General features: G+C 67.9%; 36 protein-coding genes and 2 pseudogenes. 21 read left to right on the forward strand and 17 right to left on the reverse strand.

Features of this window, described 5'->3' with window-relative positions; genetic code table 11:
* Positions 1-357 (forward strand): 5'-3' exonuclease H3TH domain-containing protein (locus ACWDRR_RS37070; RefSeq protein WP_449776675.1); only part of this gene is annotated, 357 nt, incomplete at its 5' end.
* A 357-nt stretch (positions 358-714) separates the two neighbouring features.
* Here ACWDRR_RS37070 and ACWDRR_RS37075 read toward each other — a convergent pair.
* Genes ACWDRR_RS37075 through ACWDRR_RS37095 form a run of 5 tightly spaced genes read right to left on the reverse strand, consistent with a single transcriptional unit; the run spans position 715 to position 12837 of the window.
* Complete coding sequence (locus tag ACWDRR_RS37075; protein ID WP_449776676.1) at positions 715-3921, reverse strand: hypothetical protein; 3207 nt, start codon at positions 3919-3921, stop codon at positions 715-717.
* A gap of 14 nt (positions 3922-3935) precedes the next feature.
* Entirely contained in the window at positions 3936-6638 is a 2703-nt protein-coding gene (locus tag ACWDRR_RS37080) for a pPIWI_RE module domain-containing protein (RefSeq protein ID WP_449776677.1), read from the reverse strand.
* Between the two features lie 40 nt (positions 6639-6678).
* Positions 6679-10167: a pPIWI_RE_Z domain-containing protein gene (locus tag ACWDRR_RS37085; RefSeq protein ID WP_449776678.1), complete on the reverse strand. Its 3489-nt coding sequence runs from the start codon at positions 10165-10167 to the stop codon at positions 6679-6681.
* The gene (locus tag ACWDRR_RS37090; protein ID WP_449776679.1) at positions 10160-11263 is read right to left on the reverse strand and encodes a pPIWI_RE_Y domain-containing protein; all 1104 of its coding nucleotides are present in this window, start codon (positions 11261-11263) and stop codon (positions 10160-10162) included. Before ACWDRR_RS37090 ends, ACWDRR_RS37085 begins: the two co-directional genes overlap by 8 nt.
* The gene (locus ACWDRR_RS37095; protein WP_449776680.1) at positions 11263-12837 is read right to left on the reverse strand and encodes a PD-(D/E)XK nuclease family protein; all 1575 of its coding nucleotides are present in this window, start codon (positions 12835-12837) and stop codon (positions 11263-11265) included. The genes ACWDRR_RS37090 and ACWDRR_RS37095 overlap by 1 nt, the downstream gene beginning before the upstream one ends.
* Before the next feature lie 94 nt (positions 12838-12931).
* Here ACWDRR_RS37095 and ACWDRR_RS37100 point away from each other — a divergent pair, with 94 nt between their 5' ends.
* The gene (locus tag ACWDRR_RS37100; RefSeq protein ID WP_449776681.1) at positions 12932-13843 is read left to right on the forward strand and encodes a serine/threonine-protein kinase; all 912 of its coding nucleotides are present in this window, start codon (positions 12932-12934) and stop codon (positions 13841-13843) included.
* Between the two features lie 14 nt (positions 13844-13857).
* On the opposite strand, the gene ACWDRR_RS37105 is transcribed toward ACWDRR_RS37100, so the two are convergent.
* Positions 13858-16605 (reverse strand): AfsR/SARP family transcriptional regulator, encoded by a 2748-nt coding sequence (locus tag ACWDRR_RS37105; RefSeq protein WP_449776682.1) that lies wholly within the window; start codon positions 16603-16605, stop codon positions 13858-13860.
* A gap of 235 nt (positions 16606-16840) precedes the next feature.
* Here ACWDRR_RS37105 and ACWDRR_RS37110 point away from each other — a divergent pair, with 235 nt between their 5' ends.
* The 5 genes from ACWDRR_RS37110 (at position 16841) to ACWDRR_RS37130 (ending at position 24965) form a co-directional block, all read left to right on the forward strand.
* A complete protein-coding gene (locus ACWDRR_RS37110; protein ID WP_449776683.1) occupies positions 16841-16996 on the forward strand; it encodes a hypothetical protein in 156 nt (51 codons plus the stop codon).
* Between the two features lie 245 nt (positions 16997-17241).
* Entirely contained in the window at positions 17242-18003 is a 762-nt protein-coding gene (locus tag ACWDRR_RS37115) for a hypothetical protein (RefSeq protein WP_449776684.1), read from the forward strand.
* Positions 18000-18281 (forward strand): helix-turn-helix domain-containing protein, encoded by a 282-nt coding sequence (locus ACWDRR_RS37120; RefSeq protein ID WP_449776685.1) that lies wholly within the window; start codon positions 18000-18002, stop codon positions 18279-18281. Before ACWDRR_RS37115 ends, ACWDRR_RS37120 begins: the two co-directional genes overlap by 4 nt.
* 250 nt (positions 18282-18531) lie before the next feature.
* On the forward strand, positions 18532-23781 hold the full coding sequence (locus tag ACWDRR_RS37125; RefSeq protein WP_449776686.1) for an AAA family ATPase: 5250 nt from the start codon (positions 18532-18534) through the stop codon (positions 23779-23781).
* Positions 23782-23783: 2 nt separating this feature from the next.
* Positions 23784-24965 (forward strand): hypothetical protein, encoded by a 1182-nt coding sequence (locus ACWDRR_RS37130; RefSeq protein WP_449776687.1) that lies wholly within the window; start codon positions 23784-23786, stop codon positions 24963-24965.
* Between the two features lie 92 nt (positions 24966-25057).
* Here ACWDRR_RS37130 and ACWDRR_RS37135 read toward each other — a convergent pair whose 3' ends face one another.
* On the reverse strand, positions 25058-25324 hold the full coding sequence (locus tag ACWDRR_RS37135; RefSeq protein ID WP_449776688.1) for a hypothetical protein: 267 nt from the start codon (positions 25322-25324) through the stop codon (positions 25058-25060).
* Positions 25325-25452: 128 nt separating this feature from the next.
* Between ACWDRR_RS37135 and ACWDRR_RS37140 the strand changes: the two are divergent.
* From ACWDRR_RS37140 to ACWDRR_RS37155, 4 genes and pseudogenes are all read left to right on the forward strand, one after another.
* Positions 25453-25959: pseudogene (locus ACWDRR_RS37140) on the forward strand (5'-3' exonuclease); the annotation flags it as partial.
* 408 nt (positions 25960-26367) lie between these two features.
* Entirely contained in the window at positions 26368-28791 is a 2424-nt protein-coding gene (locus ACWDRR_RS37145; RefSeq protein WP_449776689.1) for an nSTAND1 domain-containing NTPase, read from the forward strand.
* On the forward strand, positions 28737-29102 hold the full coding sequence (locus tag ACWDRR_RS37150; RefSeq protein WP_449776690.1) for a hypothetical protein: 366 nt from the start codon (positions 28737-28739) through the stop codon (positions 29100-29102). The genes ACWDRR_RS37145 and ACWDRR_RS37150 overlap by 55 nt, the downstream gene beginning before the upstream one ends.
* Before the next feature lie 639 nt (positions 29103-29741).
* Entirely contained in the window at positions 29742-30686 is a 945-nt protein-coding gene (locus ACWDRR_RS37155) for a hypothetical protein (RefSeq protein ID WP_449776691.1), read from the forward strand.
* A 316-nt stretch (positions 30687-31002) separates the two neighbouring features.
* Here the strand turns inward: ACWDRR_RS37155 and ACWDRR_RS37160 are convergent, their stop codons facing one another.
* From ACWDRR_RS37160 to ACWDRR_RS37170, 3 genes are all read right to left on the reverse strand, one after another.
* Positions 31003-31659, reverse strand: coding sequence for a hypothetical protein (locus ACWDRR_RS37160; protein WP_449776692.1), 657 nt, complete (start codon positions 31657-31659; stop codon positions 31003-31005).
* Complete coding sequence (locus ACWDRR_RS37165; protein WP_449776693.1) at positions 31656-32072, reverse strand: hypothetical protein; 417 nt, start codon at positions 32070-32072, stop codon at positions 31656-31658. The genes ACWDRR_RS37160 and ACWDRR_RS37165 overlap by 4 nt, the downstream gene beginning before the upstream one ends.
* 358 nt (positions 32073-32430) lie before the next feature.
* On the reverse strand, positions 32431-33369 hold the full coding sequence (locus ACWDRR_RS37170) for a restriction endonuclease (protein ID WP_449776694.1): 939 nt from the start codon (positions 33367-33369) through the stop codon (positions 32431-32433).
* A gap of 440 nt (positions 33370-33809) precedes the next feature.
* Here ACWDRR_RS37170 and ACWDRR_RS37175 point away from each other — a divergent pair, with 440 nt between their 5' ends.
* Positions 33810-34472 carry a hypothetical protein gene (locus tag ACWDRR_RS37175; protein WP_449776695.1) on the forward strand — a complete coding sequence of 221 codons (663 nt, stop codon included), beginning with the start codon at positions 33810-33812 and terminating at the stop codon, positions 34470-34472.
* Between the two features lie 427 nt (positions 34473-34899).
* Here the strand turns inward: ACWDRR_RS37175 and ACWDRR_RS37180 are convergent, their stop codons facing one another.
* Positions 34900-35250 carry a hypothetical protein gene (locus tag ACWDRR_RS37180; RefSeq protein WP_449776696.1) on the reverse strand — a complete coding sequence of 117 codons (351 nt, stop codon included), beginning with the start codon at positions 35248-35250 and terminating at the stop codon, positions 34900-34902.
* A 1958-nt stretch (positions 35251-37208) separates the two neighbouring features.
* A complete protein-coding gene (mobF, locus tag ACWDRR_RS37185; protein ID WP_449776697.1) occupies positions 37209-41177 on the reverse strand; it encodes a MobF family relaxase in 3969 nt (1322 codons plus the stop codon).
* A gap of 443 nt (positions 41178-41620) precedes the next feature.
* Here mobF and ACWDRR_RS37190 point away from each other — a divergent pair, with 443 nt between their 5' ends.
* Complete coding sequence (locus ACWDRR_RS37190; protein WP_449776698.1) at positions 41621-42376, forward strand: hypothetical protein; 756 nt, start codon at positions 41621-41623, stop codon at positions 42374-42376.
* Between the two features lie 102 nt (positions 42377-42478).
* Here ACWDRR_RS37190 and ACWDRR_RS37195 read toward each other — a convergent pair whose 3' ends face one another.
* The 4 genes from ACWDRR_RS37195 to ACWDRR_RS37210 are packed head-to-tail and all read right to left on the reverse strand — an operon-like array spanning position 42479 to position 45383.
* Positions 42479-42883 carry an NUDIX hydrolase gene (locus ACWDRR_RS37195; protein WP_449776699.1) on the reverse strand — a complete coding sequence of 135 codons (405 nt, stop codon included), beginning with the start codon at positions 42881-42883 and terminating at the stop codon, positions 42479-42481.
* A complete protein-coding gene (locus ACWDRR_RS37200; protein WP_449776700.1) occupies positions 42876-43526 on the reverse strand; it encodes an NUDIX hydrolase in 651 nt (216 codons plus the stop codon). The genes ACWDRR_RS37195 and ACWDRR_RS37200 overlap by 8 nt, the downstream gene beginning before the upstream one ends.
* A gap of 37 nt (positions 43527-43563) precedes the next feature.
* Positions 43564-44106 (reverse strand): flavoprotein, encoded by a 543-nt coding sequence (locus ACWDRR_RS37205; RefSeq protein WP_449776701.1) that lies wholly within the window; start codon positions 44104-44106, stop codon positions 43564-43566.
* A complete protein-coding gene (locus tag ACWDRR_RS37210; protein ID WP_449776702.1) occupies positions 44103-45383 on the reverse strand; it encodes a helix-turn-helix domain-containing protein in 1281 nt (426 codons plus the stop codon). The genes ACWDRR_RS37205 and ACWDRR_RS37210 overlap by 4 nt, the downstream gene beginning before the upstream one ends.
* Positions 45384-45889: 506 nt before the next feature.
* Here ACWDRR_RS37210 and ACWDRR_RS37215 point away from each other — a divergent pair.
* From ACWDRR_RS37215 to ACWDRR_RS37245, 7 genes are all read left to right on the forward strand, one after another.
* On the forward strand, positions 45890-46399 hold the full coding sequence (locus ACWDRR_RS37215; RefSeq protein ID WP_449776703.1) for a nucleoside-diphosphate kinase: 510 nt from the start codon (positions 45890-45892) through the stop codon (positions 46397-46399).
* A gap of 87 nt (positions 46400-46486) precedes the next feature.
* Positions 46487-46786, forward strand: coding sequence for a hypothetical protein (locus ACWDRR_RS37220; RefSeq protein WP_449776704.1), 300 nt, complete (start codon positions 46487-46489; stop codon positions 46784-46786).
* A 152-nt stretch (positions 46787-46938) separates the two neighbouring features.
* Positions 46939-47520: a hypothetical protein gene (locus tag ACWDRR_RS37225; protein ID WP_449776705.1), complete on the forward strand. Its 582-nt coding sequence runs from the start codon at positions 46939-46941 to the stop codon at positions 47518-47520.
* A 41-nt stretch (positions 47521-47561) separates the two neighbouring features.
* Positions 47562-48323, forward strand: a complete 762-nt coding sequence (locus tag ACWDRR_RS37230) for a hypothetical protein (protein WP_449776706.1) — start codon at positions 47562-47564, stop codon at positions 48321-48323.
* 2 nt (positions 48324-48325) lie between these two features.
* Positions 48326-49708, forward strand: a complete 1383-nt coding sequence (locus tag ACWDRR_RS37235) for a hypothetical protein (RefSeq protein ID WP_449776707.1) — start codon at positions 48326-48328, stop codon at positions 49706-49708.
* A 72-nt stretch (positions 49709-49780) separates the two neighbouring features.
* Positions 49781-50521 carry a class I SAM-dependent methyltransferase gene (locus ACWDRR_RS37240; protein WP_449776708.1) on the forward strand — a complete coding sequence of 247 codons (741 nt, stop codon included), beginning with the start codon at positions 49781-49783 and terminating at the stop codon, positions 50519-50521.
* Between the two features lie 70 nt (positions 50522-50591).
* Positions 50592-51182 carry an ATP-binding protein gene (locus tag ACWDRR_RS37245; protein ID WP_449776709.1) on the forward strand — a complete coding sequence of 197 codons (591 nt, stop codon included), beginning with the start codon at positions 50592-50594 and terminating at the stop codon, positions 51180-51182.
* 221 nt (positions 51183-51403) lie between these two features.
* Here ACWDRR_RS37245 and ACWDRR_RS37250 read toward each other — a convergent pair whose 3' ends face one another.
* A complete protein-coding gene (locus tag ACWDRR_RS37250; RefSeq protein WP_449776710.1) occupies positions 51404-53002 on the reverse strand; it encodes a recombinase family protein in 1599 nt (532 codons plus the stop codon).
* A 57-nt stretch (positions 53003-53059) separates the two neighbouring features.
* On the opposite strand from ACWDRR_RS37250, the pseudogene ACWDRR_RS37255 reads away from it, so the two are divergent.
* Positions 53060-53316, forward strand: a pseudogene (locus tag ACWDRR_RS37255) (5'-3' exonuclease H3TH domain-containing protein); the annotation flags it as partial.

Below are 53316 nucleotides of genomic sequence, written 5' to 3' on the forward strand. Positions count from 1 at the left end.
CCGAGCGACGGCCTGCCCGGCGTCAAGGGGATCGGCGAGAAGACGGCCGCCCAGTTGATCAACGAGTACGGCGACCTCGCGGCCATCCGGGCCGCAGCCCTCGACATCCGCTCGAAGCTCACCCCGGCCCGCCGGCGCAACATCGTCGAGGGCGCGGCCTACCTGGACGTCGCCCCGACCGTCGTCCGGGTCGCCGAGGACGCGCCGCTGCCGGCCTTCGACCCGGCGCTGCCGCGCGAGCCGCTGGACCCGATGACGCTGGAGGAGCTGTCCGCCCGCTGGGGCCTCGGGACCTCCCTCACCCGTCTCCTCGACACCCTCGGCGAGGCCGGAACTGGAGTAGCGACTTCACGCTGACAGCCTCGTACTGCATGCATAGTAGAGGGGGACCCGGGGCGGCATTGGCTCAGCACCGACCCGGGGGCGCCAGAATGGTTCAGCTCGGGTCAATAACCCGCGTCAGAGACGTTTTCCGACGGTCGACGGCGTCCACCGTGCCCAGGTCATCTACCCTGCCAAGGGCCTCAGCGTTGCCCCAGATCATCAACGAGGCCACACTACGCTGCCTGCGGGAACGCACGCGCAAGCACAGGCAAGTTGGTTGACTATCGGCCCCGGACACCCTTGGCACGCAAGGCGGCTGACGTCTGCCCATTCACCACGCCCGTCGCGGCTACTCGTCGGACTCGCAGCGGAATCAGCGTCAGCAACACCTCACGAGTCTTCCAGCCATCGGGTACTGGCCGACTGCAACGGTAGGTCCCTGATGATCCTGCGGTCGATCTCGACCTCGGGATGGCCTTCCCCGTAGCGCGCTACGTCCAGTTCCAACGCTTCCCTCGCGCACTCAAAGGCCTGCTCCTCCTCACCCAGGACGGCGTGGACCTGGGCCAGATGAATGAGTGCCGATGACGCGCCCTTCTGCGCCACGGCTCGCTGGGGGCGCAGGATCTCAAGAGCCGACTGAAGGTCAACCTTCGCTTCTTCGAGGCGAGTTCGCGAGAAGCCAGCGGCAGTGAGCCGATATCTGCCGCGGATCGCCAGGAAGGATGCGTAGAGATCACTCCCGGAGCTGTAGTGCTCCTGGAGGATCGCCTCTACCCAGTCGAGGAACGGAGCCGCCTCCGGGGCATTCATCCGGTCCAGTTCGGCATCCGCAGCAGCGAGTAATCCCTCCACGTAGATCCTGTCGTGGCGATCCTGCCTGCCCTTGGTCAACTCCTCGACAAGAGCTCGCGTGCTTTCCACACGAGACTCCGGATCACTCTTGCCGAGAGCGATGTCAGCGGCGTCGGAGAGCAGTGCTCCCTGCCAGGCCGCGCTGTACGAGGAAGGCTCTGTGGCGATCTCGGCGACCGCCCAGTCATGAAGGTTCATCGCCTCTGCCCCTCTCCCCACCAGCATCAGGAGCTTTGCCCGGACACGTGCGGCGAAGATGATCGGGTTCCTTGCCGAGTGGTCGTACCCGGCTTGGGGATCCCGTGGATCCGGGAGGTTTGCCAGCACCTCTCTGGCCAGCGGGACGAGCGAGAACCAGTCCGCGACTTGCCCCAGCCAGGCGTAGGAATAGTGCGTGTCCGCCCGTCTGCCGCTCTCTGAAGCAAGAGTGATGTTCTCGCGAACGACTGCGATGGCGGTGTCCGAATCTCCAGCAATCGCCAGCGCCCTGGCGTAGACGGCTTGGGAACTGAATCGCAAGGTCGCATCGGCAAGGCCCCGACGATGAGCAGACTGCATCAGGTCATACGACTGGCGCGCGAGGGGCAGCCCCTCTTCGGCACCCTTCACATCACAGAGCTTGAGGGCCAGTTCCATGCCCAGGGCAATCACCGCTGGCCCATCAAACCCGACATCGCGTGCATGACCCAGGGCTGCTTGCGCGTGTCCGACGACGGCGTGGAAGCGGTCACCATCTCCCATCTGCTTGCCCGCCAGGAGCCCGGCGCACAAGCCGACAGCCGTCTCAATCCACGGCCGGGCGTCAGCGTGCGTGCTCTGGACCACCCGTTGGACGATCGGATGGACACTCATATGGCCGCGGTCGACTCCGATCAAGCCCAGCCCGGCCAACACGGCAACTGCCCCGTCCCTCCTGACAGGGCTTTCGAGTTCAGCTCTCGCCCACAAGCCGCGCTCGTCGGAGATCGATCCCCACTCCGCGACGGACTCCTCCTTTCGGCGTCGCAGCAACCCGCTCCGGGGGCCGGGGCGAACGCTGCGCCGCTCGGTGACAAAAGGCCTCATCGACACGGTGTCGAGGATATGAAGCGGAAATGGTTCGCTCCCGAAATATGAGGTGATGTCCAGAAGCCGAAGCGCCAGCGCGTCACGGCGCTCCACTTCTCGGAGCGCCAGCTGCACCGTCCTCAACACCGTCTGCGGGTGCCCACTCACCTGTCCCCGCCCCATGACCGCGAGGGGGTCCAGGGCCAGGCGCTCCAGGAACTCCGACACCTCGATTCGCACCGACTGGCAGTAGTTCACCGCCTGAGCGAGTGCGAGTGGATGATCGCCGAGCGCCTCCGCCAATCGCTCTCCATCCTCTGGCGGAAAAGCGGGCAGGGACCTCCTGAGGAAATCCCTCGCCTCCTGGCGGGGCCAGACCGTCAGCGGCACCTTCTGGAAACCTTCGTCGAGATTGTTGCTCGTACTCGTGATGACAACCCGGCACACGGAGCGACGCGGCACGAGTCCCCGGACTGCCTCCGGATCGGTCACTCCGTCGATGATGAGCAGCGTGTCGAGCCCGCCGGGCAGGGCCGCCGCGGCCGGCCCCATCAGCCGGTCAACACCGGATACAGGCCGGGCTCCGCCCTGCAGGTGCTCCAGGCCGGCGATCAGGCTGGCCCTGGTGCTGCCATCGATCACCACGGGCTTGAGATGTCGCCCTGCCATCGTCGCTGCGAAGTGCACCGCCAGACTCGTCTTCCCGGTACCCGAGAAGCCGTGGATGACGACGGGTGCGACTGGCTCGGCTGTCCCGGGGTCCAGCAGCCGGGTCAGTTCGTCGAGCTCGGCAGCCCGGCCGGTGAACATCGGATCAGCGACCCAACCTGGTTCCGACAGGACCGACTGCCCAGGCGAGCCGAGGGCGTCCGCCGTTTCCAGCAGCACGGCACGGATTTCTTCCGCGCTCAGGTAACGATCGTGACGAGCGACCGAGCTCTGCTGCTCCGCACATTCGCGGACCGTTGCCGTCACCCGACGCAATCTCGCTGCACGCGACTCCGGCAAGTCCGTCCCCGCCTGGCGGATCCGCTCCACCAGGGCGCGGTAGCACTGGTCGGCGTGCCGAGTGTCGCGATGATGTGCGATCAGGTAGCTCGCCGTTCGCCGCACGCCGACGTCCGAGATCTCGTTGCGCCGTGGCATGGGGTGCTGGGGGAGCCGGAAGGCTGCGAGGAACTCCGCAGCCTCGGACTCAGCGATCTTCAGCATCCCCGCGACTCGCTGAGCCACAGTCTGCCCGGCTCCGCGGCTCGATCCGTTGCACGCCTTCCAAAGGTCCTGGGCCGGACCGCTCATCCCCGCATTGCTCAGAAAGGTGGTCGTGCATACCCGACCCGAGTTCGCCCAAGCGGTGAACAGATCGGCAAGGACGGCGTCCTTCGCCAGCGCGCTCCAGGTCCAGCCACTGTCCGTCCGGTGGTGAGGCTCACGGTGCTTGATCGACACCAACTCGGGCTGGCCACGGTCAGGAATCAGGACGAGGTCGGTCGAGTACTCGATCAAAACTCCTGCCAGGTCCGACGCCAGATGGCGCAGGATGGTGAGGGCGATGCACTCGTCCTGGTAGTCGTAGCGAGCTCTGGTCTGTGGAGCGGTGTTACGGCGGTCCGCTGCTAGGTACCCGGCTGCTGGCGGCAACGCCGTGCCATCGCCGGCCCCGCAGCCGCTCGGGGACGAGATCTGCGGATCCACTCCGTCGCGGTCTATTACGCCGCCTCCTTGTCCGTGGCGAGCGGCAGGACGTACTCGCCCGCCAGGCGCGCAAGATGGAGAGGGAGCGGGTGGGCCAACGGCGGGTAGTCGTCGTGATAGCGGAGTTGATGGGTCAAGGTGGCCCACTCCGCCGGGTTGTCCGCTGTCCCGCCGACCCGCCCGGAGCCCGCCAGGGCTTTCTCCGACAGGCAGCCGAGGACGGTCATCTCCAGCAACGCCGGGTTCCAGGCGGTCTTTCCGGGCGCGGTTCGCCACTCGCCGGTCGGCACCAGCTTCATCAGGCGCTTCGACACGCCCGCCGCCGTGTGCGGCCTACTGGCGGTGCTGGCGAAGACTCGGTTGTCCGGAACGTCTGACGCCCAGACTCCCTCCGCGAAACCGACCTTTCCGCACGAATCGCGCGCGTACCAGTCGGCCACCTCGCCCCGGCCGTTGGAGTCCCGCACGAGCACGACTCGCAGGTCGGACCCGTAGACCGTGGTCCGCTGGTCCGGCCCCGTTCCGAAGCGCAGCATGTCGCGGGTCAGCGCGCCGTTGCGCAACCCCGGCCAGCACTGGCGGAGGTTGCCCGCACTGGCCAGTAGCAACGTCGGGCGGTCACGGAGTTGGAAGAGGACAGCGCGGATCTGCCGCTCCGCCTCGGCCTGCCACTGCCGCTCGGCACTCTGGTCGCCGCACACGCGATCGATCGTCCCGATCTGCTCCCCAGCTTGGTGGGAGGCGTTGGCGAGTGCCAGCAGCAGCTGCGGGTAAGGCACCCACTCGGCTCGCTCGGCGTCCCAGCCCTCGACGACGCCAGCCTCGTTGCCGGGCCTCATCCGCACGGCCACGATCCGGCGGACCGGACACCGCGTCGGCCCCTTCCTGGTGTAGCGGACCAGCCAGAGCGCGGCGTACTGAAGGTTCCCTGGGATACCGGCCCCGACGCGGTGGGCTGGCGGGCTGACCGCTCCGAGTTGGCGGAACGCGTCCTGCCAGGTCCACTTCGCTCGGTGCTCCAGGCCGGCCGGGTCGTCGTGCGGCAGGTTAACGAACTGGACCAGACGCCCTTGGCGGGCCCAGGCGAGACGCAGCGCGTGCTTGGGGTCCGAGTCCGGTGCGGCGGCGAACCGATCCTTCTCGGCGATCTCGGCGATCACGACGCCGACGTCGGCCGACGTCGGACCGGCCGACTCGGCCACCAGGGCACAGCGATCAGTGATCGCCTCGGCCAGCCGGACAGCCCGGCGCCGCTTCCGGTTCCCGGAGATCGGCAGGGCCCCGGCCAGCCCTTCGGCAGGCCGGGTACGGACCCTGAGCTGGATGCCGTCGACCTGCCACTGCCGGCTGTCGTCCGTACCGCCCCCGCTCCCGCTCCCGGGAGGCAACCCGATGACGTCTGGCAGGGCAGCGAGCAGGGCGTCCCTGGTCTGCGGCGTCTGCCAGACGATCTCGACGTTCAGCGGACGGCCGTCGAGTGCGCGGGTGAGCGCCGCGCGACGCAGCATGGCCTTTCGCGCCTCTCGGGTGTCCGGTTCAGTCGCCTTGACCGAACGCGGCAGCAGAGAAGGGGTGTTGCGCCTGGTGACCCGGGTGAGGTCGGCCGCCCTACGAAGCACTGGCCGCAACCGCTCCTCCACCCAGGCATCCAGCTCGGACCGTTCCTGCGGCATCAGCCCGGGGCCGACCTCGTGCGGACCGAGCACCGGGTGATAGACGATCCCGGCGGCCAGTCCGCGCTGCCCGAGCAGCCACTTCTCGGGTGACTCGAACAACTCGGCTGGTTCCGGGTACTTCCGAATGATGTCCAGTTCGGGCAGCAGCAGCACGGCGCTGCGTCGACGCCAGACGAGCTGCTTGGCCTGCCGGTCGAATCCCAGGGTGTTCTCGGCGATCCGGTAGCCGCGGTCCTGGTTCTGGGGCCAGGGCAGCGGGGCGTCGAGCAGCACCGTGGCACCGTTGAGCGCGCGGGGCGCCACCTCCAGGCGGGTGGCCCACCGGCGCACGCCAGTGGCAACGTGCACGCGGAACCGCGGGGCGAAGGGCACGGTCTGCACTCTGACGGTCAGGCAGGCCGAGTAGTGCCAGGTCCGTCCACGGCGCTCGTACTGCTGCGGCGGCCAGGAGACCAGTTCAACGCCGTTTCCGGAATTCACGACGCGAAAGTGCAGCAGGGTGCCACGAGTCCGATACGGACTGCCGGCGAGACGGAGGGCGATGGCCTCCGGGAGTAGGTTGTAAAGCCGCTGCAGGGGCTCCGCGGTGCCCCCTGCCGACGTCACGGTCTCGGTGAGGTCCACGCACTCGGCCTCCCAACTCGGGAGCGACAGCGCGGCAGCCCCGGGATCAGACAGCAGCCCGTCCTCCAGCTCCTCGTCGTCGGCGTCGTCGGAACCGAGCAGCCCGGCAGCCCAAGTCCCGAGCACCGCTGTCAGAAGCTCCTGCGGTACCGCCTCCCGGGCGTACAACCACGGCAACTGACCATCGACTCCGGCGTTGCGCCCGGTGGCGAGCACTCCGGGAGCAGTCGCCCGCAGCAGGGAGTTGAGACGGTACACAGGGAGCCGGACCGGCCCCTCCTCTCCACAGGCCTGCTGTTGGCGGCGAACGAGCTCGGCGTGAAGGTCGTCGCCGAGCCGGAGTACCTGCAGGGACTCCTGCCACGCTCCGTGTGCGGGATCCGGTTCGTACGCCACAGTACGGATCGTTTGGTACATCGGTTTCCTTTCTCTACTAATCGAAAGCGCGACCCACCGGTCACGCCGCGAGCAAGGGCTGTGCAAGGCAGCGGCCGAGCATGCTTCGCAGCGGCGCGTAGAGGGCGCGTGCGATGTACTGCTCGTCCTCGGGCCGTGCGTCGTCCTCGAAGTAGGGGTCGAGCACATCGAGGATGCTGTACAGCAGGCTGGTCTCCGGGCTGTCCGCACTCGGAGGGTTGGCCGCACGGCCGGGCGCGAAGGCGGCGTCGACGAGGACCACGCGGGCCGGTACCCCGCCACGGACCAAGCGGCCGATCACCTGCCACATCAGCACCAGGATGTCCCAGGTGATCTGTTCCCGGTCATCGCCCAGGCAGCTCCACGCTGTCGAACGCCGCAGCAGGCGGTACCAGCACGACCTCGCGCGGCGCCGCACCTCCTCGGCACCCGCCTCGATCGTCGCGCCCGCGGCCACCCAGCGTGCGAAGTCGCCGTCCTCCTGCGCCCGCACGATCCAGTCGTTGACAGCGTGGACCGCGAGGGACAGGTCATCGGGGTGCGGGTTGGGCCGGGCGAGGAAGTAGACGGTCCCGATCGCCGCCACAGCATCGTCGTTGAGGATGTTGTGGCCGCGTTCAACAGCCAGCAGCGGTGCGACCAGAACGTCCGCCTTCAGGTCCTTGAGGTGCTCGACGTCCCCTCGCCGCAGGACTCGCGCGCGGTGCGCGAACGGGGTCTCGTCGTCCTCATCAATTTCCTGGTTGTCCGAGACCAGGCACAACACCCGGTCCCGCCATCGGGGGTTGAGGTTGTGCAAGGTGTCGGCAACCACTCGGGCCTCCTCGTAGCTGCCGACCAGCAGCAGGATCTGATCGCGCCCGGCCGGCAACGACAGCAGCTCCTGCTCCAGCGGGCCGCCGTTCTCGGCCTCGTCCGCCCCGGCACCGAGCCAGGTGACAAGGCGGCGCATCTTGGCCGGCCGGTCCTCGGGGGCGGTCCCGGAGATCCGCATCCTCTCGTCACCGTCCTCAACGAACTCGAAGCGCATCTCGCTCTCGTCGGAGATCCGTTCCATCACCGTCTGCTCCGGCTCGATGATCACGCCGACGGGCACCGCGATGTGGTACCGGCTGGACCGGCCCGCCCAACTGCTACCGGACATCAGGAGCACGTGGGCGCCCGGCCGGCCGTCGACCGACGGCAGTGTCGGCATCACGCGCAGCAGTTCCCGTCCGACGCCACTGCAGCGGAAGAAGACCAGGTCGCCGCTGCGCACACCCTCGCCGTCCTCCCCAGGGACCCGGAACTGGAAGCCGAGCACGTTCCCCATCGGCGATTCGGGAACCATTGGTCCGTAGTCGAACGGCCTGCGGTACATGTCGTTGAAGCTCAGGCTGAGCGCCGCCTCGACTCGGGGCCACATGGTGTTGATGACCGCGAGTCGCCGTTCGAGGGCGCTCAGGAGCAGCGTGAACTCGAATCGGTCGGCCAAGTCTTCGTACCACTGCTCGGGGGTCTGTGGCGGTGGCGGTCCGTCGGTGGCCTTCTTGCGGTTGCGGTTCCTGCGCCTGTACTCCGCCGCCTCCTCCTGCCACTTCGCCACACGCTCCTCGTACTGTTCCTGCTGCCTGGTCCTGAAGCGCTCGTCGAGCTGGAAGCGGTCCTCCATCACCTCCAGGAGCAACTCCCTGGTCCGCTCCGGGTTCCCGGTGTTCAGGAGCTCGTTGAGCAAGGCCGTGAGATCCGCGAAGTCCTTCTCGGTGTGTCGTGTGCGGTCGCCGAAGGGGTTGTCCCGAAACGCATCGAAGAGGTCCCCCAATGCCTCTCGCGAGGGCTGGCCGAACTGTTCCGCTCCGTCGCCCTCACCGAGCGGGTAGCGCGCGTCGAGCAGGCCGAGTTGCAGGGTCCAGGCGCTGAAGAAGCCGAATCGCACCCACTGGCGCAGCCGGTACTGGGCGACGAGCATGGCGTGCAGCTTGTCCGTGGCAGCCACGGCGGTATTGAGCACGCCGCAGAAGACCGCCACGTCCCGATCGGAGAGTTGGGTCCTGCCGCCGGCCGCGAGCTCGCGGATCTTGTGCCCGTTGAGCCAGTCGATGAATCCGCGCTGATCGTGGGTTGCGAGCAGCACGGCTGGGGCGAAGGTCTGGTCCAGATGCATCTGTACCCGGTCGGCCTCGTCGACGATCACCAGATCGCTCCGTCGGCACGCGAGTTCGAGGTAGCGGATGCGCTCCCCGTTCTGCGGGCGGGGCGGAGCTGAGTCGATCAGGCTCGGCAACGTCGCCACCCAGATGAGCGCGTCGACCAGCGACCGGGACGCGTGGTGCCTGGGACAGACGGACCAGTAGGGGCAAGCGAGCGTCTGTTTCTGCCATTGCGACCTCGGTGAGCGCTTGGGCCCCCGCTTGGACAGGGCTGGGGGGCGCAACCGGGAGCACGGGGCCTCTCCGAAGGCCAAGGGCTCACCGGAGGGTCCGCTGAGCTTGGTGTTCAGCAGGCACGATGTCCCCAGATAGGCGAAGGCCGGGTCGTCGTGGGCCAGCAGCCGTTGCTCGCCCCGACCCGCCCATCTGCGATGCAGGCCCTGCGCATGGCGTTCGCGTCCATTGGCGCCGAGCACGGGGGCCGCCGCGCCGTCGGTGTACAGGTTGTACAGCTCGACCAGCTTCAACACTTCGGCGACGTCGGGCACCGCGACAGTGGTCCGCTTCCCGAGGCGGGCCAGGTGAACCGCAATCACATCGCGCAGCGTGCTCTTGCCCGCTCCGACGATGCCAAGCAAGTGCTGGATGCCGTCCACCGTGAACTCGTCGGCCGCCAGGAACGTACCGAGCTCCGGAGTGGACAGCTCGAAGCTTCGGAGCCGCCGCTCCCATCCGGGTGCCTTCCCGGATCCGACCCGCGCGTGGATGGCGTCCATCTCCGCAGCGGTGCGCCTCAGGTCGGCCATCCGGAAGGTCAAGCGCTCGCCGCCGCCGGCCGGACCAAGGTCGACGTCGTGGGCGACCAGCGGACTCCTGGGCACTTCGGGCAGTTCGACCACCGCCATCGCACGGCTGACCGGGAAGCCGAAACGGCCAGGCCCGGCGACCTTCTGCTGAGAGCCCGCCAGCGGCGGGGCCGTTCGCAGCAGACCGTCGAAGACCTGCCAGCGCTCCCGCCCGATCTCGATCTCACACTGCGCGGACGGGCGTTCGGTGTCCGGTACCTCGTAGCCGCGAAGCGCGGGGTCGATGCGCTGGTAGTGCTCCAGGGCTTCCCGCCAGGCCCGGCTCCGGCCTAGGCCCCAGAGCGAGTAGCGGGCGACCCGCAGGGTCCGTTCCGCGTCCTTGGGCAGGTCGGTCAGGTGCGCCTTCGCGAAGCCATACCCGCTGAACAGCACCCAGGCATGGGCCGCCGGCGCATCCGGCATCAGGCGCTGCTGGAGGTACAGACCGAGTTCGATCTGGCAGAAGAACTCCGCGGCCGGCCCGCGCATCCGCTCCCCGGCGAACTGCTGTAGCTCGCCGACCAGTTCGCGCAGAGGTGAAGTCAGGCTACGCATGGGCATCCTCCCGCTCGTCAATGAGGTGGTCATGGATCTGTTGTGCCAGGCCCTGCGGGCCGCTGAGCAGGACTCGCGCCCTCAGCTCCTCGGGAAGCGCCACTGCGAACGCCCTGCGGAAGTCGGCGGATCCGGCCGATCGCTCAGGAACAACCACCGCGGCTAGCCCCGGCAAACGGCCTACCAGCTCGGCGGACCGGCCTGCCAGGAGCACCGGTTGGACTCGGTCGTAGAAATGGACCGAGTGCACTGCCAGCCCCGGACCGCGCAACCGGTACGAGCCGAGCTCCCCCGGAACCACCTCGTAGCCGACCCCAGGCGTCCCCAGGCTCGCCAGTCCTGCTTGCTCGACAGCGAACGGAAGTGCGAGGAACGCCCGCAGCGGACGCCGCAGCAACATCACCTGCTCCGGATCACGGATCAGTTCCATTTGTTCTCCCGGCGGACAGTCCTCACCCTCGCACCACGTCTGCGGGCCCGCGACCGGTGCTCCATGCTCCGGGGCCCGACGCCCGCTGAGCAGGGCCGGCAGCCGACAGGTACCGCAGAGCAGGAACTTCCCCGAGACCACCAGGGACTCGGGCAGCGGCTGGTACAGGTCCCGGACCCGTGTCCAGACCGCCTTGCTCCACCCTTGGTCGAACCGGTCCCGCTTGTGGACCACGACGCGCTGGGCCAGGAACTGTCGGCTCCGGCAGTACTGTTCGGTGTCCTTGCATCGCCCCGCCAGATCGGCCAGCAAGGCCCGGGCCTCCTGCTCCACCCCTGCCGCCTGCTCGTGGGAGGTGACTTCCAGGCAGGTACGGGTGGGCATCAGTCCAACCGGATGGACCAGCGTCGCCTTGGCGTCGAGCAGACCGGCAGGCAGTCCGAAGACCCGGTCCCCCGCCGGACGCCGACGGCACCACTCGAGCAGCCCCGGGACGCTGAACGGCGGTTCCTCGCCCAGGTCGAGACAGCGCAGCACCATCTGGTCGAGCGCCCGCTGAGCGAGCGGCGGATATGGCAGCGCGAACGAGCGGAGGCTGCCCAGCTCGCTCGATGCGGCGACGACGGAAGCGAGTTGACGATACGCCGAGAACTCCTCGCTATCCATCAGGCCTCTTGTCGTATGGCCGACTTCGAACACCAGGGCGTCATCTCGCAGCGCGCGCAGGCGCGACCGGGGCGCGCAGGGTAGTCGTCGTCCTGGAGCCAGCCGTCCACCAGATCCCGCACGATCCGCTCCGCCGTCGCGCGGGTGCCGGCGGCGAAGGGATCGATCACCTCCAGGTCCGCACCGCCCGGCCGCAGCACCTCCAGTTCGATCCTCGCCCGGTCCGGCGAGCCGCCCAGATCACCACCGGCCAGCAGCAGGGCCGCGAGGGCCAGCTGCGGATACTGTTCCAGCAACGAACGATTCGAACTACTTTGGTATGACGATGTCTTGGTCTCTCGCCACACCCAGGAGCCAGCATCTCGGTATAGCAGGTCGGGTGCGGCGATGACGATCACATCAGCGGTGGTGTCGTGACGCACCACTCGGGGTTCGGTCCGCACATCGGCGCCGTCCCGTGCAAGCCGCAGCGGGCAGACCGCGGCATGATGGCGCAACAACCGCGCACCGAGCGCGCGTTCGTCCGCCGGAAGGTCGTATCCGGCCGGGACCCACGACTCGGGGACGTCCACCGTGCACGGGCGCGCGGGCCCGATGCCGTGGCACTGGGCCAGGTAGGCGTGCAGCGCCCGGCCGCGCTCGGCGGTCGGATCATGCTCGATGGCGTCCACACTCGGTAGGTGGAGCCGACGCATGTGGTCCCGAGCCGGGCAGATCCGGTAGTTGCGCCCGTTGGTGACCGACCAGCTGCGCCGGGGCCGCCCGACGGATTCGACTCCCAGCAGCCTCGGCGCGCGTTGCAGGGCAGGGCAGACCGCGAGGAACGGGCACTCGACGCAGGAGGAGCCCGGGCGGTACTCCTGGCCGTCCAGCACGGAGGCGAGTGCCGAGCGGCCGATGGCGCGGTACAGAGCGCGGGCGTCCTGCGAGGTCCCGTCGAACAAAGTGCGCGGCGGACCACCCAACAGCGCGAACTCCACGATCCGCACCCGCTCCGGTACAGGCCCGGGCCGGCCCTCCGCGAGGACCAAGGCCGCCGCGGCCACGAAGCTCTCGGGCGGGTTGTCCTTCCGCAATCTGTTGACTGGCAGCCGGAGTTCGCGCACCTTGCCGTCGGTGGACTGCAGACGTCGCCCCCATACCGTCAGCCGGTACTCCCGCGCCCGCCATGGATCGTCCTCGCGCGGTCGGTAGCGGTAGATCCACGGTTGCGCTACCTCGTGCAGGGAGGGTCCGTCGGAGTCCGCAGGGAAGGCCGCCCGGTAACTCGCCAACGCGTGCGCAGACCACTGCCGCAGACCGTCGTGCAGCGGCCGCTCCAGGCCGGCGCCCGGTCCGGGCGACCCTTCACCGCCGCCACCACGCGCGTCGCAGGCGGCCATGAAAGGGCCGAAAGTGAAGTGTTCCAACGATTCACGCGGTTGTTTGACACGCTGGATCGGCCGGTACCCGCGCGCCTTGAGGGCGTCGGCCGCCGGGCAGCGAAAATTACCACCCTTGAACATGCCGACGGATACTGTGATGACATCAGAGGCCCGACGGACTCCGTCGGGCGGAAGCCATGGATCGATCATTCATTCCTCCTGACAAAAGAGTTGGTACTTGCTGCCGGCTCGCTCGAAGCAAGCGCGCATGGTCGGACGCCAACGCCCGAACAGGGGAGTTACCATGACGGAGAGTCTCAAGAACTGCGGCGATATCGAGTCGTACTACGAAGTGCTGGAGCAGATCAGCTTTGATACCGGCCAGGGCGATCTCTACGCCGGCCGGGACCGGGTGACCGGCGAGAGGGTGGCCATCAAGGCCCAGAAAGAACGACAGTTTGAATCGACCCGGTATTTCGCCGAACTGGGCGGAGAACTCGCCCGGGAAGGCACCCACGCCTCCAAGCTGTCGGGGGTACCGGGCATCCCGAAGCTGATCGCCCTGGGCGAGTTCCGCGAGGGGAGGTGCCTCGTCATGGAGTACGTCGACGGCGCACCCCTGTCCGACGTTGTCTCCCTGTTCCGTCCGGTCCGGGACAGCGCCACCGTGGCCTCCGTCATCGGCCAGCTCTGCGAGATCCTGGACGACGTCCACCAGCGCGACTTCGTGCACCGGGATGTCAAACCCGACAACGTGATGGTGGAGCGCTCCGGTCGGCTCCGGCTCCTCGATCTGGGACTCGCCACGCGCGCCCGCCGCAGGACCAGGTCGGGATGCGGCACGATCGGGTACGCGGCCCCTGAGCAACTCGGCCGAAGCAAAGGCGGTGTCAGGGCACAGGCCGACATCTTCTCGCTCGGCTGCGTGCTGCTGGAGATGACGGTCATGCAGCTCCCGTACGGCGGCACCCGCAGCGGTATCAAAGCGGAGAATCCGGTGGTGCTACCTCGCGACCGGATCGACGCGATCCCTGACGCTTTCGCCGAACTCGCCCTCGCCATGGTCGAGCTGAAGCCAGAGAACCGTCCGGCCACGGTGCGCGAGGTCTACGAGGGGCTTCGCACCAACGTGCCCGCAGTCGACTCCCCTTCTCCCGGCAAACCCTTGCGACCGGATCCCACGGAGTACTACCGCACCGTCCCACACAGGTGGTGATCCGTCAGTTCTCGTCACCGCAGTGGCTCGATGCGCCGGCGCGCCTCCGGGACGCCGGCGCCTCCCATGCACTCCCTCAACATGACCACCCGCTCCAGGGCTGCCACCGCCTCCTCCCTGCGCCCGGCGGCGACCAGGACGTCGGCGTAGATCGACAGCACCTTCTCCTCGTTCGGCCAGTGCTCCTGCCCTCGGTACATCTCGCCGGCCCCCTGGAACAGCGGGAGCGCCACTCGGCGTTCCCGCCGTGCTAGGTGGATCTTGGCAAGGGTGTACAGCACGTCGGCCAGGCCTCCCTGGTCAGAGGTCTGCTCGACGACGCGTCGAGCACTGCGGCAGACGGCGAGGGCCTCGGCCAGCTCGCCGCGGTCGAGGTGGATCGTGCCGATACCGTTGAGTGCGGCGGCTTCTCCGACCGGATCCGCGAGCTCCCGGTACAGATTCAGGGCCGTACGATGGTGATCCTCGGCTTCCCCCCAATGCTGCTGCTTACGCAGGGTGAGCGCAAGGGCGTGCAGGGAGCGGGCGAGGCTCAGCCGACCGGCTGCACTGTCCTCTTGCGAACTCAGCAGCACGGCCCTGCGCAGTTGCGCCGCGGCAAGGTTGTACTCGGCGCGTCGCCAGTTGGTTCCTGCCAGCATCCGGTACACCATCGCGCGGTCCGCGAGCGTGGCCGCGCCCGCCTGCTCGACAACCGCCCTGGCAGCATCGAGTCCGTCCAGTGCGGCCGTGAGGTGATGCCGACGCCACTGGTAGGTCATCAGCGCCATCGGCAGAAGCCAGATGTACCGCTCCGAACCTCGCGCGACGGCGAGTGCGATGCAGCTGCGAACCGTGTCGTACTCGGCGTCCAGCAATGCCATGGCTTGGTCCAGGCTGTCGGGCTCGGTCACCGTGACGTCATCCGGCTCCCCAACCGGAAGCATCCGTCCCCCGTCGAGGAGCCGGTCACAGGCGCGGACGTTCTGCAACTGGTGCTCCAGGATCTGCCGCACCGTAGCTTCCTCGAACTCCTGGCACGGCCCGTGGGCGACCGGCTGGACGCGATAGTGGGCGAAGGTCCTGACCAGGTCGTGCAGGCGGTAGCGGTCGGCGCGCAGTTCCGTCAAGTTCGCTGCGACCAGTTCCTCCACGGCCCGGTCAGCGCGGATCGGCTCCCCTGCCAGGCCGAGATCCATCACCGCGTCCCAACCGATGCTGGGACCGGGATGAACCGCGAGTTGCCAGAGCAAGCGCCGGGCCTCTTCGGACAGGGCCCTGACCGAGAGACTCAACGCCGTCTCAACGGAGAGCTCACTCTGCGGATCGTTCAGGACATCCAACCTATTCTGCTCCTCCTTGAGTTCCTTGGCCAGGCCGATGATTGTCCTGAGCGGACGCCCCTCCAGTCGCCCGGCGATCACGGTGAGGGCCAGAGGATGGCCGGCGCAGGACTTCACGAGATCGCCGAAGGCCTGCGCGTAAGTCGCCCGACCCTGAGGGGCGACCCGCTCCTGGAGCAGCGACATGGCCGTCTCGTCGTCCAGTCTCTCGACGGGACAGAGCTGGACATCGTGCTTGGCGCGAAGGTCAAAGAGATTGCTCCGGCTGGTGATGATCACCGTGCTGGTGCCGGCACCTGGGAGCAGCGGCAGCACCTGCCGAGCGTCACGTGCGTCGTCAAGCAGGATGAGAACCGACCGGTTGGCCAGGGCCGTCCGCAACGCGGTGGCCTTGTCGTCCAGCCCGGCCGCCGACGAGTACGGCGGCAGCTCCGGCAGGAACCGGTCGAGCACGTGCTCCGGATCGACGGGCGGCGTGTCGTCGCCGGCGAAGCCACGGAGCTCGGCGTACAGCGCGCCGTCGGGAAACCGTTCCCGCAGCTGCTGCGCGAGTTGCAGGGCCACTGTGGTCTTGCCGATGCCGGCCATGCCAGTAATCACGATCACTGTCCCGCGCCCCGACGCCTGGCGCTCCCGCACCACCTCCATCGTTGAACGGATCAGGGCGTCCCGACCGAGGGCCCGCCGTCCGGGCGCCGGTAGCTGGTTCGGCACCGGGATCAACGGAGTGGTCGACGGGCTGGGCGCATCCCCTCGAATCCAGTCGATGATCCGTTGCAGAGCGGCGTCCGGCCTTCCGAACCGGTTCGTGCGGTGTTCGACGATCTCCTCCAGTTCCGCCCGCGACAGTTCCGGGCCGCGGGCAAGCAGGTAGTAGCGAAACGACCAGTCCTCACCAGGCAGGCGCCGATACCACCGCTCGGCCTCGCTGCACAGCACCTTCGTGTCCTGCGCGTGCCATGCCGCTTCGAGCTGCTGCCGGACGGCAGTCAGCCGGGTCTCGTACAACTCCAGCCTGCGCGTGGCGAACCCCTGGCCCGGCAGTCCCCGGAGCGGCTCCTCCTCCGGGAACTCCGACAGGGCACGGCTCAGCACCTCGACCTGCTCCGGCCAGGGAAGCCGCTCGGCTCGCTGCAGCGCTTCGAGGAACCGGAGGTAGTCCACGCTCTGTCGAGGAACGCGGAGGATGCAGAAACCGGAGGTGGTGCGCGGTACGCATTCTTCCCCCAGGACCTGCCGCAAGTCGGCCATCGCCCGGTCGACCAGCCGCCTGTCGAAATCCCGCCCGGGCCACAGGTAACCGAAGACCTCGCTGACACTGCACCGGCAGTCCGGCGACGTCGCCAGCAACCCGAACAGTGCTGCCGGCTTCGTTACTCCGAAAACCCCTTTGGTGTCGGGTACTTCAAGGCTGACCACACCGAGCACGCGCCCGTCCACACTCGCCCCCTCCTCGTCACACGGCGACGGCGGCCGCTTCCGCGGCGCCCATCGGATTCTGCGCACACTCGGCACCCGCTCCACACGGCTTCGCTCCTTCACGCCCCCTCAGTACTGCCTCAGCTCCCCCTCAGATTCGCTTCCTTCACGGCACTTGGCGGCCGGGCACGATTGCACCAGCCACTCCCCAGGAGAGGTGATGACACATCAGCTGTCTTCCGAAGAAAGCGAGTTCATGAGCAACCGTCAGCGCAACCGCCGCCCGGGCCGCCGCAAGCGGTCCTCCGACTACCCGTCCACCAAGCGCCGTTCGACCGGAGCGGCGCAGCCGGAGGTCACCGCGGAACTGCCCGAGGTGGAGCCGGACGCGACGTCGCCCGCCGGCGACTGAGCCTCTGATCACCGGGTGCCCGCCTCCAGGCGGGCACCCGGCGGAAATGGCCACAGCTCACTCCGAGCGTCGGCCTGACACACCCGCGCCATACCGCACCGAGTCGAAAGAGCGGCAAGTCCTGACAAAAGTGGGGCGCATGGGACGTGTTCCCGTTATGCCCGATCTGCTCCCACTTCCTGCCAAGCGGGCTCCTTCTCTTCGTCCAGTTCCCATCACACTCAGTGAAGCGAGAAAGGACAGCTATGACGGCTGTCGGTTCCAGCAGCGTATTCGCTGTCGTAGCAAGGCACTTCGCCAATCCTCGGGCCCAGGAGGACGTGCAGTTGACGGTGCCGTCGGCCGATGCCAACGGACAACCGCTCCCCCTCACCCCCGACGGCGCCCTCGAAGCCCTCTACAGGCCGGGCGCGGAACCCGAACTGACCGCCGCGATCTGGCAGGAGGCCATACTGGCCGCGGCCACCGAAGCCGGGTCGATGGGCAGCCACCAGCTCCTGCTGATCTGGCTGATGGTGCCCCGACTCACACGCACCGCCTACCACATCTGCCAGCGGCTGCGCGCGGACCGGGCCGACGTCGAGGCGGAGATGGTGCTCACTCTCCTCGCCGAACTGCGGACCGCCGACCTCAGTGCACCGCCGCTCGCCGAGGGGTTGATCAAGGCTGCGCGCAGCAGTGCGTGGCGGTTCGCGCGCGCCGGCCTCAAGGAAACCGCGTGTGCCTTCCTGGAGAACCTCGGGGACAACTCCCGACTGACTCCGTACGACGAACCCGAGCCCCCAGGGCCGCAGGGCGGCATGGAAGTGGAGATCAGCCGCCCGGACGGGCCCGACGGCTTGCGCACACCGCTGCGCTTCACCCTCCCGGCGAACCACCTGGGCAAGGAGGCTTTGCTCCGCCTCACAGGCGGAGCCGTCCCGCGGGACAGCCGGCGCCGGGCCCGGACCTCGAGGGCCACGTCCGTCGTCACCATGCCCGTGCACCGCATCGGGAGGACTCTGTGAGCCTGACCGCCCGAGGCCCCCTCAGCTTCGTCGAGATGTTCGAGCTCCCGACCGTGGTGGACGTGCGAACGGCTGCCCGTGCGCTCGGCGTCTGCCCCGCCACCGTCTACCGGATGCTCCAGCGTCAGGCCTTCCCCTGCCCCGTACTGCGGGTGGGCGGGCGTTACCGGATCCCGACGATCGAACTGATGCGCGCACTCGGAGTCGACGAGCACCCGGTCTACTCCGTGGAGTTCAGCCGGCCGGCGGAGTTCGTCCAGGAAGCGTTCGCGTTCTGAGCGGGCGCGTGCGTAGTCGTTCGCCTCCCACACAGCGCCGGACCTCCAGCAACGCTCTCTGATGCTGCGGCTCCTTGCGCCCGCTACGACGGGCCTGAGGAACCGCAGCGCCCTGGCTCCGGCCAAAGAGCATCTGGTGGTCGGCCTCCTCTCGGACGGCCCTGAGTACCCCCTGCCTGTTCGGCAGGGTCGCAGCAGCACATGCCCTGGAATGGGTACTTGTGCACGCAGGACACTCTGGAAGTGAGCGATGGGACTACGCCCGACACACCTCGGCTACGCCTACCAGGACTTGCTCACCGCGCTCCGTCTTGTGGACCTGACGGTGGGGCACCTGAGGTCGGTGGTTGTCGACACCAAGATGTTCTCCGGGGACCGGTTCGACGACATCACGTGCGAGTGGAGCAACGGCAGCCGCGAGCGGCTGCAGATCAAGCACACCGACCACGATCGCCCGTTGTCGGTCGAGAGCTTCACGAAGGACACTCGCAGTCTCCGTCTGGATCTCCTTTTCTCCTCCATCGGTCACGACCTCGAGACAGCACCCGGCACCTCGCACCGTCTCGTGGTGCGCGACACGGATCCGGACGACGCCGATCTGGCCAAGGTGCTGCGGCCGGTGAGTGCGAGCACCGACCCGGGGCCGGCCCTGCACGGTCTGATCAGCAGGCGGTTCCGCTTCGACGTAGCAGCGCTGCGGGCCCGTGAGCCATGGAACACGATGCTCGCCGGCATCAATGACGATCTACTCGACCGTGCCTGCGCGTCCCTGGTCGTCGACACCGGTGTTCCGGCGTTCTCGCTCAACATCCACGACCCCGGGCCGGCCGAGGCGGCCTTGCTGCACCGGGTCACCGAAGAGCTCGGTGCCGGACGGCCGCCGAACCGACACCGTTCGCCCGAAGAGGTCGCACTCGGCCTCATCGAAGCGGCAAAAGCGGCACGCAGCCGCAACGGGACCGTGACAGCCGAGGAGCTGCTTCCCCGCCTGGCTTTGGAAGTCGACTTCGGGGCTGTCCGTGAGGGGCACCCTGTGGACCGCGCCGCCGAGGTGCGGCGCCCCGTAGTGCTCGCGAGCCTGGTGCAGGCTCTGGAGGACACGGCGCGGCAGGGGGGTGTCGTGGTGGTGTCGGGCGCGCCCGGAATCGGAAAGTCGTGGTTGTGCGAGCAGCTGGCGGACGACCTGAAGGACACCTGGTTTGCGGCACGTCATCACTGCTGGCTAGGTGCCTCGGACACGGATCGTGAACAGCGGGTGCTCACTGAGGTAGTGATCGGCAGCCTGCTCCAGCAACTCGAAAAAGCCGCCCCCGAGGCGGTGGCCGAGGTCAGACCGCGCTTTGCCGCCACACCCGAGACGCTCGTGGGCGCTGTCACCGCGACGCGGCGCCTGGCTCCGGATCTGCCGATCGCGTTGATCGTGGACGGCATCGACCATGTCAGCCGGGTGCTCGGGCACAGCACGGGCGGCGCATTTCGGGAGCAGTCGGACCCAGCCGCGTTCCTGGTCGAGGAGCTCAGTACTCTGAGGATGCCGCGCGGCGCCGTCCTCGTTCTCGCCAGTCAGCCGGGTCCCCACCTTGCGTCGGTGGACGCCGGTGCCGACCGCTTCATCGTTCCTCCTCTCAAGCGCCCCGAACTGCGTGACTTGGCGGATCGTCTGGGTCTGCTGTCGGTCGTGGCGTCGTCGGCTGTCGGCCCGAAGCCTATCGACCAGGCGGAAGCAGCCGTCACCTTGATCGAGGAGCGCTCGCAGGGCAACGCCCTCTACGCTACGTATCTGTGCCGGCAGGCTCTCGGACCGGCACCTGGACTGGGATCGCCGCACGCGCCGGCCGTGGCGGGCGGCCCCCTCGACCGGCTGCGCGAGGTCCCTTCATCGACGCACGACCTCGATGACTACTACGGCTACCTGTGGAAGGGTCTGACCGACCAGCAGCGCGGTGCCGTCAGCATGCTCGCGGTGTGCGACTTCGCCGTGAGTGCGGAGGAGCTCGGAGAGATCTTCCCGCTGCCCGGGATGCTGCTCGGTGCCGCGCTGAGCAGCGTGGCACCGATCGTCGCGCAGCAGCCGGGCATCGGTGGGCTGAGGATCCACCATGAGAGCTTCAGCCGCTTTGTCCGCCGGAGTGACGGCGACCACCGATGGGTCGATCAGGTTCGGGCCCAGGCCGCCGAGTGGCTGTTGCAGCGTGGGTTCTTCACAGATCCGCGGGCGTTCAGGCACCTGCCCGAGCTCTTGTCCGCTCTGGGCCGTGACGACGAACTCGCCCTGCTGATCGGTCCTGACTTCCTCTCCCGGGCGATTGCCGGGCTGCAGCCTCCGCGCGCCATCATCCATACCCTCACCGTGTCCGCGCGACGCGCGGCGGCCCGCAAGGACTGGCCCACGCTGGTGCGTTGTGTGGAACTCAGCCGGGCACAGGCGACCTACCATGACGAGGGCCTCCCGGTCTCACTGGTGCCGTACGCGGATGTGCTGGTGGCGTTGTCGGGGGCTGACCGGCTGGCGGCGAGCCTGATGTACGAGGGCGTGCCCACGATGCCGGCGCGGTGGGGTCTGCAGTTGTGCGCGGCCGTGGACCGGGCCGGCTTTGCCGCCCCGTGGGAGGCCTACCTGGCAGCGTGGGACGAGGCACGTGACCGCGAGCGCACACGCTTCGGCTCCGAGAGTGACGAATCGGTGTTCCTCGCCGAGTTGCGGGGACGGATCCGGATTCCTGGCCGGGATACCGACGATCCCGGCTCCGGACACGAGCCGCTCACTCTCGGGCAGCGTATCGCCCGATTCCTCGACCAGGACAACCTGGAATCCCCCGCGCGTGCTGTCGGTGTGCTGCTGGACTGCCTGGACCCCGAACCCTTGATCGAGAGTGCGCAGCTCATCGAGCGTCCCGACCGGCGCACTGCCCTGCTGCTCCATCTTGCGGAGACCCGCGGCAACGGGGGCGGCGCTCTGTCCTCAGCCCGGATGCTGGCCACCGCGGCCTGGGCCAGCGGGCCGTGCGACCCGCAACGGCTGCTCCACCTCGGCGTAGCAGCCACAGACCTTGCCGACGACCTGTTCCCCGAGGGCATCACCGAGACACTCGCACGGGCAACACAGGAGGTGCTGACCGACCGGGCCGGCGCGCTGTCCGGACCGGTGGGCAGGTGGCTGTCGCTGCTCGCCGTGGCGCACGCAGTCGACCAGCATGCCCCCTCCCGGCTGCTCCCCCTGTTGGACGGCGTCGGTTTCTACCGTGCCTGGCTGCGGTTTACTGTTGCCACCCTCGGCCTGCGCCGGGACATCGATGCGGGGAAGATCCCTGCCGAGGCCGCGTCCACGGCCGCCCGCGTGTCGCTCGAGGAGCTGGCCGAGCATGCAAACCCGTTCACCGGGCAGCCACGGGCCTGCGACCTCATGGACATCCACCACCTCGTGCGGCGCGTACTGCACGACGCCGCCACCCTGCTGCTCGACGACGACCTGACGCTGGGTATCGCAGCCCTGCAGGCCGTCAGCCGCGGGACCACCACGTCGCTCATGGGCATGGCCGGCTCCGGCCCACTGATCACCACGGCGCTGGTGTCCCTGCTCGCCGAGAGCGCGGGCCAGGCCGGGGCCAGCGTCGTGCGCGAGCTCGTGGAGACGCTGCGCACGGCGCAGGCCGGGCGCCGCGCGCTGTACTCGGAGGACGCCGACTTCGAGCTCGAGATGGCCCGGGTCAGTCTCGCCTGCGGCGATCCGCAGGAAGCGCAGCGCTGCTGGGAGCGTGCCGCCCGGTACATGGGCGCGTACGGGGGCCACAAGGACGTCACCATCGACGAACTGCTGGACCCGCTGCCCCAGCTCATGCAGGCCGACCCTGTCCAAGCGCGTGTACGGCTGGCCCACACACAGCCCCTCGTGCATCTCGTCGCGGATCACACCGACGGACGGGGCACCGACGGAACTCCGCACGAGTGGTGGCGCTTTCTGGCCCGCCTGGACCCGCAGGCCGCCGCGCAGCTGGGTACTGACTTGCTTATGGCCGAGCCCGGACTGCCCGACGCCCGGGTGGAGGCAGCCCACCAGCAACTGCTGTCCACGCAGGCCGACACCGCCGACCCTGTCGTCCTGGCCGCGCTCCGAATCGCCGCAGGACCCGACGGCCACTCCCAGAAAGCCGACGTCGCCCTGCTCAGCCGACTCGCCGACCTACCAGGCAATGACGCAGCGCAGGTGCGGCGTGTCCTGCCGCTGCTGGCCAATGCGATCATTTCCACCTACGACGACCAGGTCCTGGTCTCCACGTCGGACAGTGCCGGGGACGAACACACCGTTGCGCTGCTCGCGGCGGCACAGCGGTGCGGCGGTGAGGGCGGCCCGCTCTGGACACCCAGGCCGGCTCCCCTGAGAACCTCCCGTCATTGGCGGGGCCCCAAAGAGCGCACCGCCACGCGTGCTCTCCTGCATGCCCAGCAGCGGCCTGCACTCCCGGAAGGAGCTGCTGGCATGCTGGCCGCGGTCCGTGACCACAGCAGCAAGGCATATGACAATCCGCCCGGTCCACGGTGGTCGAGGGACGCTCTGGCCAATGCGGTGGGATGGAGGCTGCTGGAGGTCATCGATGGCCATGGAGCTTCCGCGGCCGCCCAAGTGCTACACCGGATCGCCGACGAGATGAGTGTGTCCGGGCCCGTTGAGCTGCTCGCCGACCTCGCCGACGGGCTCCACGCGCGCCGAGACGTCGCCCCCGATGTGTTCGGTCCGCTCGCCGCGACGGCGGGCATGCTCGCTTTCACCAAGATGCGGGGCGGCGGCGGATGGAGATCCTTTGCCGGCACTGATCGGCTGGATCTGTGGCAGCAGGCGCACTCCGCCGACGCCCCCGGCGCGGCCCAGGATCTCGCGGACCGGGTAGCCGATGCTGTCGCCGGCGCTTCCTACAGCCGCACCATTGGTGTCAGCCAAGCGCTTGTCTCGGCGTTTGCCGTCCAGCCGCCGCTCACTTCGCCTCCAGCAGCCGAGGCGTTCGCGTGCTGGGATGCGGCGTACGAGGTCATCGCCCACCGCTTGCCGGGCGACGCCCACCTCGGGGAGGACGTCTACGTCCCAGCCGCGGAGCCGGCCGGGCAGGACGACGTCGACGAGGCGCTGTGCCGACTTGCCCTGGCAACCGTTGCTTTCCCCGAGCGGGCCGTCAAGCGCCGCGCCCTGGTCGCCGCGGCGGTCCTCCTCGCGGGTAGGCCCGGGCATGCGCAAGCGGCACTGGCACACGTCCTCTCCCCCTGTATCGGAGCCGGCCCCCTGACCTGGCTCCTGGCCGTCCTGCGCAGCCACATGCCGGACGGGTCACTGGAGACCGCCCTCCGCGAGCAGCTCGTGACCCTGTGTGGCAGCGACATGCTGTCCGTCCGGGTGGAGGCCGCCGCGATCCTTACCCGGGCCGGGCACCAGCCGCCCGCCCCTCCGGCGACCGCGGCGCATCCGACACTCGCACGTATCCTGTCCGCAAGCTTGAACACCGAGGACTGAACATGGACGACCCTCGGCAGTACGCGACCAACCTGGTCGACCACTATCTGGGCGTACGCCTCGACGCCGCCGGGTCCCCAGCCGGCCTTCGTGAAGCTGTCATCGACCTCGTCACTGACGCCTTCGTCGAGAACATAGAGCCTTTGATGTCCGCGCAGCTGGACATGCTGACCAACCGTCGCTCCCAGATGCCCGACGCATACCTCGCCGACCAGGCAGCCGCGGAAGACGCTCTGCAGCAAGCCGCGGCAGGCCTGCGCGCCGTGCTCGCCCAGAAAGGGCACCTCGGCAATGCCCAGGCCTTCGAGCGCGGTGCGGCCGCACGACTGTGCGATGATCCCCAGACGGCCCTGCGGGCCGAACTCGCCCGCATTCCCCGGCCCCCGACTCGGCCCGAAGCGCTGCGGTGGACACTCGATCCCGCGCCCTGGTTCAGCGACAGCCAGCAGGACCAGCAGCCCTGGCCTCCTCCCGGCCTCGCCTCCGTCGCCGGCTTGCGGTCAATGCCGCAGAACGCGTCGGCCTTCCCTCGAGTGACCGACGGCCCTCACACGGGCTGGGTGCAGATCGGCCTCGTCGAACGGCAGCGCACTCCTGCCCGCCGCCACCCGGACCAGCCCGCCCGCCAAATGTGCCTCGTCGTCGGACTGGAAGCCTCCGACGACGGTCCGCCGCCTGGCACACTGCCCATCTCCCAACTTCCCTGGCGGCTGTGGACGATCCCGTGGCGCCGACTGGCACTCGGCTTGGCAAGTACTGAGGCCGCAGCCGAGCATCTCCGGGCGCGCGACCAGCCCCTTGTCGGACTCACCGACGCCGGCAGCACTCCGATGGTCGGCACTCCCCGCCCTCGGCGCGGGCCGGGCGTGCCCCCGTACATACTTGCGCCTGTCGCACCAGTCATCGCAGCTCTCGACCTTGCACCCACGGACGGCATTTGCGGGTTCAGCCTGAGTGATGAGACCGGTGAGGCACTCATCTTTCGCCAGTGGCGGGGGCACTTGGTCCACGACGGAAACTATGAACCTCTCCTGCCTGCGATCACAGGGGCAGACATCATCATCCGCCCTGACCTGTTCACACGCCTGTGCGACATCATCGGCCCCTCACGCTGCCGAGCCGGCATCAATATCGACCATGCGTCAGCGCCCCGCGACGATGGCCTCCCCTCCGACGATGATTGAGACACGCAGCACTCGAACACCTCGACCCTCAGCGCCAGAACGCCAGGTGCCGGTCACGTAGACGCCGCCGTCCTCGCTGGAGCGCACGTAGCTCACGGCAAATCCGCACTGCAGCCAGGGACTTCGACACCGGCGGCCTCGGCAATCCCACGCAGCCCCAGGTTCCCCGGGAACCGCCGAACGGGCACGCCAACACCGGAGTCGATCATCTGCCGGGCGCGGATCGGCCCGGCCGCCCGACCGTGCAACGCCCAGTTGGCGGCATGGACCTCAACCATGACATCGTATCTGGCACCGTACTCACGCGCGTCGACGCCGACGGGCAGCCGCCGCCGAGCGTGATAATCACTGGTGTACACCAGGTTGAGGAGATCCAGATGACGTGGGCGCGGAACTCTGGCCCCACGAATCTGACAGCAGAACAATTGACAGTAGGTCAATAACCGGGGACCGGGAGGCTACAGATTACCAACCCGCGCGCGTCCTGATCGTGACAGGTGACAGAGACCTCTTCCAGTTGGTCGACGATGCCCGCGGCGTGCAGGTCCTCTACCCGGTCAAGGGCGTCGGCCACGCCCAGATCATCGACGAGGCCGCCCTGCGCGAGAAGTACGGCGTAACCGGCTCCCAGTACGCCGACATGGCCGCCCTGCGCGGCGACCCCAGCGACGGCCTGCCCGGGGTCAAGGGCATCGGCGAGAAGACCGCCACCCAACTCATCCACGAGTACGGCGACCTCGCCGGCATCCGCGCCGCCGCCGACCCCCTCTCCAAACTCACCCCCGCCCGCCGCAAGAACATCCTCGAAGCCGCCCCCTACCTCGACGTCGCCCCCACCGTCGTCCGCGTCGCCACCGACATCCCCCTCCCCGACTTCGACCCCGCCCTCCCCCGCGAACCCCTCGACCCCATGACCCTCGAAGCCCTCAACACCCGCTGGGGCCTAGGCACCCCCCTCACCCGCCTCCTCGACACCCTCGCGACCGCCCGCTAAGAACGGAGCCCGCGTCCGTCTCCGCGCTGGCTCCCCGGCACGTCCCGAGACTCGGCAAACCACCCCTACACGGGCTCCGACCTGCGAAACCGCCTCTCATGAGCTCTCGGCGATTCTCGCCCGTCCTCGTCCTCATGTGCACCCGCTGTGCACCGGGAGCCGTTCCAGCCTGACGAGCCGTCAGTAGAGGCAACGCATCGGGCCCCGTCCTTCAGCAACCAAGAGTGACGGGGCCCGTCCCGTTCCCGGCCGCCAACCCGACGGCTACTACATCCATCTCGGCTAGTACTGCCGCTGCTCCACCAAGGCGTGATCGTGCCATCTGGTACTACGCTGCTTTCAGTGTGGCGGGCAACACAAGTCTGAGCAGGACAAGGAGCAGCGGTGGCGCGACCAGGTGACGAGCAGATGGCGTCTAGCACCCCGATAACCGTCACCGATCCAGTCATCCTGGTTCTAGCCTCCGGCGCGACCCCGGCTGCAGTCGGCACCGCCCGCGGACGTCTGTTCGAGAGCTTCGTCGCCCAGTTGCTTCATGCCTACGGCTACAGCAAACCCTCCACCGAGCGGCTCAACATCACGGCTAATGGCATCGAGCTGGATGTTGCCGCCTCCCATGAAATCACCCGTCAGACGGCACTGGCCGAGTGCAAGGCCTACAGCAGCCACGTCCCGGCTTACATGGTGGCTGTCTTTCACAGCAAGCTGGTCACCAAGCGCAAGAGCACCTCTGACGACGACGTGCAGGGCTTCTTCGTCGCAATTCCCCGCCTCACAGCTGACGGACACGAGTACGCCGAGCAGATCACTGCAAATGACTCGGGCTTCCACTTGCTCACCGCCCGCGACATCACCGACAGACTGACGGAGCGCGGTTGGATCGTGGACTGCCCGACGAGCGGACCACTGACGAGCGACTTGGCCGTTGTGATCACCGAAGACGGTGTGTACTCGGCCTGCCTCGAACTGGATACCACCTCCCGTAAGCCTGTGCAGGTATTGGTGTGGGCTGCCCGCGGTCCAGTGCCTACCTCGGTCATCGCCGCCGTGGCCGCCGCAGGGTATGCCCAGGGCTGCCGAGTGGTCGATGCACGCACAACTCCTGTCGGCCCGGTTCAGGAACCGACTTCGCCCGAGCCTGCTCCGGTAATCGTGTCGGTCACAGGCAGCAGGTCAGACTTCGAATACCAACTCCCCGCCGCGCCAAGGTTCTTCGTCGGACGCAAACGGCTTGTCGACGACCTTTGCCGGGCCCTCGACAACAATGCCGGACTGTTGGTGCTCAACGCCCAGTCCGGATGGGGCAAGAGTTCAGCTGCCCTGAAGCTGGAGGCCCTGGCCAAAGAACGCAAGGGCTTCGCCCTGGTCACGGACACTCGCACCGCTACGCATCGACGGTTCGTCACCGACGCCCTGAGCCTCGCCGCTCAGAGGGCGCAGGAGGCCAAGGTCCTGACCCTTCCCCCCAACGCGAGCTGGGCCAGCCTCCCTAGTGCCCTTCAGACCCTTCGAGCCGCCACATGGCACGCTGGTCCGCTCGTGGTCTTCTTCGACCAATTCGAGAACGTCTTCCGTGACGTGGATATCACTCGGGAATTTCGTGACCTCGCACTCGCCATTCGGGATCTTTCCGATCACGTGCTGATTGGCTTCGCATGGAAGACCGATGTTGTCGCATGGACAGAGAACTATCCCTTCCAACTCCGTGACCAGATCCGCGATAATTCCACTCACCTCAGCCTCGGTCCTCTGGGCCCCAGCGAAGTTGATGTGCTGCTGCGCCGTCTGGAGAAGGAGATAAACGCACCCCTCGCTCGCGATCTGCGTAATCGACTGCGTGAATATAGCCAGGGATTGCCCTGGCTGTTCAAAAAGCTCGCCGGACACCTGCTGCGCGAGGTCCACGCCGGCGCGACACAGGAAGACCTGGCTAACGAGGCCCTCAATGTGCAGAACCTCTTTGACGCTGACCTGGCTGAGCTGTCGCCCGTCGAGTACGAAGCAGTGCGTCACATTGCCCGCTACGCACCGATTGCCATCAGCGAGGTAACCGAACGAGTTACTCCCCAGATCGTGGAATCACTTGTAAACCGACGCCTCATCGTCCAGGTCGGTGAACGGTTGGACACGTACTGGGACATTTTCCGAGACTACCTCAACACGGGCAGCGTTCCCGTTCAGGACTCTTACATCCTGCGCATGGGACCAGTTTCCGTCGCCCGTCTGCTGAACCATGTCGCCGATAACGATGGCGACAGCCACGTCCGCGACCTCGCTCTCCATATGAGGACCAGCGAGACAGTCGTTTTCAATCTCAGTCGGGAGCTGCGATTGCTCGGCGCAGCCGCCTACGAACCTAACCGGGTTCGCATTCTCCCAGATATCTGGCAGGCCGAAGACCAGGAGTTCGAACTTAGGCGCCGCGTCGTCACGGCCCTTCGCCGCCATCGCGCTCTCAGCACCTTCGCTGCCCTCGCCGAGCGAGGCGGAAGCGTCACCATTAGCGCCTTCGCACGAGAACTGCCTACAGCATTCCCAGCTGTTGAGGTTCGCGAATCAACCTGGATCGGCTACGCACGAGTCTACCTGCAGTGGTTCGAATACGCTGGCCTTGCTGTTCAGAAAGGCTCAGCATGGATGGTCGCACCTGAGGGAACCCGGGGAACGCCCGATCTGCTGAACGGCGGATACCGCCGCCGCGCCCGAGGTGGCTTTCCTCATGATGCCCCGGTCCCTCGCTACGCCTTCTGCTTCAGATCGCCGCAGGCCAAACAACGGTGTCAGATGCGGACCGGCGTGCGGTCAACCAGCTGCTGGTTATCGGCGCGCTGATCGAAACCGCACCGAATTCCTACCGCATCCACGACGGACTCGTGGTCAACGGCCGGCTCAAGCCTGCCGCACTCCAGAGCCTGATGCGTACCGTGCCGAGCGTCGCAGCCGGCCTGGCCGTGCTTGAAAAAGACCCCGCTGCACGCGCCGAGGACATCGGCCAAGCCGTACAAGCGGCAGCAAGCGCTGATTGGGCTATCGGCACCGCCACCGGCGTGGGAAAACACCTACGGGCGTGGGCCCGCGAAGCAGGTATAACTGTCCACTCACCGCGCACAACTCGCCCCCAGGGACAGGATGGTCTTTTCTGACTACGGCGCGTGATGCAGGCAGCCGGGGCGCGACCGCCCGTAGCCGACTGGGCGTTTCACGAGGGTCTACCGTGACTGCTTGACGGCAGCACGGCCTCTTGAGCCCACTCTCATTTAGGGCTGAACGGCACTGACCTGCGCCTTCTTTCGACCTTCCCCTACCCGCCCCGGAGGCCGCGAGCACGCCAGGACAGGATGCGCGCCCTGAAGGCCCACCTCGCCCTAAAGATGTCCGCTTTGGAGCCCATTGCGGGGCTCGAACCAGCGACCCCCGCTTTACAAGTTTTCCCCAGGTAAGCCACTGACCTGGGCAAATGCCGCCGTCGGGGCGTCTGACCTGCGGAAATCGCTCTCAGTAACTCTCCAGATCTCCCGTCAGTTCTCGCCCTCATGTGTACTGAATCCGTACGCCGAGATGCTTCGCAAGCCCGCTCGGCGACGACTGCTCGCTCGCACTCAGCCCACGCGACTCACCTTCACCATATGCCGGGCCCAGTACGTCGCGAGGCTTCGCCTGCCTGAGTCGTTGGCCTACCGCCGGCGATCAGGCCGAGCTAGCTTGAGCTCCATCGCGACACGCCGTTCCACCCACGCTGAAAGTCTGTTGGCCGGGTGGTGATCGCCTGCCAAGGTGAGCAGATGACGGACAGCGCCTTCTACTCCGACCGCGCGGGTTACTCGGTGCCGCGGGTCCACGAAGAGATCTCGGCACCGGTGTGGCGGGGCCTCGCTGCGCTCATCCAGCGCCGGGTCAAGGACGGGTCACTTGCCAGGGCTTTCCCTCGATACGACTGTTCAGACGGGGACAGCTACATCACCGGCACCGACGAGCAGGGCTTCCTCGACACGCTCAGGGTGCTCGTCCCTGGCCTGGCGGGGGTGGGGATGCGTGATCCAGAGCAACAACCGGCCACGCTGACCATCCTGGACGTCATCGACTTCGTGGCCCAGCACATCGACAAGCCAGCTCGACGCGATCATCACGGCTTCATGCAGCATGATCATCTGTTCTTCGAGCGTCCGCTCGATCCATACTCACTGTCCTTCACCGCCGAGCGCCCCGAGGGCCAGGCCGAGTTCCAGCGCGACATCGAGAAGATCTTCGCCCGAAACGGGATCGCCTTCACGCTCGGCGACGATCTTCGCGTTCGGCGGCTCGGACCTCTTGACGCTCGAACCGTGATCTCGGACTTCAAGCCGGCCACCGGCGACGCGACACTGGACGCCAAGCTGTCTGAAGCAGTGGCCCGGTTCCTCTCCAGGAACCCGAGCGACCAGCAGGACGCCCTGGAGAAGCTCTGGGACGCCTTCGAGCGCCTCAAGACGCTCGAACTCGGCGGAGGCAACAAGAAGGCTTCCGCAGATCAGCTCCTCGACCGTGCTGCCCACGGCTCCGCTCCGTTCCGCAGTCTCCTGGAGCAGGAATTCAAGGTGCTCACCGAGATCGGCAACAAGTTCACGATCCGGCACCACGAGCACGACAAGCACGCCGTCCCGGCCAGAGGCGCCATGGACTACCTTTTCGTGCGGATGCTGTCGTTGATCTCCACGGTTCTTCGCGCAACGGGGCGGCTGGCTTCCTGATCCCGGCCTGGCCGGGTAGTGCCACTGCGGCAGGCTCGGCAGCGACGTCATGCAAGACGAACAGCCGCCGTTTTTTCGATGAATCTATACTCGTCCGCCTCCAATGACGTCATTGCAATGAAGTGGATCGGCGGGAAAAGATCTTCCCAGCAATCCATATTCCGGAGCTCCAGCACTGCGGAGCGGTCCTGGTAAATAAGCAGGACGTCAAGGTCCCCGGGATACTCAGACCACAACGCCGAACCAAACAACCATGCCTCTAATCCTGGGAGGCGGCTCGCCGCCTCCACGAGAGAAAGGAGATGTGGCCACTGATTCAGGTCCACTTTGTACCAAGGTCTCTAAGGAACTCGCTCAAGAGAACAACTGGCATGCCCACTTGGGTCGCAGCCTGCATTGATTCCATTGAGAATCCTCGGCAGTTCGGATTAGTGACAACAACAAGCTCCGGGTCGACTCCCTGGTAGCTCTCCACGATGTGATATAGGCCATCTGCGGTGAGCTCGTAGTTATCGGTCGTAGCGATTACGAGAGGTCGAAGCTGCTTGCGCCGGATTTCGTAAGCATGACGCCCCTTACGCTTGATGGACTCAACCGCTCGATGGCTGGTCAATCGGCGCCGTTCGTACTGCTCTTGGCTGTCGACATGTCGAGCGATTACTGCATCTTCCGCTAGAGCACTGGAGAGCTCCCCGAAACCGGCAATACAAACGCCCAGCTCCTCGGCTCGCTCGTATGCGTGATGTGCGATCCTAGTTGGCACTACAAGAATGAATCCAGTACCGGGAACGGTGGAGACGGCAGCGTCTACATCCTCGGCCTTAAAGGTATCTCCATCTTCAAGGCCGACGCACAAAACCTTGGCATCTGGATATGCGCTACGTGCAATCTTCAGCTGGAAGTTATCCAGCCTAGATGAGGAGTACCCCTTCTCACGCAGCTTCTTCTCAACCCAGGTCCGCACGTCATTCATGACTCGTCGATGACCTTCTCGTTCAGGAGGATTCTGTTAATGGCTTCGGGGAAGCGCTCGGTGCCTGTGCTGAAGTCGTCAAGGATGTGTCGGCTCTCGAACTGCTGCACATGCAGACTGTAAACCGATAGAAGAGTCTGCTCATCGCGGCTCAGTAGACCTCGGTTGGCTTCAAGCACTCGAAGGATCTTACGGTTATTCGGGACGATCACTGCACGGGCGTACTGACGCCAGAGGTTCGGGTCCCCGTCGCGGTACGGATCTCCCACCGGTCCGTACCTAGTATGAATTGAAGCATTGGCGTCTAGCAGCCCTTGAATATGATCCCGGGCGCTGGCGCGGGTCTGAAACACCGGCGTAGAGATGGCGGTCTGGATCTCATCGAACCGCCGCCGCTTCCACTCGTGCAGCATTGCAACGGGGAAGGACTCTGGAGCCTTGTCAATAATGGTATGGCAATTGGCGCACAGGAGAATCAAGTTACTGTGATGCGCCCGATCTTGAAGGGAGACCGCTGTGAAAGGTGCTCCCCGCGGCCCATCCGGAGATGCTGGGATAACGTGGGCGAGCTCACCGAAATCAACGTCAAGGCCCTCGGGGAACAGGTATTCTCGACACTCCGGGTTACCACAGTATCCGCCGGAGTCGCCCCATAGGCGTCGCCGACTGTTTGCATCCGGGTTGACCCTGCACGTCCCAGCCATTTTTTCATTCCCCTAATCCAGCTGACTGCGGAGTAGAAGCATATAGCGGATGCTCACGCCTTGAAAGTCACTCCGCCAACGCCAACTGAGCCGGGAAGTAGCAGTTGCCCGTCTCGTTCATGTGCCGCTTCTTGCGCTTGAGCAGTTCGTCTAGGGTAATGCGGCCGTCCAGCACACAGAACAGGTCGCCGCCGTCCATCGTAATGAAGGCCGTGCGGCGGTCGTACTCCTTCAGCGCGCCGGCTGAGAAGCCGTTGACCGAGATGTAAAGCCCTAGGGCGTTCTTGCCCTTACGCCGGACCTTGGCGTCGAAGATATCGACGTGCTCCCGCTCCATGGGCTTCTTCCACCACTTCGCCTCAACGATGTAGTCGTCCGTGTCGAAGGACAACGAGCCGTCGATCTGCTCGATCTCCAGCTTGTACGACAGCCGCGGGTCCAGGTCGAACAAGCGGAACAGCTCGTTGAGGAAGGGCTCAAACAGCAGGCCGGCCGCCTGGCGGTCTGGCATGGCGCGCAGCTCCTCAAAGCGCGTCTGGAGCTGGGCGAGCTTCATTGCGAAGCCTTGCTGGGCTTGAGCGGTCGCTCGGTGGGCTGCCAACTCGGCCGCGATCCGCTGGCGCTCCTCGATGATGCCCTGCTGGCGCTCGGTACAGGTCTTGAGCGCGGCCACGGCCTCCTGCGCCTTGGGCAGCAAGGTGGCAGCGTCCTGGTGCCACTTCAGGCTGGGGAAGCTGTCCATCTGGGCGACTTCGATCATGATCTCAAGCGTGAGATCCCGGTATTTGCCCTCATCCGCTTGGAGCCGGTCCACGAAGTCTTCCGCGAAGGACCGCTTGTAGCCATCGAAGTCAAGGTCGGCCACCAGCTCGGGATGGCGGGCCGAGCGCGTGCGAAGGAACTTCTCCAGGTCCTTCTTGTAGTGGTAGATGACCGACAGCGCCTCGTAAAGAGCACTGAAGGCAGCCGGGTTGATCTGTTGCGTCCTCGCTGACTGGTTCCTCACGTCTGCCCCTCCACAAGCTCGGTGTCCGCCCGATGATGTTACCGATCAAAGCCGACACGGGGCAGGCTGTGACAACCTGCAGCAGTCTGACCGGGCAGCACCAGCGGCCACCCGGCCAGCGACCGTCATTCACCGTGATCGCAAAGAGAAGGATGCTCAGCACGCCGGCACAAATGGCCCCACGCGGAGGGCGTCAATGACGGTGCTGGTCGCGTCGGTCACGGGCGCGGTGGTCGCCTGGCGGGTACTCCGCTGCTGCGCCGGGTCTGGCCCGCCGACTGCTCCGCCTTAGCGGTATTGAGCAGGTGGTTCGGGGTTCTGACTCACTCTGACGAAAACAGTCTGGCCCAACCAACTGGCCAGGGTGGAGAGTGCGGAGGTGCCGCCGCCCGGCGTTTACGGGTTCGACCGGTTGGCGCAGCACGCGGAAGACTGCTCCCATGACACCCCCGCCCCCGCACTGGCTGGAGATCGAGACGCCCTCCACGGGTACGCTCCACGCCGGCTACACCCACCACCCCGCCCCGGCGCCCCGCTGCTGCGTCGGCGGCGCGCTCGACCTGCCGAAGGCCACCGAGCGGACCAGCAGCGCCTTCCACGAGGCCGGCCACACCGTGACCGCCCTCGTCCTCGGCATCCACGTCGAAGCGGTGAACCTCGGTGCCGACCTGCCCAACTCCGTGTGCGGGCACCCGGTCTCCGTCGGCGGGGCGAACGAGAACATGACGGACCAGCTGGTCCTCACCAAGCCCGACCACGCCCTGGTCGTCCTGGCCGCCGGTGTCCGTGCCCAGCTGATGTGGTTGCGGAAGGCCGGGGTGGAGCTCTCGGCCGACCGGGCCTGGGCGGTCGAGGCTGGCGGCCTGGGCGACCAGACCATCGCCGACTGGCTGCTCCGCCGACAAGGCCACCGGCTCGCCTACGGCACCGGTCCCGAACGCTACGACTACTGGGAGCACGAGAAAGTCGCGGACGCCGCCTTGGACGCGGTCTGGGAGAGGGTGGAGCGGGTGGCCGCCGCGCTGCTGGAGCGGGGCCGGATCACCGGCGACGAGGCAGCCACCCTGATCGGCCTGACCAACCCGCTCCCGGCAGGTCGCTGATCAGCTGGTGCCCGGGGAGGTCGTGAGCAGCGCGTCGGTGACCGGGACAGGGACCAGGGTGTGGAGGTCGACGTGGACCCACACCGCCTCCCGGTCGAGGCCGGACTACCCGGGCCACCCACTCGCCGGTGTCCAGCTTCCGCCAGCCGGTCAGCACGGTCGGCCGCGAACGTCCGGTGGTGCGGACGTAGACCGCGAGCAGGTCCAGCCGCGGCTCCGTCGCGGTGGCGAGTTCGACTTCGTCGACCGGTCGGGCGGCCGGCAGATAGGGGTTGCCCGAGTCGGGGATCTCACTGGCGGGCAGGAACGGGTCGAACGGGCGGCGCAGGTCGGGCATGCAGTCACCGTAGTCCCCGGCCGGGAGAGCCAGGCGCCACACCACGAAGCCCCTCGATCTGCGATGCGAGGGGCTTCGTGCGACTGCCGGCTATCGAGCGGAATCGGGGTGGCGCTGGAGGGGCTCCACAGCAGCCGGCTGTGCTTGGACGACCAGGTACGTCGGCTGGGACTTACCTCGTTCCAGAGACTTGGCCTGACGCGCCTGCTCCCGTTCCTTCGACTTCTCCCGCTTACGCTGCGCCGTGCTACGCCGCAGCTCGTGCTTGTTCTGCTCCTTCAACTCGATCACGGCACGCCGGTCAGCTGAATCGCCGGGCCAGTACCGGCTGAAAACCAGGTGGCCGATGACCGCCAGGAGCACCGTCAGAAGGGCTCCCCACGGCAGGACAACGGACGCCACAACGGAGAGCAGTACGACGAGAACCTTCGAACTCTGCATGTCTACCTCGGAGTTGGAGGGAGACGCGCGGTGCGGCTAGGCCGCGAGAACCAGCACTCGCCGACCCAACCCAGCCCCGTGTCCCCATGGAATGACGGACCGGGACGGAGCACCCGGCCCCCGAGGCACCACTGGGCCAGCTAGCCGATCAGTGTCACACGCACACGTCCAGCTCCGGGGCCGGTAGCCTGGAACCGGCGCAGGCACCGGCGGCGACGGGAGAGGCACGAACCAGCGGTACAGGCTCTCGCTGGCAGCGGTGCGGACGCGGGCGGTGGTCTGGTGGAGTTGTGCCAGTAGTAGGCGGAGGAGATCAGCCTTCGAGGCTTCGGACGAGGCCAGCGGCTCGGACACCGACGCCAGGACAGTGGTGAACCGCGCAGCATAGTCCCGGGATGCCCGCAGCGCCCACCGAGTTCCTTCGTTCGACTCCAGGCGCGGCAGCTCGAACCCACTACGCTGACGCGCAGCGCTGACCGCAGAGCGACGCCTCACCTCTGCATAGAGCGCGTTCTCGGTAAGGCGCTGCCGGTACTTCGCCTGCGCAAGAAGGTACTTGGGAGCCCGGACGTCAAACTCGTCCGCCCACATCGCATCTGCGCGCCATGCGTCCGGACGGTCGCCCCTCGACATGTCCACGAGGCTGCGGAGCATGCTCAGCGCGCTGAGCACATTGGACATGCCGCCACCGTTGTGCCCCACAAGCATGGCCACGGGCTCGGACACGACCGCGCCGGAGCCCACCGGCTGATTCCGGAGGCCCCGGAAGCTCTCGATGGACAGGCTTGAAAGTCGCACGGTCACATCCTAATAGGTTGACTGACGCACCGTCATTGAACCGGCACGTCGAGTGCGATACCCAGGGGCCTCGCAGTCGTTGGCCCGCGGGTCGACGGTGGCACGGACCTCAGCGGATACGAGGGCCCTGCTGCTCGGGGCGAACCTGCGGCGGTTGCTGAGCCTGCATCGGCTGAGCGCCAAGGCTCCGAGTTCGATCCTGGTCTTGGCGCTGATCGGCGGGCCCGATTCGGCGGTTCGGCGAGGGCCGGGCGGCTCGGGCGGACTGTCCGCCGCGCTGCTGGAGCTGGTCACGGTGGGCTTGGCGCTCGGCTTGGCGGCCGGCTCGGCGGCGTTCGGCGAGGGTCGGCTGGTGGCGCTCCTCCGACTGCGGCTGCTCGGGTTGGATGGCCTCGGCAGTGAGCTGGCGCCGTTCGGCGAGCACCGTGCTGACGTGTTCGGCGACGTGCTGCTGGGCCAGGGCGGCATCATCCAGGCGCGGGCGGCCGGCGAGCCAGGACGCGCCGGTCCGGGCGGCGACGATGCGCAGGATCTCGGCCTGGTCGGCCTCGGGCAAGGTGCGATAGACGTCGGCGGCGAGTCGGCGGAGGGCCTGCTGGTCGCTGTTCGCCGTGGCCGCCGCCGGGGCGTTCGAGGTCGCGATGCGGCGGGCCGCGATAGCAGCTTCGGCGGCCTGCCAGTATGCGCGGTGGCTGGCGCGACCTTCCTCGATGTAGGGGCCGGCGGGCTGGGCGGCGTTGTCGTCGGTGACCCGGTACTGGTCGCGATAGGCGGCGACGACGGCCAGTTGCTTCTGCCACTGGGCGTGCAGGATGGGGGCGGTGGGGGCGTCACCGAGGGTACAGCTCCACTCCGGGCGCACCCCTACGGTGCGCTCGCCGAGCACCGAGACGCGGCTGGCGATCAGCGCGGTGCTCTCGGTGAGGTACTCGTGGTGGCGTGCGTTGGCAGCGGTGGAGCGCGGGACGGCGCTGATCCAGGCCGGGAGGTCGGCGCGGCCGAAGGCGACACGGATGTGCGCGAGGGCCTGCTGCTGGGCGTGCTGGAGAAGTTCGGGCAGCGCGGTGCGGCCGGTCGCCCCGGTGAGGGTGGTCTCCGCGGTGGTGCCGATGTTCTCGATCGCCTTGAGGGTCCAGGCCAGGGTGCGCCACAGCTCCGCTTCAGCGCCGTCGTTGTTCTGGGCGGTGCTTGTCGGGGCGTCGGCGGCGAGGTAGCGGCCGATGCGCCAGGCGAGGACCTGGCTGAGGCTGCCGGCGCCGGTGTGCGGGCGACTCTCGGCGACCTGGCCTAGCAGGGTGGCGGGTTCGTGGCCGGCGGTCTCGGCACGGCGCAGGGCGGCGGTGAGGGCGGGCCAGGTGTTCTCGCCCAGTGCGCGGGTGGCGTGCTCGTTGCCGAGGACGGTGGCGAGGAGGGCCTGGTGACGGAGGGCTTCGGGGGCCTGCTGGTGGGTTTCGGGGATACCGTCGGTGGCCAGGTGGGTGCGGGCGGCGCGGGTCAGGGCGGTGACCGGATCGCTCGCGCCGGTGGTCCGGGTGGCGGCGGCGGTGAGCAGGGTGGTGGTGTCGCGGCCGGTGCGCTCGGCGGCGGCCAAGGCTCCGGCGAGGTGGGGCCACTGCGGGTGGGCGGTGACGCGGTCGGTGGTGGTGTTGAGCGTGGTGGCGGCGCTGGTGGCGTAGCGGTTGAGGGTGTCTGCGCAGACGTGCGGGTGCGCGTCGGCGGCCTGGGCGGCGGCGGGCGCGATGCGCAGGGCGGCCGGCTGGTCGGCGGCGGTCTCGGGGTCGAGGCAGTGGGCGGGCAGGCCGGTGAGCTGCGCGACCAGGGTGGCGTAGCGGGTGGTGTCGGCGGTGGTGGGTGCGTTGAGGTGGGCGGGGGCGGGGCGGTCGTGGGTGATGGTGTTCAGGCGCCAGGCAAGGGCCTGGGGCCGGGGAGTCGGCGGGGTTGAGGTCGCCGCGCCAGGTGGCGGCGGCGAGCAGGCGCTCGGGCTGCCAGCCAGCGGCTTCGGCGCCTCGCAGGGCGCGGGTGACGGCGGTCATGGCGTCGTCGGTGGTGATCTGCTCGGCGAGGGCGGGGCCGAGGAGTCGGTGGATGAGCTGGTGGTAGTGGGGGGTGGTCAGGGTCTCGATGGCGTGCTGGTGGCGGGGCGCGAGGGTGCCCAGGGAGACGGATTCTTCCTGGGCGCCTCGGATGGTCTCGGTGGCGGAGAGCTGGGCGCCTTCGCGGCCCAGGACGCGCTCCAGCACCTCGCGGGCGGCGAAGGAGTTGGGGTCGTTCTTGGGCTGGTCGAACTGCTCGTCGGTGTCGAACGGGAGGAGGTCGTGGGTGGCGGTGTAGAGGGTGGTGGTGTGGCGAGCGCGGCTGAGCTGGACGTACAGCTCCTCGCGGGTGGTGTCGTCGGTGACCAGGGGGTGGGCGGTGTCGACGGTGCCGCCCTGGGAGCGGGTGATGGTGGAGGCGTAGAGCAGCTGGACGTTGGCTGCGACGTACTCGGCGGGCAGGGTGAGGCGTCCGCGGTGCTCCAGGTGGCGGACATTGAGCGAGCCGTCCTCGTGGCGCTTGAGGACCTGCCAGGCGTCGCCGTTCTTGACGAAGTCGGCGCCCCGGTTGGTGGTGATCTTGCGGTTGTTCTCGCGGGTGACGATCCAGTCGCCCTTGCCCGCGCGGTTGCCGTCGCGCAGCAGCACGCCGTCGGCCTCGACCTGGCCGGCGGCCACGCGGTCCTCGCGGGCGCGGGCGGACAGCGCGGTGACGTCGGTGCCGGTGCGGGCGCTGATCAGGGTGGTGCGGCCGGCGAGCATGTCGGCCTTCCAGCCCTCGTAGGCGGCCTCGACCATGGCGGTACTCGAGCCGCTGACCACCCGCTGGTTGGCGAAGTAGAAGTCCAGTCCAGCAGCGTCGCCGGTGCGGATCTTGAGGGTGGCGGCAGCCTCGTCCTTGTTGCTGAACCGGTGGAGGGTGGTGAGTTCGACGGCGCCGGCTTCGGCGGCGATCAGCCGCAGTGCGCCGCCCGCTTCGACGCTGCTGAGCTGGCGGTAGTCACCGAGCAGGCGCACGCTCGCGCCGTGCTCGGCGGCGATGCGGGTGAGGCGGTCCAGGTTCAGGGTGCCCGCCATTCCGGCCTCGTCCACCAGGACGACGTCGCCCGGGTTCAGCACGAAGCCGGCCCGGTTCGACGGCACGTTCTGGCCGGTGCTGAGCTGGGCGGCGTAGGTGCCGCCGGTGTGCTCCCAGAGGAACTTGTGGAGGTTCTCGGCGGGCTGCTTGAGGTCGCGGGCGAGGACGGCGGCGGAGGCCGCGGAGGTGGCGAGCGGGACGACGCGCTGGCCTGCCTGGTTGGCGACGTGGACGTACGCCTGCATCGCGGTGGTCTTGCCGGAGCCGGCCGGGCCGAGGCCGAGGGAGACCAACCGGGTGTCGGTGGCGAACGCGGTAACGAGGGCGCGTTGGCCCTCGTCCAGGGCGCGGTTGCGGGCCTCGAAGCCGTCGATCGCGGCGCCGACGAAGGCCGGGTTCAGGCCCGGATTGACGGGGGTGAGGACGGCGTCGACCAGGCGGCGCTCGGCGTCCAGGATGGCGGTGCTGGTGTAGCGGGTGGAGGCGTGCCGGACGAACACGGAGTCGCCGTTGGCGCGGCGCAGTTCCTCGGGCTCGTCGAGCAGGGCGGGGGCGCCGACGCGGATGCTGTGGGCCGGGGAGACGGCCTCGGTGACGATCGCCTCGACCAGCCGCCGGTGCTCGGTGGTGCTGGTGGGGTGCTCGGAGCGGGCCAGACGCTCGGCGTGGGCGCGCAGGTTCCACACTGTCCACACCGCGCGCTCCTCGCCGACGGCGGTGATCACGGCGGCGGCCAGGGCGGGGATCTCGACCTGCTTCGGTTCCTCCTGCTGGGTGGTGGCCGGGGTGTTTTCGTGCGCGGGGACGGCCGCCATCACGCGTTGGACGATGTCCTGGCCGTGGGCGGTGGTGACGGTGTGGGTCCAGTCGGCGCGCATCTCCTCCAGGGAGCGGGCAGCCTTCTTGCCCTCGCGGGTGTCGAGGTTCGCCTGGCGGGCGAGCTGGTGGGTCATGCCGCGGGAGGGGTCGTGGCCGTGCTCGCGCCGGTACTCCCGCAGCAGCTGCTCGTAGCGGGCTTCGATCTCGGTCCGGCGGGAGGAGAAGTGGGTGATCGCCTCGACGGGGACGCCGGTGATCTCGCGCACCGGCTGGCGCTTGATGGCGGAGTCCTCGCGGGCCTCGAAGGTGACGCCGAGCCGGGCGGTCAGCTCGGTCTCGAAGCGGGAGTTGTAGAACTCGCTAGTGGCCACGGTCATCGCCAGCAGGCTGCGGGCGTCCAGCGAACGCCACTTCCCGTCGACACCCTGGATCTTGTTGGCGACGACGACGTGGGTGTGCAGGTTGGGGTCGCCGGCCCGGGAGTCGAAGTGGTCGAACGCGACGGCGACCAGGCCCCTGGTGTCGATCTGGGCCTGGCCGGTGCTGCCGGTGCGGGTGTGCGCGGCGTTCTCCTCCAGCAGCTCCAGCGCGGCGTCGCGGGCGGCCTCGTGGGCCTCGCGGACGGCGGCGCGGACCTCCGGGCGCTCGTCCAGCGCCCACAGCACCGCGGCGGACTTCACCGGGGCGAAGACCAGGTCGAAGCCCGCGACGGCGGCGCGCTGGCGACGGGACTCCTCCTGCTGGACCTTCTTGACCTCGGCGCTGGTGGGGGTGCGCCGGGTCTCCTTCTCGATGACGGCCAGGCGCCGCTCGACGCGCTCGGCGAACGGGTCGAGGGGCTCGTACTCGGGGTACTTGCGGCCGAGGGTGGCGGCCTTGATCGCGGCGGCCTGGACGGCCTTGAGCTGGTCCTCGTCCATGTCGGCGCGCACGTTGGCGGCCAGGTGCTCGGCGATGAGGCGTTCGGCGTCCGGGTGCTGGCCGAGGCCGAACAGGTGCTTCATCTGCTGCTCGGTGACGGTGGTCCCGTCGAGGCCGAGCAGGGGCGCGCCGCGGCCGAGCCAGACGCCGGCCGGGTTGCCCTTCTGGGTGTAGTACTCCTCGGCGGACTGGCCCCGCTGACGCTGTACGTCGCCGCCCGCGACGTGGCGCGTCAGGTAGGTGTAGCCGTTGCCGGCGGTGAGCTTGTGGATGGTCATCAACGCGACCACCCCCAGCTTTCCGAAACCCGGATGAGGGTAGGCATGACGGCTATTCGAGCCGCCGATTCACCTACCTCACCAAATACCATGCGAGTACTTTAGCCCCGCGCAGCGGACCATGCTCAGAATATCTGCAAGAGGTGTCTGGATGGCTTCGAGCGGAGCAGATGGCGATGCCGGGCATCCTCAAATCGTCACCCTGACCTGCAGATTCGATGGAATCGCGGCGACGAAGGGACGGTTTTCCTGTCATTCATGTCTCGATATTTATCGTTACTTATCAGGGATTCTCAGTCGTGAAGACAGGGGGTTTCCGAGCTGGGCTTTTGTAGCTAGAGTCATGGCCAGAAAGGGCCACTCGCTCCTTCTGATCCGAGTTGCCTCCGGCCACTGCGGAGCAACGGATCCGATCCCCATCGACTCCCTGGGATGCCGCCCCTGTGACGAACCGTGAACCTCGTACTGCTCACGCCGACGCGCCGCTCGCGCAACTTCTCCGCTCGCGCCCTGGATATGTGCCGCCGACGGTCGGCGAGCGGGTGGTCGTCGTCGCAGACCTGCTGGCACCCAGCCGCCATCCGCGCGCCGTGATGAACCTGCTCCGGTTCGTTGGCGACTGGCAGCCGGACCGTGTAGTTGTCATGAGCGCCCGCCAACACGGGTCAGCTCACAAGGGCTCCGAATGCGCCACGAGCACCCTCGCTCGCCTGCGCGCTATCTACTCAGGAGACATCGTCATCCAAGCCGGGGCTGGAGCCGGCAGAGACGCCCTGACAGTCGGCTCGTGTTCGTGCTGGCACCCAGTCATCTCTGATCTAGGTCTTGCGGTCACCGCCGGAATCCACCCGGTCGCACCGGGGTGGCTGAGCCTCAGCGCCACCGGCCCCGGTGCCAGCCGCTATCCGGGCGCGCTCGCCATCCTGCTCGCTCGCGGGTTCGGACACTCCATCATCTGCAGCAGGACCAGGGGCCTCGCACTGATCGGAGAGATCCCGACCGGCGACCCGACGGCCGACACTCTCTGGGGCTTCGAGATCGGAACGCTTCGCCGCACTGCACCGTCGACAGCCTCGTCATTCCGCCCGGCGATGGGCTTCGGAGTGGTCGACTCAACGACCGGCATCGCCGAGCCCACCGCCATCGCAATCTCGCGCAGTGGGGCATTCACGTTCAACGGGGTCACCTACGCCGCGTAGCGGCTGTCCTGCACAGCGGCGAGCTGGGCCCGGCAGCATGCGACGTACGTATGCTCGCAGGCCATCGGTACCAGCCCAACAGTTCCCTGTGGCGGCGTCTGACTACATGACTGCATCTAGGTACACCTGCACCGGCTCGAACAGGCCGTACGGAACGAACTCGGGGATCTGCTCGTGGGTGATCCACGCCAGCGCACCCAGCTCCTCGGTGTCGACCACCGTGGCCGTGCCGTTGACCACCTCGCAGGCGGTGTACGACATCTGCCGACCGGTCTTCGGGTGAACGCGCTCGCCGAGCGGGCGGACGGCCTTCACCGTCAGGCCGACTTCCTCGGCGGTCTCGCGGACAGCAGCTGCTTCCGGCGATTCGCCGGCCTCGACCTCACCGGCCGGGAACTGCCACGACAGCTCACCCTCCTTGACCCGCCGCTGGACCATCAGGACGCGGCCGTCCTGGACCACGATGGCGGCGGCGATGCCCGGCTTCGTGCTGGTCGGCTCAGTCATTCTGGGGTTCCTCCAGGGCGGCCAGGATGGGCGGGAAGATCGTATCGACGGGGATGAACCGGGGCACCGCGTTTCGCGGAACCCACATCACGTCGGCGTTCTCGATCTTGTCCTGGTTCTGGGCCTCGCCCACCAGGTACTCGGCGAGGAAGTACTCGCACCACACACCGGTGGACGGGTGGAGCCGGCCGCCGAGGTCTTGGCGCACTGCACAGTGGACGCCGGTCTCGGCCAGCGTCTCGCTGACGGCCGCCGAAGCTGGACTGCCACCCGGCTTGATCACCCCGGCTGGGAACTGCCAGCGGATGCCGGCGGACTCGTCATCCCGGCGGCAGACGAGCAGCACGTCCGCACCGCGGACCACCACCGCGACGGCCACCCGCAAGGCCTGGGCGGTCTGGCTGCCGGTGGACTCGGTGAGCAGCAGCGCGAACCGCTTCTGCGCGGCGGGCGCCGCGGCTTCCAGGGCTTGGTCGAGGAGCTGGTGCATCTCGGTGCGCGGGACGAGTTCCGGGCTCTTGTGCCAGCTGGCCACCGTGCGGACCGCGATGCCCAGCCGGGCGGCGAACGCCTCGTTGGTGTCGCGCAGCGCCTCCTGGAGCCAGCAGGCGGATCTGCCTGTCCAGCTGACCACCACGTCCACCTGCTGCCCCTCCCCGAGCTTCGAGCTGACTGGTTGGCTACGCCTTGCTCTTGGCTTCGAGCACCGGGCGCAGCAGCCGCAGCGGGGTACTCCAGTCGTACTGATCACGGCCACCGCCGGCCTTCGGCTTGTGCGGCACGTAGTCGCCGAACAGCACGCCCATGGCCTTCAGCCGCTCGACGTTGGCCGCGTAGGCCGGGTGGGCGGCCTGGGCAGAGTTGACGTACGGCTGGGCGACCACGGGGATGCCCAGGCCATACGACTCGGTGAGGATGCCGAGCAGCAGGGTGTCCGCGTGGCCGTCGGCCCACTTGTTGATCGTGTTGAACGTGGCGGGCGCGACGGCGATGGCGTCGGCCGGCGGCAGTGAGGCCGGTACGTCGGGCGTGCGCCAGGCCGAGCGGATCGGGTAGCCGGTCTGCTGCTCGATGGTGGCCTGGTCGATGAACCCCATGGCGTTCGGGGTGGCCACCACGCCGACTCGCCACCCTTCCTCTTGAGCCGCGGTGATCAGCTGGCTCACGTCGTCGGCGATGCCGGAGGCGCAGACGGCGACGTACAGGAAGGGCTGCTTGCTCAAGGTCGGACTCCCAACTCGCGGCTGAACTGGCGTAGCTCCGGCAAGGCACCGCGACGGTCGCGTGCCGTCATGTCGGCCACCAGCTCCCGGATGTCCGGGCGACGCCTGATGTCCTCAGCAGCGTGCCGTTCGGCGATGCGCAAGGCGCGGTAGCCCTCGGACAGTTTGCCCTGCTGGTTGAACGCCCTGGCAAGGTCCACCCACAAGGCGGCTTGTCGTTCCGGGGCTGGGATGCGGCGGCGCAGCAGTGGCCTGGCCGCCTCGACGGCGGCGCCGGCTTCGCCCAGGGCCACCGCAGCCGACACCCGGTGCAGCGCCACGTTGGTTGGGCTGAAGTTCGCCCAGGCGTCCGGGTGATCGCGGTCGACGTACCGGGCCACTTCGTCTGCCTGGTCCAGCAGCTCGGTGGTGGTCGAGCGGTCGCCGCCGGTGCTTGCAGCGGTAACCCCACGCAGCAGCATCAGGCCGAACGCGGCGAGGTCTCCGGGTTCGCGCTGGTCGTAGTGGCCGCCGAGCTGGTCGGCGGCGTGCCGGACCATCGTGACGGCCGGTGCGGTGTGGCGTTCGCGGGCCATCAGGTGGGTCTGGACCCGGACGCTGGAGGCCAGGACTATCGGGTTGCCGCTGCGCTCGGCCTCGCTCATCGCCCGCCCCACCGCGAGCCAGGCGTTGCCGGTGTCGCCGAGCTTGATCAACATGCTGACGGTGGTCTGGTAGGCGGTGGCGGCCATGCTGGCCAGCATCAGGCTGTCGGGCGCGTCGTGCTGAGCACGGCGAAGGTCGGTGAGCAGTGCGGGCAGCAGGGCTTCGAGTTCGGTGTAGCGGCAGCCGTAGAGCAGCCGGCGAGCCTTCGACAGCTCCTGACGAAGAGTGGCCTCGGCGAGCAGCTGCCGGTCGGCGAGGCCACTCGCCGTGGGCAGGAGGGCTTGGACCAGCTCCAGGCTGGCGGTGTGAGGGCGGGCAGCTGGGAGCGCGAGAGCTGCCACGCTGGCTGCCAGGAAGCCTCGACGCTGCATGTCGTTCGTCCTGAGATCCGTGCTGCTGGGGGAGGCGGTCAGGCCCAGGCTTTCCAAGGGAATGTCGAGTTCCGCCGCGACGGCTCGCAAGATCCGTACGTCGTCGGTGCCGACGCCCTTCTCCAGTCGGCTCAGCTTCGACTGGTGGTAGCCCAGCTTGGAAGCCACATCGTGTTGCGACCGGGCAGCGATCACCCGGGCGCGACGGATCACCGATCCGATCTGGCGTGCGTCGATGGCCGCGGGGACCGCCTCCGACATGACTCCTCCTGCCACCCTCAGCCTGCCTGGCGAGGGCCGCGCCAGCCGATCTGGATCAAGATGTTATGCACGATCTGCATAGCTCATGCAGAACATGCGACAAGGCGGACCAGCCTGCTACTTCGTGGAGTTGACTTGGCATCAGCCACGTCATCCCTGAGAGGAGCAGCTCATGCCGCCGAACCGTCACCCGCCGCCCGTCGGTCGGCTTGCTGCACCGCGAGTGCACCGTCGCCGCACTGTGACGGCATGGTGGGAGGTGGGTGGCAGTTCCAGACTTAGGGCCGGAGCAAGGCCCACACCTGCACGGACAGTTGCAAGGCCAGTACTGGCTGAAGTCTAGGTCAGCACCGGTCTTCATAGGGAGTGATCAGCAGGAACGCTGTTCGACTCCTCCGCGGGTCTGCCCGGCGTACCGAAAACCGCTTCACTCTCGCAGGTAACCTCGGTGCCAGACGTGTTTGATTCACCGTCAAATCGCCACTCTGGCACGGGAAAGGGAACAAATGACCGAGGAGATCCAGGGCCAGGTCGAGCGCACGCTTGTCCTGCTCAAGCCCGACGCGGTGGCCCGTGGTCTGTCCGGCCGGGTTCTGCAGCGGTTCGAGGACGCCGCGCTCAAGATCGTCGGCACGAAGATGAAGTGGATGGACGCCGAGTTCACCCGCAGGCACTACGCGGACCTGGAGGAGCGCCTCGGCCCCGAGGTCTACAACCTGACCGCGACGTTCATGCAGCAGGGCCCGGTGATCGCCCTGGTGCTGGAGGGCTACGACGCCATCGCCACGGTGCGCAAGATCGTCGGCAGCACCTACCCGGACCAGGCGCCGGCGGGCACCATCCGCGGCGACTTCTCGCACATGAGCCGGGGCGCCAGCGTGGCCGTCGGCAAGGCGGTGGCGAACCTGATCCACGCCTCCGGCAACCGCGAGGAGGCCGCGCAGGAAGTCGACCTCTGGTTCGCCAAGGACGAGCTGTTCGACTACAAGACGCTGGCCGAGACGTACATCTACTGATTCGGCGGCCTCCTGGGCGTCACCCCGGTGACGTCGGCCAAGTTCACCACCACGAGAACGACTGGCACGACACGAGGAGAAGAGCCGATGACGAGCACGACCCGCCTGGCCTCGCCGGCCGAGCTGGAGGCCGCCTTCCAGCAGGAGTTGGCGACGGACCGCTGGGCCGCCACCGAAACGGCGTACGCCCTGGCGCTGCGCCTGCGCGACGCCAGCGAGTGGGACACCTCCCGCGAGTGGGTGAAGCAGTGCCTCCAGCTGCTGGAGGGCTTCCCGTCCGACACCGAGGACCAGGTGGCCACCAAGCGCACCACCGTCGGCGGCGTGCCGCTGCCGAACTACCTGCACGCGGGCGTCGTCCGTGAGCGGTTCGGCGAGCAGGCCTGACGTAGGAGCTGCCGGTGGTGCGGTCAGGGGAGCAGTGACTGGCCGCACCACCGGCTACCAACCGAATACAAGATCATCTGCACCGGCCAGGGGGTACCTCGGCGCCGGTGCGGCCCCATCCGCCATGCCCAAATCAGGAGAGGACGACCGCGATGGCCGTCGAGATCGAGATGCGCGCCCGGTTCGACAAGGACACCCACGACGCCCTGGTGGAGCGCCTTGTCCGTGACGGCGAGGACCTGGGCCAGGACAACAAGCTGATCCACTTCTTCGTGCTGCCGGACCAACTGCTCAAGGTCACCGACAACCAGTCGGCCGGCACCGCCAAGATCACGCTCAAGGACAGCCGGATCGGCCAGGGCGCCGCCTTCGGCGAGACCGAGTTCGCCATCGCCAAGGAGGACGTGGCCAAGGCCGTCCAGCTGTTCGGCGCGCTCGGCTTCGAGGACACCCGGCACGAGGCGTTCAACTTCCGCCGCAACTTCCGCTTCGGCGGCGTGGAGATCGCCGTCAAGTGGAGCGAGGCGTGGGGCTACCACGCCGAGTTCGAGGTGCTGCTGCCCGACGCCGCCACCGACGCCGCCCGCGACGAGGCCGCCGCCCAGATCCTCGACACTGCCGCCGAACTGGGCATCGCCGTCATGACCGAGCAGGAGTTGGCCGCGTTCACCGCCGAGTTCGAGGCCAATGAGGCCGAGCGCAAGGCCGCTGCCCAGAACGCCGAGATCCGGTAAGGCCTCCAACCCTCAAGACCACCGAGGGGGTGGGCCGCACCATGAGCACAACCCGCACGGACAGCCTGGTCGAGTTGGCTGCCCGCAAGAACCTGCCGCTCCACCAGTTCACCGACGCCGCCACCGTCGAATGGATCAAGGCCAACCGACCGGACTTCCTGCCGGCCTGGCCGCCGCCGCTACGCCCCACCACGCAGACCCTCATCGAGCAGGCCGCCGTCCCCACCCGGTGGCTCGCCGAACCCCAGCTCGCCGACTCCATCCACGGCCACCGGCACGGCCTGCGCACGGCGGTCCTCGCCGCGCTGCTGGCCGACTGGTACGGCTTGAACGAGTCCGACACGGCCACCGCGGTCATCGCGGCGGCCGTCCACGACACCCAGCGCCAGCACGACAAGGACGACCAGGGCCACGGCAGCCGCGCCGCGATCTGGCTGGCTGCCAACGCCGAGCTGGTCTGGACGCACTTCCAACGCACGCCCAGCCCGAGCGAGGTCATCCAGGCCGCCACCACCATCCGGCTGCACGAGCTGCCCTACGAGGCGTTCACTGCCGACGACCGTGCCGACCACGCTCAGGCCGAGCAGATCTGCGACCTGGTGAAGGTCGCAGATGCCCTCGACCGCTACCGGCTGCCGAAGCGCTCCTGGTGGCCGAACGCCGAGTTCGTCCGTGAGCCGGCCTTCGAACAACTGCTGCCGCTGGCCTACGACCTGGTGGTCGTCTCCGAAGAGGCCTTCCTCTCCGGCGCGTTCAGCGTGGCCGCCGTCCGCTACGCCGTCGCCGAGAAGGGGTTGGTGTAGCCGTGGACTTCCTCGACGCCTACGAGAGCTGGGCCGACGCGCACGCCTTCTTCGGTGCCAGCCTGGTGCCGGCGATGCCCAACGCCGACGACCCGCTCGGCGTGCAGAAGGCCGCCTGGGTGGACCGGCTGTCCCTCGGTACGCCCAACGGCCAGCTGCTCCGCCGCAACGCGCTGTTCGACTCCTTGGCCAGCGGTGGCAAGCTTCACCTGCTGCACGTCACCCACGCCCTGGAGAAGATCAACCAGGACGGCGTGCTCTACCCCTCCGGCGGCTGCCTGGTCGGCAGCATCTACTGCGCGCCGCTCACCGAGATGGGCAGCGGCTTCCGCCCGCACAACCTCGGCTCCTACGTGCTTACCCGCGAAGCACCGGCCTTCCTGGCGAAGATCGGGCGAGCGGACCACCAGCCCACCCCGCTGATCTTCGAGCTTGACCTGCCGTCGCAGGCGTACCAGGGGCTGGCCGGCGTCGATTACCTCCGCCTCGGCGCGATCCACCTGGCCATCTACACCCAGCTCGAATACCTGCTGTCGAAGGCCGAGCGGCACCAGCTGCGCGAGACGGTGGTCAGCCGGGTGAAGAACTCGACCGCCTTCCTGGCGCTGGCCGCCGCCATCGCCTACCAGGGCGCCATCGTCGCGCCCGTGGACTTCCTGCGGCAGCTCGACGCCACGATCCCGCGGCTACCGATCCTCGGCTACCTGTTCTTCGAGGCGCTGTCCGAGTACGTCATGCTGCACTCGACCAGTTCACGTACGCGCCGGCTGGCCGAGCTGGGCGAGCTGAACAACTGGCTCTACAAGGAGCTGCTGTTCGCCGTACCGGGGATGATCGGCCGGTTCGACCTCGCCAAGTTCCACGTGCCCGACCTCGCCGCCACCTTGGCCAAGGTCGACCGCACGCTCGACCCGGGCGCCGCTGCGGCCTTCCTCACCGACCGCATCAGCCACCTGGTCGCCGCGCGCCTGTTCACCCTGGGGCAGGTTCCGGACCGCTGGCGGCACACCAAGTGGGAGTTCGACGGCCTCGCCGCCCAGCTCGGTCCGCTGCTCGGCCACCTGATCCACCGCGAGCTACGGACGTTTGGCCGGTCGCCGGACTTCTACTTCTACTTCGACCAGGTCAAGGCACTCCAGGCCTGGAACTACTGGAACCACCTCGACATCCCGGTGCCCTTCAACGGCACCATCCCCAAGGGCGAGATCGGCATCAACCCGGCCTACCCGGACCTCCAGTACCGCGTCTGGCGCGCCGACGCCGACGAGGCCGGCAACCTCCACCCGACCGAGCAGCTGGACCTCACCCTCACCCCGCGCTTGGTCGACCTCCGCTCCACCCTGATGCGCAACAACCAGTGGGCCACGGCCCCCGCGGTCGCCTGACCACTCGGCACCGCCCAGCTGGCCAACGCCGGCCCCTCCACCGCTCACCACGCCTACGAGGAGACGTCTGCCATGTCTACGGACATTTCTGGCAATCCGCCCATCGACCTACTCGGCAAGCAGATCACCGACGTGCTGGCCCACCCGAACATCGGCCACGGCCTCGCCCGCACGCTGCGCGCCGCCGCCAAGGAGATCGAGGTCGGCCGGTACCACCGAGCCACCCAGCGCGCCTTCCCCAACGGCCCCGACGAGCAGCCGACCAAGGTCCAGATCGGCGGCGGCAACCACCAGCTCGACGGCTTCTTCAACATCGACCTGGTGCCGCCGGCCGACTTCCTCTGGGACGTGCGCGAGGGCATCCCGCTGGAGACCAGCACCGTCGAGCTGCTGTTCACCGAACACTTCCTGGAGCACATCGACTACCCGCGCTCCGCCAAGGGCTTCGCCCGCGAGGCCTTCCGTGTGCTCGGCACCGGCGGACAGATCATCACCGGCGTGCCCGACGCCGCCTACGTGCTCAGCCGCTACCCGGCGGCGCCCGTCGAAGCCGAAGAGATGGTCGGGCGCTGGTACGCCAAGCGCACCTGCCGCGAGGACATCAACACCTACCTCGACCTGATCAACTACGTCTTCCGCGACCAGGACGATGACCCGAACTACACCCCGCACCTCTGGGCCTACGACGCCGAGAAGCTGAGCCAGCTGTTCACCGAGGCCGGGTTCACCACCGTCGAGCCCTGGACCTTCGACGCCACCCTGGCCAACCCGAAGCGCGAGTGGGCCAGCGTCTACGTCATCGCCACCAAGTAGGAGTTCGGCCCAACCAGAGCGGTGGCCCAGCTCCAGCCGGGTCACCGCCTCTCGCCGGGAGGCGTCCGCAATGTCGCAAGTCCCCACCGCGCACAACCACCTGCTGCTGGCCGACACCCCCAACGCGGCCGGCTGGGCGAGGCGTCACACCCGTGACGTGCTGGGCCGCTGGCAGGCGCCTCCCGACCTGATCGACACCGCGCTGCTGATCGTCTCGGTGCTGGTCGGCAACGCCGTCCAGCACCCCAACGACGCCAAGCAGCCCGAGCGGCTGACCTCCGCCGAGCTGGCCAAGGTGAAGCTGATCGGCCTCTACCTCCAGCTGCGCGGCCAGGCCGTACTGGTGCAGGTCGCCGACCACGACAAGCGACCGCCCGTGCCGCAGAACGTCGACACCGACGCCGAGGGCGGACGCGGCCTGTTCCTGGTCGAGCACATGAGCAGCCGGTGGGGCTACTACCACCCGCCGACCGGCGGCAAGCTCGTCTGGGCCGAAGTGCGCCCGAGCAGCCCGCCGAAGCCGCAGCCGACAACCGCAGAGCCTCCGCCATCCAACCGCGCAGCCCGTTCCCGGCCGTTCAAGCCCATGACCGACGAACAACTCCCCGTTGGTGAGCCGAACTTGATGGGTCGAGTATTGGTGGGGCTCCGCAGAATCTGATGGGCAGTCGGCGTCGGCCCTGTACGAGTCCTGGGTCTACGAGGCCATCCACAGTCAGCAACCTTCACTCGACTCGCCCCGGCTCACTGCCATGATCCGCCCATTCGCCCGCCCGACCCTGATGAGGACGACCCGATACTCTGCACTCCGCGGTCCTGGAGGGACCGGAATCGCTCCGGTCCCTCCAACGGCAAGAGCGCAGAGGCACGAGCTCACCGCTCTCAGCCGGACGTGTCGACCCTCTCCGCTCGGGAGGAAGGCAGTCCGCCGTCCTCATACGGAATCAATCCACTCCGAGTGACCGCATCCCTGAGGCGTACTGCCAGATCCTCCGGAACCTCGACCCGGGCTTGGAGGGCAGGTCCGGGCTTGACCACCAGTCTGATCCCACTGTCCAGGAGAAGCTGCCGACGCCCTGCCGTGTCCCGGGCCTGCCAAGCCGTCGCGTACGTTTCATCGGAGTCCTCCAAAATCCACTGCGCCGGCCGCTGCGGCAGGGCTTCGAGCTCCTCTCGCCGGTGGAGCAGCGCCCGCATGCGTTCCTTCCACTCGTCCTCGTCCTCGCGGCCGACGATCAGGCCTTCGTCCTTCTCCTCCCGCAGGCCCTTGATCGCCCGCTTGACCACAGCCAGATCCTCCGAGTGGTCCTCCCCCGGGATGTACCGGCGCACTGGAACGTGCCTGTCGCCGACCTTCGCGATGAAGGTCTCCTCGATCAGGTCCTCCAGTTGCTGGGAGGGCTGAGACGTTCCGCAGTTCGCCCTTCCCTTCGCGCTCCCGCTCGGGCAGTGGTAGTAGCTGTACACCTTTCCGCTCGACTTCTTCGGAGCGTTCTTCTGATAGAGCGGCCCGTTGCACGCGTCGCAGATGGCGACGCCGAGCAGCGCTGACGTGGAGAAGGTCCGGGTCTTCTTCGTGGATCTGGCCGCGAGCGCGGGCTCCAGCCTGGCCCACAGCTCTCGGTCGAAGACCGGGTCGGCGATCCTGATCGGCAGCCCGTCGGCGCCGCGGGTCTCCTTGCCACGGTGGAGTTTGTACCCGCGCAGCGACGGGGTCCTGAGCAGGTCGGCGACGACGCTGGTGGCCCACTCGATCCCGTCGACGCTCTTCCCCTTCGAGGTCTCGGTCTTTCCCTGTGCCCTCAGATGGCGGACCAGGTTGGTCGGCTCGTTGCGGCGATTCAGCTCCCCCGCGATTTCGCGGAACGACCAGCCGGCGATGTACCACTCGGCCATCTCGCGCGCCACCCCGGCCGTGTGCGGCTCCAGACGCAGGGTCTTTCCGCCTTCCGGGTGATCCACCACCTCATAGCCGTAGGGCGCATATCCGCCCGGCCAGCGCACCGTCTTCCGCAGGAACCGGTGGGCGCCGAGGACCCGGTCCCTCGTCCGCTTGAGCTCCATCTCCGCGAAGAGCGAGGCGAGCATCAGGAAGACCTTGCTCATCATCGCCGACATCGAGTCCTTGCCCTCGTCCCGGAAGTTCAGGACGATGCCGTCGTCCGAGAAGACGAGGATCTTGCGGTTGGCCTCCGCCCAGTGCGCCACGTCCGCGCAGTCCTTCGCCGAGCCGAAGACGCGGTCCACCTTCGAGAAGATCATCGCGTCCCACAGACTGGCCTTCTCCCCCAGCCACGGGCCGAGGTCAGGCCGGTCGAAGGGGCGGACCTCGGCCGACACGTCCAGGTCCTGGAAGTAGCCGACGACCTCCCAGCCCGACCGGTCGGCGTAGCGTTGGCCGGCTTCCTTCTGCACCAGGTGCGAGACCTTCTCGGCCCCCTTGACCACGCTGACGCGTGCACCGACAACGGCTCTGAGCATGTCCGAATCCTCGCAGGTCAGACCCGGTCTCGCGTGTGGGAAACTTCTGCCTCCCGCGACCGGGACCTCTTCCAGCTGGTGGACGACGCCCGTGCGATCACCGTGCTCTACCCCGTCAAGGGGATGGGGAACCTCCAGGTCACCGATGACGCGCTGCTGCTGGAGAAGTACGGCGTGCGCGGCGCCCAGTACGCCGACATGGCCGCCCTGCGCGGGGACCCGAGCGACGGCCTGCCCGGCGTCAAGGGGATCGGCGAGAAGACGGCCGCCCAGTTGATCAACGAGTACGGCGACCTCGCGGCCATCCGGGCCGC

The sequence above is a fragment of the Kitasatospora sp. NPDC003701 genome (assembly GCF_053587085.1).

What these genes read in the sequence shown, in the direction of transcription:
- ACWDRR_RS37080 (WP_449776677.1), bottom strand. Translation starts at nt 6,638, where the DNA reads ATGTACCAAACGATCCGTACTGTGGCGTACGAACCGGATCCCGCACAC.
- ACWDRR_RS37085 (WP_449776678.1), bottom strand. Translation starts at nt 10,167, where the DNA reads ATGCGTAGCCTGACTTCACCTCTGCGCGAACTGGTCGGCGAGCTACAG.
- ACWDRR_RS37090 (WP_449776679.1), bottom strand. Translation starts at nt 11,263, where the DNA reads ATGGATAGCGAGGAGTTCTCGGCGTATCGTCAACTCGCTTCCGTCGTC.
- ACWDRR_RS37095 (WP_449776680.1), bottom strand. Translation starts at nt 12,837, where the DNA reads ATGATCGATCCATGGCTTCCGCCCGACGGAGTCCGTCGGGCCTCTGAT.
- ACWDRR_RS37100 (WP_449776681.1), top strand. Translation starts at nt 12,932, where the DNA reads ATGACGGAGAGTCTCAAGAACTGCGGCGATATCGAGTCGTACTACGAA.
- ACWDRR_RS37110 (WP_449776683.1), top strand. Translation starts at nt 16,841, where the DNA reads ATGAGCAACCGTCAGCGCAACCGCCGCCCGGGCCGCCGCAAGCGGTCC.
- ACWDRR_RS37115 (WP_449776684.1), top strand. Translation starts at nt 17,242, where the DNA reads ATGACGGCTGTCGGTTCCAGCAGCGTATTCGCTGTCGTAGCAAGGCAC.
- ACWDRR_RS37125 (WP_449776686.1), top strand. Translation starts at nt 18,532, where the DNA reads ATGGGACTACGCCCGACACACCTCGGCTACGCCTACCAGGACTTGCTC.
- ACWDRR_RS37130 (WP_449776687.1), top strand. Translation starts at nt 23,784, where the DNA reads ATGGACGACCCTCGGCAGTACGCGACCAACCTGGTCGACCACTATCTG.
- ACWDRR_RS37145 (WP_449776689.1), top strand. Translation starts at nt 26,368, where the DNA reads ATGGCGTCTAGCACCCCGATAACCGTCACCGATCCAGTCATCCTGGTT.
- ACWDRR_RS37155 (WP_449776691.1), top strand. Translation starts at nt 29,742, where the DNA reads ATGACGGACAGCGCCTTCTACTCCGACCGCGCGGGTTACTCGGTGCCG.
- ACWDRR_RS37160 (WP_449776692.1), bottom strand. Translation starts at nt 31,659, where the DNA reads ATGAATGACGTGCGGACCTGGGTTGAGAAGAAGCTGCGTGAGAAGGGG.
- ACWDRR_RS37165 (WP_449776693.1), bottom strand. Translation starts at nt 32,072, where the DNA reads ATGCTGCACGAGTGGAAGCGGCGGCGGTTCGATGAGATCCAGACCGCC.
- ACWDRR_RS37175 (WP_449776695.1), top strand. Translation starts at nt 33,810, where the DNA reads ATGACACCCCCGCCCCCGCACTGGCTGGAGATCGAGACGCCCTCCACG.
- ACWDRR_RS37180 (WP_449776696.1), bottom strand. Translation starts at nt 35,250, where the DNA reads ATGCAGAGTTCGAAGGTTCTCGTCGTACTGCTCTCCGTTGTGGCGTCC.
- mobF (WP_449776697.1), bottom strand. Translation starts at nt 41,177, where the DNA reads ATGACCATCCACAAGCTCACCGCCGGCAACGGCTACACCTACCTGACG.
- ACWDRR_RS37195 (WP_449776699.1), bottom strand. Translation starts at nt 42,883, where the DNA reads ATGACTGAGCCGACCAGCACGAAGCCGGGCATCGCCGCCGCCATCGTG.
- ACWDRR_RS37210 (WP_449776702.1), bottom strand. Translation starts at nt 45,383, where the DNA reads ATGTCGGAGGCGGTCCCCGCGGCCATCGACGCACGCCAGATCGGATCG.
- ACWDRR_RS37215 (WP_449776703.1), top strand. Translation starts at nt 45,890, where the DNA reads ATGACCGAGGAGATCCAGGGCCAGGTCGAGCGCACGCTTGTCCTGCTC.
- ACWDRR_RS37220 (WP_449776704.1), top strand. Translation starts at nt 46,487, where the DNA reads ATGACGAGCACGACCCGCCTGGCCTCGCCGGCCGAGCTGGAGGCCGCC.
- ACWDRR_RS37225 (WP_449776705.1), top strand. Translation starts at nt 46,939, where the DNA reads ATGGCCGTCGAGATCGAGATGCGCGCCCGGTTCGACAAGGACACCCAC.
- ACWDRR_RS37230 (WP_449776706.1), top strand. Translation starts at nt 47,562, where the DNA reads ATGAGCACAACCCGCACGGACAGCCTGGTCGAGTTGGCTGCCCGCAAG.
- ACWDRR_RS37240 (WP_449776708.1), top strand. Translation starts at nt 49,781, where the DNA reads ATGTCTACGGACATTTCTGGCAATCCGCCCATCGACCTACTCGGCAAG.
- ACWDRR_RS37245 (WP_449776709.1), top strand. Translation starts at nt 50,592, where the DNA reads ATGTCGCAAGTCCCCACCGCGCACAACCACCTGCTGCTGGCCGACACC.
- ACWDRR_RS37250 (WP_449776710.1), bottom strand. Translation starts at nt 53,002, where the DNA reads ATGCTCAGAGCCGTTGTCGGTGCACGCGTCAGCGTGGTCAAGGGGGCC.